This window comes from Enterobacter sp. RCC_40 (assembly GCF_041360735.1).
GTDB lineage: Bacteria > Pseudomonadota > Gammaproteobacteria > Enterobacterales > Enterobacteriaceae > Enterobacter > Enterobacter ludwigii.
In genome coordinates this window covers 57672-115342 of the sequence record NZ_JBFUPR010000004.1, presented here as the reverse complement: position 1 = coordinate 115342, position 57671 = coordinate 57672, and the positions used below count along the sequence as shown (strand labels likewise).

The 57671-nt window shown below is 54.4% G+C and carries 54 protein-coding genes, 1 tRNA gene and 1 other RNA gene (2 of these 56 cut by a window edge); 35 read left to right on the top strand and 21 right to left on the bottom strand.

The window, feature by feature from the left end; genetic code table 11:
• A protein-coding gene (locus AB6731_RS15140) for an OprD family outer membrane porin (RefSeq protein ID WP_020883713.1) crosses the window boundary here: on the bottom strand, nt 1–533 show its beginning. 736 nt of this gene lie to the left of the window's left edge; only the first 533 of its 1269 coding nucleotides appear in the window; the start codon lies at nt 531–533; the stop codon falls past the left edge of the window.
• A 220-nt stretch (nt 534–753) separates the two neighbouring features.
• Nucleotides 754–1512, bottom strand: coding sequence for a M48 family metallopeptidase (locus tag AB6731_RS15135; RefSeq protein WP_020883714.1), 759 nt, complete (start codon nt 1510–1512; stop codon nt 754–756).
• A gap of 272 nt (nt 1513–1784) precedes the next feature.
• On the opposite strand from AB6731_RS15135, the gene tkt reads away from it, so the two are divergent.
• The 7 genes from tkt (at nt 1785) to AB6731_RS15100 (ending at nt 10220) form a co-directional block, all read left to right on the top strand.
• Nucleotides 1785–3776: a transketolase gene (gene tkt / locus AB6731_RS15130; protein ID WP_020883715.1), complete on the top strand. Its 1992-nt coding sequence runs from the start codon at nt 1785–1787 to the stop codon at nt 3774–3776.
• Nucleotides 3777–4160: 384 nt separating this feature from the next.
• Entirely contained in the window at nt 4161–5180 is a 1020-nt protein-coding gene (gene epd / locus AB6731_RS15125) for an erythrose-4-phosphate dehydrogenase (protein ID WP_014171537.1), read from the top strand.
• 49 nt (nt 5181–5229) lie between these two features.
• A complete protein-coding gene (gene pgk / locus AB6731_RS15120; protein ID WP_014171536.1) occupies nt 5230–6393 on the top strand; it encodes a phosphoglycerate kinase in 1164 nt (387 codons plus the stop codon).
• Between the two features lie 91 nt (nt 6394–6484).
• Nucleotides 6485–7564, top strand: a complete 1080-nt coding sequence (fbaA, locus tag AB6731_RS15115) for a class II fructose-bisphosphate aldolase (RefSeq protein WP_014171535.1) — start codon at nt 6485–6487, stop codon at nt 7562–7564.
• A gap of 187 nt (nt 7565–7751) precedes the next feature.
• Nucleotides 7752–8606 carry a small-conductance mechanosensitive channel MscS gene (mscS, locus tag AB6731_RS15110; protein ID WP_014171534.1) on the top strand — a complete coding sequence of 285 codons (855 nt, stop codon included), beginning with the start codon at nt 7752–7754 and terminating at the stop codon, nt 8604–8606.
• Between the two features lie 146 nt (nt 8607–8752).
• Complete coding sequence (argO, locus tag AB6731_RS15105; protein ID WP_014171533.1) at nt 8753–9388, top strand: arginine exporter ArgO; 636 nt, start codon at nt 8753–8755, stop codon at nt 9386–9388.
• Between the two features lie 91 nt (nt 9389–9479).
• Nucleotides 9480–10220, top strand: a complete 741-nt coding sequence (locus AB6731_RS15100) for an oxidative stress defense protein (RefSeq protein ID WP_371006584.1) — start codon at nt 9480–9482, stop codon at nt 10218–10220.
• A gap of 47 nt (nt 10221–10267) precedes the next feature.
• On the opposite strand, the gene argP is transcribed toward AB6731_RS15100, so the two are convergent.
• Nucleotides 10268–11161 carry a DNA-binding transcriptional regulator ArgP gene (argP, locus tag AB6731_RS15095; protein ID WP_008499727.1) on the bottom strand — a complete coding sequence of 298 codons (894 nt, stop codon included), beginning with the start codon at nt 11159–11161 and terminating at the stop codon, nt 10268–10270.
• A 127-nt stretch (nt 11162–11288) separates the two neighbouring features.
• Between argP and rpiA the strand changes: the two genes are divergently transcribed.
• Nucleotides 11289–11948: a ribose-5-phosphate isomerase RpiA gene (gene rpiA, locus AB6731_RS15090; RefSeq protein ID WP_014171530.1), complete on the top strand. Its 660-nt coding sequence runs from the start codon at nt 11289–11291 to the stop codon at nt 11946–11948.
• Between the two features lie 272 nt (nt 11949–12220).
• Nucleotides 12221–13453, top strand: coding sequence for a phosphoglycerate dehydrogenase (serA, locus tag AB6731_RS15085; RefSeq protein WP_014171529.1), 1233 nt, complete (start codon nt 12221–12223; stop codon nt 13451–13453).
• 45 nt (nt 13454–13498) lie between these two features.
• Here the strand turns inward: serA and AB6731_RS15080 are convergent, their stop codons facing one another.
• From AB6731_RS15080 to zapA, 3 genes are all read right to left on the bottom strand, one after another.
• On the bottom strand, nt 13499–14095 hold the full coding sequence (locus tag AB6731_RS15080) for a 5-formyltetrahydrofolate cyclo-ligase (protein ID WP_032670177.1): 597 nt from the start codon (nt 14093–14095) through the stop codon (nt 13499–13501).
• 25 nt (nt 14096–14120) lie between these two features.
• Nucleotides 14121–14304, bottom strand: a non-coding RNA gene (ssrS, locus tag AB6731_RS15075) — 6S RNA.
• A gap of 41 nt (nt 14305–14345) precedes the next feature.
• Nucleotides 14346–14675, bottom strand: a complete 330-nt coding sequence (gene zapA / locus AB6731_RS15070) for a cell division protein ZapA (protein WP_006811891.1) — start codon at nt 14673–14675, stop codon at nt 14346–14348.
• Nucleotides 14676–14843: 168 nt separating this feature from the next.
• On the opposite strand from zapA, the gene AB6731_RS15065 reads away from it, so the two are divergent.
• The 8 genes from AB6731_RS15065 to AB6731_RS15030 all read left to right on the top strand — a co-directional run bounded on the left by AB6731_RS15065 (nt 14844) and on the right by AB6731_RS15030 (nt 24912).
• Nucleotides 14844–15422 carry a YecA family protein gene (locus AB6731_RS15065; protein ID WP_025203274.1) on the top strand — a complete coding sequence of 193 codons (579 nt, stop codon included), beginning with the start codon at nt 14844–14846 and terminating at the stop codon, nt 15420–15422.
• Between the two features lie 31 nt (nt 15423–15453).
• Nucleotides 15454–16767, top strand: a complete 1314-nt coding sequence (gene pepP, locus AB6731_RS15060; RefSeq protein ID WP_025203275.1) for a Xaa-Pro aminopeptidase — start codon at nt 15454–15456, stop codon at nt 16765–16767.
• The gene (gene ubiH, locus AB6731_RS15055; RefSeq protein WP_032678928.1) at nt 16764–17942 is read left to right on the top strand and encodes a 2-octaprenyl-6-methoxyphenyl hydroxylase; all 1179 of its coding nucleotides are present in this window, start codon (nt 16764–16766) and stop codon (nt 17940–17942) included. The genes pepP and ubiH overlap by 4 nt, the downstream gene beginning before the upstream one ends.
• 12 nt (nt 17943–17954) lie before the next feature.
• Nucleotides 17955–19157, top strand: a complete 1203-nt coding sequence (gene ubiI / locus AB6731_RS15050) for an FAD-dependent 2-octaprenylphenol hydroxylase (protein WP_032680331.1) — start codon at nt 17955–17957, stop codon at nt 19155–19157.
• A 430-nt stretch (nt 19158–19587) separates the two neighbouring features.
• Nucleotides 19588–20682, top strand: a complete 1095-nt coding sequence (gene gcvT / locus AB6731_RS15045; protein ID WP_371006523.1) for a glycine cleavage system aminomethyltransferase GcvT — start codon at nt 19588–19590, stop codon at nt 20680–20682.
• Nucleotides 20683–20705: 23 nt separating this feature from the next.
• Nucleotides 20706–21095, top strand: a complete 390-nt coding sequence (gcvH, locus tag AB6731_RS15040; protein WP_371006522.1) for a glycine cleavage system protein GcvH — start codon at nt 20706–20708, stop codon at nt 21093–21095.
• A 124-nt stretch (nt 21096–21219) separates the two neighbouring features.
• Nucleotides 21220–24093, top strand: a complete 2874-nt coding sequence (gcvP, locus tag AB6731_RS15035; RefSeq protein WP_371006521.1) for an aminomethyl-transferring glycine dehydrogenase — start codon at nt 21220–21222, stop codon at nt 24091–24093.
• A gap of 75 nt (nt 24094–24168) precedes the next feature.
• Nucleotides 24169–24912: an SDR family oxidoreductase gene (locus AB6731_RS15030; RefSeq protein ID WP_025203278.1), complete on the top strand. Its 744-nt coding sequence runs from the start codon at nt 24169–24171 to the stop codon at nt 24910–24912.
• A gap of 36 nt (nt 24913–24948) precedes the next feature.
• Here AB6731_RS15030 and bglA read toward each other — a convergent pair whose 3' ends face one another.
• Both bglA and AB6731_RS15020 read right to left on the bottom strand, forming a co-directional pair.
• The gene (gene bglA, locus AB6731_RS15025) at nt 24949–26382 is read right to left on the bottom strand and encodes a 6-phospho-beta-glucosidase BglA (protein WP_020883728.1); all 1434 of its coding nucleotides are present in this window, start codon (nt 26380–26382) and stop codon (nt 24949–24951) included.
• A 116-nt stretch (nt 26383–26498) separates the two neighbouring features.
• Nucleotides 26499–27230 (bottom strand): MurR/RpiR family transcriptional regulator, encoded by a 732-nt coding sequence (locus tag AB6731_RS15020; RefSeq protein ID WP_371006583.1) that lies wholly within the window; start codon nt 27228–27230, stop codon nt 26499–26501.
• Between the two features lie 266 nt (nt 27231–27496).
• Between AB6731_RS15020 and AB6731_RS15015 the strand changes: the two genes are divergently transcribed.
• Nucleotides 27497–28156 carry a hemolysin III family protein gene (locus AB6731_RS15015; protein ID WP_014171517.1) on the top strand — a complete coding sequence of 220 codons (660 nt, stop codon included), beginning with the start codon at nt 27497–27499 and terminating at the stop codon, nt 28154–28156.
• 110 nt (nt 28157–28266) lie between these two features.
• On the opposite strand, the gene ygfZ is transcribed toward AB6731_RS15015, so the two are convergent.
• The gene (gene ygfZ, locus AB6731_RS15010) at nt 28267–29247 is read right to left on the bottom strand and encodes a tRNA-modifying protein YgfZ (RefSeq protein ID WP_078774199.1); all 981 of its coding nucleotides are present in this window, start codon (nt 29245–29247) and stop codon (nt 28267–28269) included.
• A 294-nt stretch (nt 29248–29541) separates the two neighbouring features.
• Between ygfZ and sdhE the strand changes: the two genes are divergently transcribed.
• Nucleotides 29542–29808 (top strand): FAD assembly factor SdhE, encoded by a 267-nt coding sequence (gene sdhE / locus AB6731_RS15005; RefSeq protein WP_003863437.1) that lies wholly within the window; start codon nt 29542–29544, stop codon nt 29806–29808.
• Nucleotides 29789–30199: a protein YgfX gene (locus AB6731_RS15000; RefSeq protein WP_014171514.1), complete on the top strand. Its 411-nt coding sequence runs from the start codon at nt 29789–29791 to the stop codon at nt 30197–30199. Before sdhE ends, AB6731_RS15000 begins: the two co-directional genes overlap by 20 nt.
• Before the next feature lie 6 nt (nt 30200–30205).
• Here the strand turns inward: AB6731_RS15000 and fldB are convergent, their stop codons facing one another.
• Nucleotides 30206–30727, bottom strand: coding sequence for a flavodoxin FldB (fldB, locus tag AB6731_RS14995; RefSeq protein ID WP_014171513.1), 522 nt, complete (start codon nt 30725–30727; stop codon nt 30206–30208).
• A 101-nt stretch (nt 30728–30828) separates the two neighbouring features.
• On the opposite strand from fldB, the gene xerD reads away from it, so the two are divergent.
• The 5 genes from xerD (at nt 30829) to lysS (ending at nt 36917) form a co-directional block, all read left to right on the top strand.
• Nucleotides 30829–31725, top strand: coding sequence for a site-specific tyrosine recombinase XerD (gene xerD / locus AB6731_RS14990; RefSeq protein ID WP_014171511.1), 897 nt, complete (start codon nt 30829–30831; stop codon nt 31723–31725).
• A gap of 23 nt (nt 31726–31748) precedes the next feature.
• The gene (gene dsbC / locus AB6731_RS14985; protein ID WP_371006520.1) at nt 31749–32462 is read left to right on the top strand and encodes a bifunctional protein-disulfide isomerase/oxidoreductase DsbC; all 714 of its coding nucleotides are present in this window, start codon (nt 31749–31751) and stop codon (nt 32460–32462) included.
• A 5-nt stretch (nt 32463–32467) separates the two neighbouring features.
• A complete protein-coding gene (gene recJ / locus AB6731_RS14980) occupies nt 32468–34201 on the top strand; it encodes a single-stranded-DNA-specific exonuclease RecJ (protein WP_311382854.1) in 1734 nt (577 codons plus the stop codon).
• A gap of 90 nt (nt 34202–34291) precedes the next feature.
• Nucleotides 34292–35390, top strand: a protein-coding gene (prfB, locus tag AB6731_RS14975) for a peptide chain release factor 2 (protein WP_104440355.1) whose coding sequence is annotated in 2 segments (ribosomal slippage) — nt 34292–34366 and nt 34368–35390 — 1098 coding nt in all. Because the reading frame shifts where the segments join, the coding sequence is not laid out codon by codon here.
• 9 nt (nt 35391–35399) lie between these two features.
• Nucleotides 35400–36917 (top strand): lysine--tRNA ligase, encoded by a 1518-nt coding sequence (gene lysS, locus AB6731_RS14970; RefSeq protein WP_251884621.1) that lies wholly within the window; start codon nt 35400–35402, stop codon nt 36915–36917.
• A gap of 39 nt (nt 36918–36956) precedes the next feature.
• Here the strand turns inward: lysS and idi are convergent, their stop codons facing one another.
• Complete coding sequence (gene idi / locus AB6731_RS14965) at nt 36957–37499, bottom strand: isopentenyl-diphosphate Delta-isomerase (RefSeq protein WP_371006519.1); 543 nt, start codon at nt 37497–37499, stop codon at nt 36957–36959.
• Between the two features lie 162 nt (nt 37500–37661).
• Here idi and actS point away from each other — a divergent pair, with 162 nt between their 5' ends.
• The 5 genes from actS to AB6731_RS14940 all read left to right on the top strand — a co-directional run bounded on the left by actS (nt 37662) and on the right by AB6731_RS14940 (nt 40170).
• Entirely contained in the window at nt 37662–38402 is a 741-nt protein-coding gene (gene actS / locus AB6731_RS14960) for an amidase activator ActS (protein ID WP_014171504.1), read from the top strand.
• 80 nt (nt 38403–38482) lie between these two features.
• Nucleotides 38483–38556 (top strand) — tRNA-Gly (locus AB6731_RS14955).
• Nucleotides 38557–38931: 375 nt separating this feature from the next.
• On the top strand, nt 38932–39165 hold the full coding sequence (locus tag AB6731_RS14950) for a hypothetical protein (protein WP_047356716.1): 234 nt from the start codon (nt 38932–38934) through the stop codon (nt 39163–39165).
• Nucleotides 39166–39268: 103 nt separating this feature from the next.
• A complete protein-coding gene (locus AB6731_RS14945; protein ID WP_032680339.1) occupies nt 39269–39811 on the top strand; it encodes a type IV secretion protein Rhs in 543 nt (180 codons plus the stop codon).
• 2 nt (nt 39812–39813) lie between these two features.
• Nucleotides 39814–40170, top strand: a complete 357-nt coding sequence (locus tag AB6731_RS14940) for a putative T6SS immunity periplasmic lipoprotein (protein WP_371006518.1) — start codon at nt 39814–39816, stop codon at nt 40168–40170.
• Nucleotides 40171–40742: 572 nt separating this feature from the next.
• Here the strand turns inward: AB6731_RS14940 and AB6731_RS14935 are convergent.
• The 6 genes from AB6731_RS14935 to AB6731_RS14910 all read right to left on the bottom strand — a co-directional run bounded on the left by AB6731_RS14935 (nt 40743) and on the right by AB6731_RS14910 (nt 44989).
• Nucleotides 40743–40955 carry a hypothetical protein gene (locus AB6731_RS14935; protein ID WP_014171502.1) on the bottom strand — a complete coding sequence of 71 codons (213 nt, stop codon included), beginning with the start codon at nt 40953–40955 and terminating at the stop codon, nt 40743–40745.
• Between the two features lie 69 nt (nt 40956–41024).
• Nucleotides 41025–41984: a LacI family DNA-binding transcriptional regulator gene (locus AB6731_RS14930; protein WP_025203317.1), complete on the bottom strand. Its 960-nt coding sequence runs from the start codon at nt 41982–41984 to the stop codon at nt 41025–41027.
• A gap of 77 nt (nt 41985–42061) precedes the next feature.
• Nucleotides 42062–42967 carry an ROK family protein gene (locus tag AB6731_RS14925; protein ID WP_181216165.1) on the bottom strand — a complete coding sequence of 302 codons (906 nt, stop codon included), beginning with the start codon at nt 42965–42967 and terminating at the stop codon, nt 42062–42064.
• A gap of 41 nt (nt 42968–43008) precedes the next feature.
• Nucleotides 43009–43338: a PTS lactose/cellobiose transporter subunit IIA gene (locus AB6731_RS14920; RefSeq protein ID WP_014171499.1), complete on the bottom strand. Its 330-nt coding sequence runs from the start codon at nt 43336–43338 to the stop codon at nt 43009–43011.
• 2 nt (nt 43339–43340) lie between these two features.
• A complete protein-coding gene (locus AB6731_RS14915; protein ID WP_371006517.1) occupies nt 43341–44663 on the bottom strand; it encodes a PTS sugar transporter subunit IIC in 1323 nt (440 codons plus the stop codon).
• 14 nt (nt 44664–44677) lie between these two features.
• Nucleotides 44678–44989, bottom strand: coding sequence for a PTS sugar transporter subunit IIB (locus AB6731_RS14910; RefSeq protein WP_014171497.1), 312 nt, complete (start codon nt 44987–44989; stop codon nt 44678–44680).
• 169 nt (nt 44990–45158) lie between these two features.
• On the opposite strand from AB6731_RS14910, the gene AB6731_RS14905 reads away from it, so the two are divergent.
• From AB6731_RS14905 to manA, 5 genes are all read left to right on the top strand, one after another.
• Complete coding sequence (locus AB6731_RS14905) at nt 45159–46430, top strand: PTS sugar transporter subunit IIC (protein ID WP_020883745.1); 1272 nt, start codon at nt 45159–45161, stop codon at nt 46428–46430.
• Between the two features lie 208 nt (nt 46431–46638).
• Nucleotides 46639–47976, top strand: a complete 1338-nt coding sequence (locus AB6731_RS14900) for a carbohydrate porin (protein ID WP_032678913.1) — start codon at nt 46639–46641, stop codon at nt 47974–47976.
• Nucleotides 47977–47987: 11 nt separating this feature from the next.
• Nucleotides 47988–50183 carry a CBM35 domain-containing protein gene (locus tag AB6731_RS14895; RefSeq protein WP_333097730.1) on the top strand — a complete coding sequence of 732 codons (2196 nt, stop codon included), beginning with the start codon at nt 47988–47990 and terminating at the stop codon, nt 50181–50183.
• 50 nt (nt 50184–50233) lie between these two features.
• A complete protein-coding gene (locus AB6731_RS14890; RefSeq protein WP_371006516.1) occupies nt 50234–51652 on the top strand; it encodes a glycoside hydrolase family 1 protein in 1419 nt (472 codons plus the stop codon).
• Nucleotides 51649–52815 (top strand): mannose-6-phosphate isomerase, class I, encoded by a 1167-nt coding sequence (manA, locus tag AB6731_RS14885; protein ID WP_207968528.1) that lies wholly within the window; start codon nt 51649–51651, stop codon nt 52813–52815. The genes AB6731_RS14890 and manA overlap by 4 nt, the downstream gene beginning before the upstream one ends.
• A gap of 77 nt (nt 52816–52892) precedes the next feature.
• On the opposite strand, the gene AB6731_RS14880 is transcribed toward manA, so the two are convergent.
• From AB6731_RS14880 to AB6731_RS14865, 4 genes are all read right to left on the bottom strand, one after another.
• The gene (locus AB6731_RS14880; RefSeq protein WP_020883751.1) at nt 52893–53963 is read right to left on the bottom strand and encodes an ABC transporter ATP-binding protein; all 1071 of its coding nucleotides are present in this window, start codon (nt 53961–53963) and stop codon (nt 52893–52895) included.
• Nucleotides 53956–55725 carry an iron ABC transporter permease gene (locus tag AB6731_RS14875; protein WP_020883752.1) on the bottom strand — a complete coding sequence of 590 codons (1770 nt, stop codon included), beginning with the start codon at nt 55723–55725 and terminating at the stop codon, nt 53956–53958. Before AB6731_RS14875 ends, AB6731_RS14880 begins: the two co-directional genes overlap by 8 nt.
• Before the next feature lie 78 nt (nt 55726–55803).
• Nucleotides 55804–56892 carry an ABC transporter substrate-binding protein gene (locus tag AB6731_RS14870; protein ID WP_020883753.1) on the bottom strand — a complete coding sequence of 363 codons (1089 nt, stop codon included), beginning with the start codon at nt 56890–56892 and terminating at the stop codon, nt 55804–55806.
• Nucleotides 56893–57060: 168 nt separating this feature from the next.
• Nucleotides 57061–57671, bottom strand: the 3' portion of a protein-coding gene (locus AB6731_RS14865; RefSeq protein ID WP_014171487.1) for a response regulator. Its footprint extends 91 nt past the window's final position; the window shows 611 of its 702 coding nt (coding positions 92–702); its start codon lies off the right edge, out of view; it ends in the stop codon at nt 57061–57063.

The window sequence follows — 57671 nt, the reverse complement described above, 5'->3', positions numbered from 1 at the left end:
TCGGTGAAGTAACCGGCGTTCACTTCCAGACCCGCGATCTCTTTTGAGGTCAGCATGGTGCCGGTAAAGCTTTCAAACAGCAGACGGGAATTGTCGGCATTCACAATCGGTAATTCCGGACGCTGGTTACCGTAGCTCAGCACGGTATTGGAGATACGCATTTTTGCTGTGGCGCCAAATTTCGCCAGATCGGATTTAGCCCGGCCATCGTCTTCCTGTTTAAAGAAGTCAATGCCGCCCGCGCCGCTTTTTCCACGACCGCCGTCCAGACGCACGCCATACTGGGCAATGCCGTCCACACCAAAGCCAACCAGCCCTTCGGTATAGCCGGATTCAAACGTGGCAACGATACCCTGACCCCATTCGGCTTTGTCCTGCTGGCCCTGATGATAATCACGGCTGATATACGCATTGCGTAAAAACAGATCTAAATGGCTGTCATCAACAAAGCCTTTGCTGTCGGATTGCTGGCTTGCAACGGCGGGTAATGCGGCGAATAAACTTAACGCAATTAATGATAATTCTTTTTTCACGGAGGGAACGTCTCTGTCTTAATATTGTAAATTGAATTACTGCGAGCTCGATAATTACCCGAATGGTAAATGATTGCAATAATTATGTGACGAGACGTTTCAGGGCAATAAGCCAGTGTTTGCGCGGCTTAGAAAGGTACTAAAGTGCTATTACCGATATGTGCGGTTAAATTAACAATTCATGCGAAATAAAAAGGAGGCAAATATGCCTCCTTTCGAATTATTTAATTCCGTCTGCGGCCATACGGTCGCGAATATGCTGTGCGCGCTCTTCTGACGCCGGGTGGTCATCAAACATAGAGCTCTGGCGACCGGCTTCCAGTTTGGCCAGTTTTTCGAAGCTGGTGGCTAAACCTGATGGATTAATGCCGCGTTTGCGCAACAGATCGTAGGAGTAGTCATCCGCTTCGGATTCCTGACGCTGCGAGAACTGAGAGTTAACCAGCTTTTCACCCACATCGCCAAGCTGCGACTGTGACAGGCTGCCGACGATACCGCCCGTAGACGCCGCCGCGGCGCGGATGGCGTTAGTGCCTAACGCAACCTGCATGCCTTTCTTCACGTGGCCAAGTGCAACGTGGCCCATTTCATGGCCGATAACCGCTTCAACTTCGTTGTCGGTCATCATATCCATCAGCCCGCTGTAAACGCGGATGCAGCCGTTCGCCATCGCGAAGGCGTTTACATCTTTGGCCATGTACACCTTATAGTTCACCGGCTGGCCATTAATGTTATCACCCAGCGCGGATGCTATCTTATTCAGACGCTGCGTGTAGGTACTATTGGCCGGGGCAAGCGTGGCTTTTCCGTCCATATCTTTACAGGCCTGGTCGCTCAGCGCTTTAACCTGTGCGTCGCTCAGGGAGTAGGCCTGAAAGGCTTCTGCGCCTGAGGACATCAGGCCGTTAGAATCCATATTCTGACAGCCGCTCAGCAGGAGCGTTGTACCCAGGGCCAGCACTATTGCACGCATTTTCATGATGTCGCTTCCGTACTCGTTAATCTGAATAAAATCTGAAAAGTGCACCGGCAACGAAGCCGGGGTCGGGCTAAGTATAAGGAATATCTACGGGGCCGGGCGAGCAGATTGCGCAACATGCGAGCATGATCCAGAGATTTCTTAAGCTGCAAAAGAATGCTCCATGTACATGACATGCCGCTTGGGTTACATTGTTGGCACTTTTTTCCGGCGTAGCCCAAAACGCGCTGTCGTCAAGGGCATGGCCTTTAACAGTCCGATCTGGAGTTAAAATGTCCTCACGTAAAGAGCTTGCTAATGCTATTCGTGCGCTGAGCATGGACGCAGTACAGAAAGCCAAATCCGGCCACCCGGGCGCCCCAATGGGTATGGCTGATATCGCCGAAGTCCTGTGGCGCGATTTCCTGAACCACAACCCGCAGAACCCTTCCTGGGCTGACCGCGACCGTTTCGTGCTGTCTAATGGCCACGGCTCAATGCTGATCTATAGCCTGCTGCACCTCACTGGCTACGATCTGCCAATTGAAGAGCTGAAAAACTTCCGCCAACTGCACTCCAAAACGCCAGGTCACCCGGAAGTGGGTTACACCGCAGGTGTAGAAACCACCACCGGCCCGCTGGGTCAGGGTATTGCTAACGCGGTGGGTATGGCGATTGCCGAGAAAACCCTGGCCGCGCAGTTCAACCGTCCAGGTCATGACATTGTTGACCACTTCACCTACGCATTCATGGGCGACGGCTGCATGATGGAAGGCATTTCTCACGAAGTGTGCTCCCTGGCAGGTACCCTGAAGCTGGGCAAACTGGTTGCGTTCTATGACGACAACGGCATCTCCATCGACGGTCACGTTGAAGGCTGGTTCACTGACGACACCGCGAAGCGTTTCGAAGCTTACGGCTGGCACGTTGTGCGTGGCGTTGACGGTCACGATGCTGACTCGATTAAACGTGCAGTAGAAGAAGCGCGCGCTGTGACGGACAAGCCGTCACTGCTGATGTGCAAAACCATCATTGGTTTCGGTTCTCCGAACAAAGCGGGTACCCACGATTCCCACGGTGCGCCACTGGGCGACGCGGAAATTGCTCTGACGCGCGAAGCGCTGGGCTGGAAATATCCTGCTTTCGAAATCCCATCTGAAATTTACGCGCAGTGGGATGCTAAAGAAGTGGGTCAGGCGAAAGAATCCGCATGGAACGAGAAGTTCGCTGCCTATGCGAAAGCCTTCCCACAGGAAGCGGCTGAATTTACCCGTCGTATGAAGGGTGACATGCCGTCTGACTTCGACGCCAAAGCGAACGAGTTCATTGCTAAACTGCAGGCGAACCCATCCAAAATCGCCAGCCGTAAAGCCTCTCAGAATGCGATTGAAGCGTTCGGTCCGCTTCTGCCAGAATTCCTGGGCGGCTCCGCTGACCTGGCGCCATCTAACCTGACAATCTGGTCTGGTTCTAAAGCAATCAACGAAGACACTGCCGGTAACTACATCCACTACGGTGTGCGTGAATTCGGTATGACCGCGATTGCGAACGGTATCTCCCTGCACGGTGGTTTCCTGCCGTACACCTCTACCTTCCTGATGTTTGTCGAGTACGCGCGTAACGCCGTGCGTATGGCTGCGCTGATGAAACAGCGTCAGGTGATGGTCTACACCCACGACTCCATCGGTCTGGGCGAAGATGGTCCAACTCACCAGCCGGTAGAGCAGGTGGCTTCCCTGCGCGTGACGCCAAACATGAGCACATGGCGTCCATGTGACCAGGTTGAGTCTGCCGTGGCGTGGAAATACGGTGTTGAGCGTCAGGACGGTCCAACCGCACTGATCCTCTCCCGTCAGAACCTGGCACAGCAGGAACGTACTCCAGAGCAGCTGGCGAACATCGCCCGTGGTGGTTACGTGCTGAAAGATTGCGCGGGTCAGCCAGAGCTGATCTTCATCGCGACCGGTTCTGAAGTTGAGCTGGCTGTTGCCGCATGGGAAAAACTGTCTGCCGAAGGCGTTAAAGCGCGCGTGGTTTCCATGCCGTCTACCGATGCGTTCGACAAGCAGGATGCCGCCTACCGCGAATCCGTACTGCCTAAAGCCGTTACCGCGCGCGTGGCAGTAGAAGCAGGTATCGCTGACTACTGGTTCAAATATGTGGGCCTGAACGGCGCAATCGTCGGCATGACCACCTTTGGTGAATCTGCTCCGGCAGAGCTGCTCTTCGAAGAGTTCGGCTTCACCGTTGAAAACGTTGTCGCGAAAGCAAAAGAACTGCTGTAATCGTTTGTAGGGGAGGGGCGCGAGCCCCTGTCCGTGCTCTCGCTGAGAAGAGGGCGCAAACACACCCTAAACGGTAACCTTTGGGTTACCGTTTTGTTTTTTTCACGCTATCCGCCTTATATGTCCACTATTCCTCAAACATGTAACGTTCCTGTGAATTATTCCATCCAAAATGTGACGCAAGTCATATAGCGCGCTTATTGCTCTGGACAGACATTCCTTTTATTCCCTGATTCGCTTATTCTAGCTGAAGCGTTTCAGTCGATTAAATGTTCGACAATTGACCAATCAATCGCAGTTTGTGACAGCAAGGATTCCCCTTCGGGCGTAGCTGGATTACTCTTTCAGCCACCTCAAACTCAGGGATAGCTTTGCAGGAGATCTATGACCGTACGCGTAGCGATTAATGGCTTCGGTCGCATCGGGCGTAACGTGGTTCGTGCTTTATATGAATCCGGGCGTCGGGCGGAAATAACCGTGGTGGCTATCAACGAACTGGCGGATGCTGCGGGCATGGCGCATTTGTTGAAATATGACACCAGCCACGGACGCTTTGCCTGGGATGTTCGCCAGGAAAGAGATCAGCTGTTTGTCGGCGACGATGCCATCCGCGTGCTGCATGAGAGCAGTATTGCCGGGCTACCGTGGCGTGAACTGGGTGTGGATATCGTACTTGACTGTACTGGCGTATACGGTAACCGCGAGCATGGCGAAGCGCATCTGACAGCAGGTGCGAAAAAAGTCCTGTTTTCCCATCCTGGCAGCAACGACCTCGACGCGACCGTCGTATTTGGCGTGAATCAGCATGAGCTGCAAGCCGAACACCGCATTGTTTCCAACGCCTCCTGCACCACCAACTGCATTATTCCGGTCATCAAACTGTTAGACGATGCGTATGGCATTGAATCCGGCACCGTAACCACGATTCATTCAGCGATGCACGATCAGCAGGTGATTGACGCCTATCATCCGGACTTACGACGCACGCGAGCCGCGAGCCAGTCAATCATTCCGGTGGACACAAAACTGGCGGCAGGTATCACCCGTTTTTTCCCGCAGTTTAATGATCGTTTTGAAGCAATTGCCGTACGTGTACCGACGATTAACGTCACCGCAATTGACCTGAGCGTGACGGTGAAAAAACCGGTAAAAGCCTGTGAAGTCAACCTGTTGCTGCAAAAAGCGGCACAGGGGGCATTTCATGGTATAGTTGACTATACGGAATTACCGTTGGTCTCAGTAGATTTTAACCACGACCCGCACAGCGCCATTGTCGATGGCACTCAAACGCGCGTCAGTGGCGCACACCTTATCAAGACGCTGGTCTGGTGTGATAACGAATGGGGCTTTGCTAACCGAATGCTCGACACCACGTTAGCAATGGCCGCTCAAGGTTTCAGGTAAGACGCATCGTGCGTCTGCAAAACTTTAAGAATCAACGAGAGGATTCACCATGTCTGTAATTAAGATGACCGATCTGGATCTGGCTGGTAAACGCGTTTTCATCCGTGCTGATCTGAACGTACCGGTTAAAGATGGCAAAGTGACCAGCGACGCGCGTATCCGTGCATCTCTGCCAACCATCGAACTGGCTCTGAAGCAGGGCGCTAAAGTGATGGTGACCTCCCACCTGGGTCGTCCAACTGAAGGCGAGTACAATGAAGAGTTCTCTCTGCTGCCAGTTGTTAATTACCTGAAAGACAAACTGTCCAACCCGGTTCGCCTGGTAAAAGATTACCTGGACGGCGTAGACATCGCTGCCGGTGAACTGGTTGTTCTGGAAAACGTTCGCTTCAACAAAGGCGAAAAGAAAGACGACGAAGCGCTGTCCAAAAAATACGCTGCTCTGTGTGACGTATTCGTGATGGACGCCTTCGGTACTGCTCACCGTGCGCAGGCTTCAACCCACGGTATCGGTAAATTCGCAGACGTCGCGTGTGCCGGTCCTCTGCTGGCTGCTGAGCTGGACGCACTGGGTAAAGCACTGAAAGAACCTGCTCGTCCAATGGTTGCAATCGTTGGTGGTTCTAAAGTTTCTACCAAACTGACCGTACTGGATTCCCTGTCTAAAATCGCTGACCAGCTGATCGTTGGCGGTGGTATCGCGAACACCTTCGTGGCGGCACAAGGCCATAACGTCGGTAAGTCCCTGTACGAAGCGGATCTGGTTGACGAAGCAAAACGTCTGCTGACCACCTGCGATATCCCGGTTCCAACGGATGTTCGCGTCGCGACTGAGTTCTCTGAAACAGCGACTGCGACCCTGAAATCTGTTAACGACATCAAAGATGATGAGCAGATTCTGGACCTGGGCGACGTTTCTGCACAGAAACTGGCTGAAATCCTGAAAAACGCAAAAACTATCCTGTGGAATGGTCCTGTTGGCGTGTTCGAATTCCCGAACTTCCGCAAAGGTACTGAAATCGTTGCTAACGCTATCGCAGACAGCGAAGCGTTCTCTATCGCAGGCGGCGGTGATACGCTGGCAGCAATCGACCTGTTCGGTATTTCTGACAAGATCTCCTACATCTCCACTGGTGGCGGCGCATTCCTCGAGTTCGTGGAAGGCAAAGTACTGCCAGCAGTAGCAATGCTCGAAGAGCGCGCTAAGAAGTAAGCCATTCAAGGGCAGGGAAACCTGCCCAATTTTCAGCGCGCTTTAAGAGCTCGCACCTTTTCTAACGGCCGAAGATACAGGACTAAGCAACATGTCTAAAATTTTTGATTTCGTAAAACCTGGCGTGATCACTGGTGATGACGTTCAGAAAGTGTTCCAGGTAGCTAAAGAAAACAACTTCGCTCTGCCAGCAGTTAACTGCGTTGGTACCGACTCCATTAACGCCGTACTGGAAGCTGCTGCAAAAGTTAAAGCACCGGTTATCGTTCAGTTCTCTAACGGTGGCGCAGCATTCATCGCTGGTAAAGGCGTGAAAACTGACGTTCCTCAGGGCGCGGCAATCCTGGGTGCAATCTCTGGTGCGCACCATGTACACCAGATGGCTGAACACTACGGTGTTCCGGTTATCCTGCACACTGACCACTGCGCGAAGAAACTGCTGCCGTGGATCGACGGTCTGCTGGACGCGGGTGAAAAACACTTCGCAGCGACCGGTAAGCCACTGTTCTCTTCTCACATGATCGACCTGTCTGAAGAGTCCCTGCACGAAAACATCGAAATCTGCTCTAAGTACCTGGCGCGCATGGCCAAAATGGACATGACCCTGGAAATCGAACTGGGATGCACCGGTGGTGAAGAAGACGGCGTGGACAACAGCCACATGGACGCTTCTGCACTGTACACCCAGCCAGAAGACGTTGATTACGCTTACACCGAGCTGAGCAAAATCAGCCCACGCTTCACCATCGCAGCGTCCTTCGGTAACGTACACGGCGTTTACAAACCAGGTAACGTGGTTCTGACCCCAACTATCCTGCGTGATTCTCAGGAATACGTTTCTAAGAAACACAACCTGCCGCACAACAGCCTGAACTTCGTCTTCCACGGCGGTTCCGGTTCTTCTGCTCAGGAAATCAAAGACTCCGTAAGCTACGGCGTAGTGAAAATGAACATCGATACCGACACCCAGTGGGCAACATGGGACGGTATCCTGCAGTACTACAAAACGAACGAAGCTTACCTGCAGGGCCAGCTGGGCAACCCGAAAGGCGAAGACCAGCCGAACAAGAAATACTACGATCCACGTGTATGGCTGCGTGCTGCGCAGACTTCCATGGTGGCGCGTCTGGAGCAGGCTTTCAAAGAACTGAACGCGGTTGACGTTCTGTAATTTAAGCAGCTCATAGCATCAGAAGGCCCGCGAATGCGGGCCTTTTTTTATGCTTTTTCAATGGACTGCCCGGCCCGTTTATGTGATCTATTTGGCAAAACCGGTCCTTTTTGTTTACCCTTTACTGACCTGCCTGTCTCCATGGGGGATGGATTTTGTGTTTTTGGGATAACAAAAGGAAGACTAAATGGAACAACTCGATGTTGTAGACAGCATCAATAATGCCGGTAACTGGCTGGTGCGCAACCAGGCGCTGCTGCTGAGCTATGCCGTTAACATCGTCGCGGCGATTGCCATCATCATCGTCGGGATGATCGTGGCACGTATCGTATCAAACGCCGTAAACCGCGTGATGCTGGCGCGTCACATTGACGCCACTGTGGCTGACTTCCTCTCTGCACTGGTGCGCTACGGTATTATTGCCTTTACGCTGATTGCTGCACTGGGGCGTGTTGGCGTACAGACTGCCTCGGTGATTGCTGTTCTCGGTGCCGCCGGTCTGGCCATTGGTCTGGCGCTGCAGGGGTCGCTCTCGAACCTGGCTGCGGGTGTGTTGCTGGTAACCTTCCGTCCGTTCCGCTCTGGCGAGTACGTTGACCTGGGCGGTATTGCCGGCACCGTACTGCAGGTGCAGATTTTCTCAACCACCCTGCGAACTGTTGATGGCCGTATCGTGGTGGTACCGAACGGGAAAATCATCGCGGGCAACATCATTAACTTTTCCCGCGAGCCGGTGCGTCGTAACGAGCTGATTATCAGCGTGGCGTATGATTCTGATATCGATCAGGTGAAATCGCTGATCGCCAATATCATTGCCTCCGACGATCGTATTCTGAAAGATAAAGAGCAGACCGTTCGCCTGAACGAGTTGGGGGCATCGTCCATCAACTTTGTTGTGCGCATCTGGAGCAAAAGCAGCGATCTGCAAAACGTTTACTGGGATGTTCTGGAACGTATCAAACGTGATTTTGATGCCAACGGGATCAGCTTCCCGTATCCACAGATGGACGTGAACCTTAAACGCGAGAAAGAAGCCGAGTAATCCTCTTCCTCAGGAGGCCCGGTGAGCGGCAACGCCACCGGGCCTTTTTATTAGCAATACTAATCACCAATTAATATTATCAATTTCCTCTAATAAGATTCTCGCAGTATAGTCAGCTCCCAGGACAACTTGCTGAGAATTTATTCATGTTATCTTATTATTTTCAAGGTCTTGCATTAGGTGCGGCCATGATCCTTCCCCTTGGCCCGCAGAACGCGTTCGTGATGAACCAGGGCATTCGCCGTCAGTATCATCTTATGATTGCCCTACTGTGCGCGGTGAGCGATTTGCTGCTGATCTGCGCCGGAATCTTTGGCGGCAGTGCGCTGCTGATGCAGTCTCCCTGGCTGCTGGCGCTGGTGACCTGGGGTGGGGTAGCGTTCCTGCTGTGGTATGGGTTTGGGGCGCTGAAAACGGCAATGAGCAGCAATCTCGAACTGGCGAGCGCCGAGGTCATGAAGCAGGGCCGCTGGAAGATTATCGTTACCATGCTGGCGGTCACCTGGCTCAACCCGCACGTTTATCTGGATACCTTTGTGGTGCTGGGCAGCCTGGGTGGGCAGCTCGACGTTGAGCCGAAACGCTGGTTTGCCCTGGGTACCGTCAGCGCCTCATTCCTGTGGTTCTTCGGTCTCGCGATTCTGGCGGCATGGCTGGCCCCGCGTCTGCGTACCGCTAAAGCCCAGCGGATCATCAATACGCTGGTGGGCGTGGTGATGTGGTTTATTGCCTTTCAGCTGGCAAAAGAGGGGATTCATCATGTTCAGGAATTGCTCAACTAAGCGTTGTCTTATGGACAACTGAGCGAGAGCCGCTAAGCTTGCTGGCATGCGCCCTGTTGTTGGGCACTCTTCGCAACATGGAGGAATGACAGTGAAGTTTAAAGTGATGGCCCTGGCGGCATTAGTGAGTTTAGGTGCGGTGTCGGTGCAGGCAAGTGAATTGCCTGATGGCCCGCACATCGTCACTTCAGGCACCGCAAGCGTGGATGCGGTACCCGATGTTGCAACGCTGGCAATTGAAGTGAACGTGGCCGCGAAAGATGCCGCTTCTGCCAAGAAGCAGGCTGACGATCGTGTTGCGCAATATCTCTCTTTCCTGGAGCAGAACGGTGTCGCTAAAAAAGACATCAGCTCTGCCAACCTGCGTACCCAGCCTGATTACGACTACCAGAACGGTAAAAGCATCCTGAAAGGCTACCGTGCCGTGCGCACCGTTGAAGTGACCGTGCGTCAGCTCGATAAACTGAACTCGCTGCTGGATGGCGCGCTGAAAGCGGGTCTGAACGAAATTCGTTCCGTCTCACTGGGCGTTGCGCAACCGGAAAAATACAAAGACCAGGCGCGTAAAGCCGCCATTGATGATGCAATCCATCAGGCGCAACGGCTGGCGTCCGGGTTCAACAGTAAGCTCGGTCCGGTATACAGCGTGCGTTACCACGTCTCAAATTATCAGCCAAGCCCGATGGTGCGGATGATGAAGGCCGACGCGGCACCGGTGTCTGCTCAGGAAACTTATGAGCAGCCGACGATTCAGTTCGACGATCAGGTTGATGTGGTATTCCAGCTGCAGCCGACCCAAAGTCAGCAGACTGAGCCGGCAAAAGCGCAGTAATCTGTCTTCACTTTCCCCCTCTCCCGTCAGGAGAGGGGGATTGTTCCTTAATCCTGTCTCAACACCTTATGCCCATACGCCAGCAGCGCGTCGGTGACGTTGCGCATCATGCGGCTTTCTGGCGCAAAACGGTGCCAGTAGAGCATCCGGCGCTGATACAGCCCCGGCGTTAAGTCAATCAGCTCACCGCTTTTCAACTCTTTCTCTATCTGCAGGTGCGGGATCATACAGCAGGTGGTGCCCTGACGTGCGAGCTGCACAAACGCTTCAGACGAGTTCACGATATGACATGGCACGCTGCCCGGCGGCAGATCGAAGTTTTGCTGCAGGAAGGCCTGATGCATATCGTCCAGATGGTCGAACGCCACCGCAGGGGCTTTCAGCAGCGCGGCGCGGGTGACGCCGTTCGGGAAGTAGCGCTCGGCAAACGCTTTTGAGCCGACAAACAGGTAGTCCAGTGCGCCCAACTGATCGACAAGACAGCTCGGCAGCGCCTGAGGCTGGATACTGACCGCCCCAACCACTTCACCGCGACGCAGGCGCTCCTGCGTACGGGTTTCATCTTCAACCTGCAGATTCAGGCGAATCGGGGAGTCTGCTAATACCGGCGCAAGGGCTGGCAACAGCCAGGTTGCCAGACTGTCGGCGTTCACCGCCAGCGAGAGCAGCAGCGGCGTTGAGCCGGTCTGTTCGTCACCCAGCCACTCATCTTCGAGCAGTTCAACCTGGCGCAGCAGGGCGAGGAGCTTTTGCCCTTGCTCCGTTGGACGCGGTGGAACGGTACGTACCAGCAGAGGCTGCCCGAACATGTTTTCCAGCTGTTTGATGCGTTGTGATACGGCGGACTGAGTGATACAAAGCTTTTGCGCTGCGCGCTCAAAACCGCGTTCACGAATAACTGCATCAAGTGCCTGTAGTGTTCTGTAGTCCGGACGTTTCATTGCTCTGGCTGACTCCTTAATTTTGCTTAATCTGCACTATGACACAATTTTCCCTTCGTGGCAGACGAAATCCACCCGACGTGTTCTATAATGCGGCCTACGTTTTCACACCACAGGCTAAACGATCATGACGCAGGATGAACTGAAAAAAGCAGTAGGATGGGCCGCTCTCCAGTATGTGCAACCGGGTACCATTGTCGGTGTTGGTACGGGCTCGACGGCGGCACACTTTATCGATGCGCTGGGCACGATGAAAGGGCAGATCGAGGGCGCAGTTTCCAGCTCCGACGCTTCCACGGAAAAGCTGAAAAGCCTTGGCATCACCGTTTTCGATCTGAATGAAGTTGACCGTCTTGGCATCTACGTTGATGGCGCGGATGAAATCAACGGCCATATGCAGATGATCAAAGGCGGCGGTGCGGCGCTGACGCGTGAAAAAATCATCGCCTCCGTGGCGGATAAATTCATCTGTATCGCCGATGCGTCAAAGCAGGTTGATATCCTGGGTAAATTCCCGCTGCCGGTAGAAGTGATCCCAATGGCGCGTAGCGCTGTGGCGCGTGAACTGGTGAGACTGGGTGGACGCCCGGAATATCGTCAGGGCGTCATCACTGATAACGGCAACGTGATCCTCGACGTTCACGGTCTGGAAATTCTCGACGCCATTGCGCTGGAAAATGCCATTAACGGTATTCCAGGCGTAGTGACTGTAGGGTTATTCGCCAACCGTGGCGCGGATGTCGCGCTGATCGGCACGGCAGATGGCGTGCAAACCATCGTAAAATGATCTGATGGGGGGAGCCCTCCCCCCGCTAAAAAAATTTTGAAAAGCTAAATTCGGTGACTTGTGTCACGCTTTTTACCTCTCGTTTGCCGATCCTGCCGCATTCGCAAATTTCTACAGCATTTTCCTCTGTCATTTTGCTCTGTATGACTTTTCTTCAGAGTGCCGACGCAAACGTTCATATTGCTGCAATAGTTTTTTTTGATATGTTGGCTACAGCGGATTTAAATCCAGCACAACATCAGTTCAGACAAAAACAGGGTCGGGTAAGGTAAATGGCAAAGGTATCACTGGAGAAAGACAAGATTAAATTCCTGCTGGTTGAGGGCGTGCATCAGAAAGCGCTTGATAGCCTTCGTGCAGCAGGTTACACCAACATCGAATTTCACAAAGGCGCGCTGGACACCGAAGAGCTGAAAGCGTCCATCCGTGATGCCCATTTCATTGGCCTGCGATCCCGTACCCAACTGACTGAAGACGTGATTGCCGCGGCGGAAAAGTTGGTTGCCATCGGCTGTTTCTGCATCGGTACCAACCAGGTTGATCTGAATGCCGCCGCAAAACGCGGTGTGCCTGTCTTTAACGCCCCGTTCTCCAACACCCGTTCCGTGGCGGAGTTAGTGATTGGCGAGCTGCTGCTGTTGCTGCGTGGTATTCCGGAAGCTAACGCCAAAGCGCACCGCGGCGTGTGGAACAAACTGGCTGCGGGTTCATACGAAGCCCGTGGTAAAAAACTCGGTATCATCGGCTATGGCCACATCGGTACTCAGCTGGGGATCCTGGCTGAATCCCTGGGGATGCATGTCTATTTTTATGATATCGAAAGCAAACTGCCGTTGGGCAACGCCACTCAGGTTCAACACCTCTCTGACCTGCTGAACATGAGCGACGTGGTCAGCCTGCACGTGCCGGAAAATGCGTCAACGAAAAACATGATGGGTGCTGAGGAACTGGCGCTGATGAAGCCAGGTTCACTGCTGATCAACGCCGCGCGCGGTACGGTTGTCGACATCCCGGCGCTGTGCGATGCGCTGAAGCGTAAGCATCTGGCGGGGGCGGCAATTGACGTCTTCCCGACTGAGCCTGCTACCAACAGCGATCCGTTCACCTCTCCGCTGTGCGAATTCGACAACGTGATCCTGACGCCGCACATCGGCGGCTCGACGCAGGAAGCGCAGGAAAATATCGGTCTGGAAGTCGCGGGCAAGCTGAGCAAATACTCCGACAACGGTTCTACGCTCTCTGCCGTGAACTTCCCGGAAGTGTCTCTGCCGTTGCACGGTGGCCGTCGTCTGCTGCACATCCATGAAAACCGTCCGGGCGTGCTGACTGCGATCAACCAGATCTTTGCCGAGCAGAGCGTCAACATTGCCGCGCAGTATCTGCAAACGAACTCTCAGATGGGTTACGTGGTGATTGATATTGAAGCGGACGAAGATGTAGCGGAAAAAGCGCTGCAGAGCATGAAGGCTATTCCGGGTACCATTCGCGCCCGTCTGCTGTACTGATTCTGTTTCTGTGAGCATAAAGCCGGGTCGCTACCCGGCTTTATTTTACCAGCGCCAGGTTTTGCCCGGCGTCACTACCGCAGGCAGCGGAATATCCCACTTCTCTACCGGCAAGGCTTCCACGCCCTGACAGTCATGTGCGTACCCCACAGGCTGTAAATGATACTGCTGCCAGTTTTGCAGCGTCCTGTCATAAAAACCGCCACCCATCCCTAAGCGCTGACCCTGCTCATCAAACGCCACCAGCGGCGTGATCAGTACATCCAGTTCTGAGAGGGGGAGGACGTCGCGGACGTCGAGTTTTGGTTCGGTGATTTTCAGACGATTCACCACCAGTTCGCTGTGCGGATGGTAGTGTAAAAACAGCAGATTTCCCTGGCTAAACGGATGCAGCACCGGCAGGTACACTCTTTTCCCGGCGCGCCACAGCTGTTCGATCAGCGGTTGAGTATCCAGTTCGCCATCAAACGAGAGGAACAGGGCGACGGTACGCGCCATCACAACAGGGGGATAGGCCATCATACGGGCTGCGCCTTGCTGGGCAAACTGTGCTTGCTGTTCGGGAGTTAACGCACGACGGCGTTGACGCATGAGCTGACGGATGTCCTGGCGTGAGGAAGAGACTTCAGGGAGTTGGGTCATGGTAGTCGGTAGAAGAAAAAGAGAGGGAATCTCCGAGATGCCGCCGCAGGCTGTAACCCTTGAACCCTTGGTTCAAGGTGAATGTGTCGTCATAGTTTTAAGGCTTCTCGGACGAACCGAGCATGCTCACCAACCATGGAGCGCCACATTCTTGTGGTATGAAATATCGGCTCAGGGGACTGGCCCGCTTGCGAACATCTCAGAGAAATTTTGTCTTCACAGTTACTCTACCATAGTCAACTGAGAAGTGTTATTCAAACTTTGGTCCCGGTCTTTCGGGATTGCGACCTTGATCAAGCAATGCCTGTTCAATGGTCTGCTGGAGCATTTTAATACGCTGCTCCATGCTTGCCGCGTAATCGCGGGTCTTCGCTTTTTCCTGAGTCAGTTCATAACTGATGTTCAACGCGGCGATGAAAACCAGCTGCTCAGTATTTGTGACTCTAGTGCGTTCTTTGAGATCTTGCAACCGCTGATTCAAATCGTCCGCAGCCTGATTCAAGGCATCCCTTTGTTCAGGCGGACAATTCACTCGCAGTGAACGGCCAAAAATCTGGAGATCGACGGGTTGTGCAGACATGCCACCTTCCTGCTGATTGACTGCGCTGCCTTCGCTTACTGCCCCGGGGGCTGCGAAGGGGCGACACTATAGCTACCCTGATGTGAAGATACAAGCCCTTTTCTGGTATCACCAGGGTCCAAAGTGGTAGCATATCATGAATATTCCTCCCAACGATGACGAATGCGCATGTCTATACAGAACGAAATGCCTGGTTACAAGGATTTAAACCAGTTACTGAACCAGCAGGGAGTCGGTTTAACCTCTGCGGAAATGCACGGTCTGATCAGTGGCATGCTGTGCGGCGGAAACAGCGACAGCTCATGGCAGCCGCTGATCCACGACCTGACGAACGAAGGGCTGGCGTTTGGTCACGAGCTGGCGGAAGCCGTGCGTAAAATGCACTCCGCGATCAGCGATTCGCTGGAAGACGATGGCTTCCTTTTTCAGCTTTATCTGCCTGAAGGCGATGACGTCAGCGTCTTCGATCGTGCCGATGCGCTCGCAGGTTGGGTTAACCACTACCTGTTGGGGCTGGGCGTCACGCAGCCGAAACTCGATAAAGTGACCGGCGAAGCGGGTGAGGCGATCGACGATCTGCGTAACATTGCGCAGTTGGGCTACGATGAAGACGAAGACCAGGAAGAGCTGGAAATGTCTCTCGAAGAGATCATCGAATACGTTCGCGTTGCTGCTTTGCTGTGCCACGACCACTTTACGCGTTCGCAGCCGACCGCGCCGGAAGTCCGCAAGCCAACCTTACATTAAGAAAAATAACGCACAGGAGGGTGTCATGGTTATCTCAAATCAAGAGTATTCGCGCCGTCGTCAGGCGCTGCTGGCCAATATGCAGCCGGGCAGCGCCGCGCTGATTTTTGCTGCGCCAGAAGTGACGCGCAGCGCCGACAGCGAATACCCCTATCGCCAGAGCAGCGATTTCTGGTACTTCACCGGCTTCAACGAGCCGGAAGCGGTACTGGTGCTGATTAAGAGTAATGACACCCACAACCACAGCGTGATTTTTAACCGCGTTCGCGATCTCACAGCCGAAATCTGGTTTGGCCGCCGCTTAGGGCAAGAGGCTGCGCCAGAGAAGCTGGGGGTGGATCGGGCGCTGGCATTCAGTGAGATCAACCAGCAGCTCTATCAACTGCTCAATGGCCTGGATGTGCTTTACCACGCGCAGGGCGAGTATGCGTATGCCGATGAGATTGTCTTTACCGCTCTGGATAAGCTGCGCAAAGGTTCGAGGCAGAATCTGTCCGCCCCGGCCACCCTGACGGACTGGCGTCCGGTGGTGCATGAGATGCGTCTGTTCAAATCGCCGGAAGAGCTGGACGTGATGCGCCGCGCGGGTGAAATCAGCGCGCTGGCGCACACCCGCGCCATGGAGAAATGCCGCCCGGGAATGTTTGAATACCAGTTGGAAGGGGAGATTCATCACGAATTTAACCGCCACGGCGCGCGTTATCCTTCTTACAACACCATTGTCGGTGGCGGTGAAAACGGCTGCATTCTGCACTACACCGAAAACGAAAGTGCGCTGCGCGACGGGGATCTGGTGTTGATTGACGCCGGATGCGAATTCCAGGGGTATGCGGGCGATATTACCCGTACGTTCCCGGTGAACGGTAAATTCACCCCCGCACAGCGCGCGGTGTATGACATCGTCCTCGAATCGCTCGAGACGGCGCTCAGGCTGTACCGTCCAGGCACGTCCATTCAGGAAGTGACCGGCGAAGTGGTGCGCATCATGATCACCGGTCTGGTGAAGCTCGGTATCCTGAAAGGTGACGTAGATACCCTGATTACCGAGAACGCGCATCGTCCGTACTTTATGCACGGCCTGAGCCACTGGCTGGGGCTGGATGTGCATGACGTGGGAGCGTACGGTGCCGATCGTTCCCGCGTGCTGGAGCCAGGCATGGTATTAACCGTTGAGCCGGGGCTGTATATCGCGCCGGATGCCGACGTGCCGGAAGCATACCGTGGGATTGGCATTCGTATCGAAGACGATATCGTCATTACCGAAACCGGCAACGAAAACCTGACCGCCAGCGTCGTGAAAAATGCTGACGATATCGAGGCGCTGATGGCAGCGGCACGCGTATGAGCGTGATTATCGTTGGCGGCGGGATGACCGGAGCCACGCTGGCACTGGCCATCTCGCATTTTACGCAGGGAAAACTGCCGGTGCATCTGGTGGAGGCCGTTGCGCCAGAGGCCTCTGATCACCCCGGTTTTGATGCCCGCGCCATTGCACTGGCGCAGGGTACCTGTCAGCAACTCTCACGCATTGGCATCTGGCAGGCGATAGCCGACTGCGCGACGGCGATTAACACCGTTCACGTCAGCGATCGCGGTCATGCCGGTTTCGTTACCCTGGATGCGCATGATTACCGTATAGATGCGCTGGGCCGGGTCGTGGAGCTGCACGACGTCGGGTTACGCCTGTTCCGCCTGCTTAAGGATGCGCCAGGCGTGACTCTGCATTGCCCGGCGCGTGTGGCCAGTTTTAGCCGCAGTGACGCGTCGGTCAACGTGGTGCTGGATAACGGTACCGTCCTTGAAGGCCAGCTTCTGGTAGCGGCAAACGGTTCGCGCTCTTCGCTCGGCACGCAGTGCGGCGTGGAGTGGCGACAACAGCCCTACGGGCAGGTGGCCGTCATTGCTAACGTTTCGACAGCGGGCGCTCACAACGGCCGCGCTTTTGAGCGTTTCACCCAGCATGGCCCGCTGGCGATGCTGCCTATGTCCCACGATCGCAGTTCGTTGGTGTGGTGCCATCCGCAGGACAACGCGGCTGAGATACAGACCTGGTCTGACGAACGTTTTTGTACCGAGCTGCAAAAAGCCTTTGGCTGGCGGCTGGGACGTATTACCCACGCGGGAAAGCGGAGCGTATACCCGTTGTCGCTGACCACCGCCTCGCAGTCTATCTCCCATCGCATGGCGCTGGTCGGCAATGCCGCGCAGACATTGCATCCCATCGCCGGGCAGGGGTTTAACCTCGGGCTTCGCGACGTGATGAGCCTGGCAGAAACGCTTTCGCAGGCGTGGAGCGAGCAAAAAGACTGTGGTGCCTGGTCGGTGCTCAGCCATTACCAGAAGCGACGCCGGGCAGATAAAGAGGCGACGATTGGTGTGACGGATGGTCTGGTGCACCTGTTTGCCAATCGCTGGGCACCCCTGGTTGCAGGCCGCAATCTTGGGCTGATGGCGATGGAATTATTCATTCCGGCACGTGACGTGCTGGCGCAGCGGACTCTTGGTTGGGTCGCGCGTTAAGGAGTTATCACCGTGCAAAATGTTGATGTCGCCATCGTTGGCGGCGGAATGGTAGGACTGGCGCTGGCCTGTGGTTTACAGGGCAGCGGCCTGCGCGTTGCGGTACTGGAGCAAAACGTGCCTCAGCCTGTCGCGCAGGACGCGCCGCCGGAACTGCGCGTCTCGGCAATCAATGCGGCCAGTGAAAAGTTGCTGACGCACCTTGGCGTCTGGTCAGAGATCGTGGCGCAGCGTGCCAGCTGTTATCACGGCATGGAAGTGTGGGACAAAGACAGCTTTGGTCATATCGCGTTTGATGATGAAAGCATGGGCTACAGCCATCTGGGACACATCATCGAAAATGCCGTTATTCACCATGCTCTGTGGCAAAAAGCACAGTCCTGCAGCGATGTCACGCTGCTGGCACCGGCGCAAATCCAGCAGGTCGCCTGGGGAGAAAACGACGCCTTTATCACCCTGCAAAGCGGTGACATGCTGACCGCGCGACTGGTTGTGGGCGCTGACGGTGCCAACTCCTGGCTGCGTAACAAGGCGGATATTCCGCTGACGTTCTGGGACTATCGCCATCATGCTCTGGTGGCAACGATTCGCACTGAAGAGCCGCACGGTGGGGTGGCGCGCCAAATCTTCCACAATGACGGCATTCTGGCATTCCTGCCGTTGAGCGATCCACATCTGTGTTCGATTGTCTGGTCTCTGGTTCCTGATAAAGCGCAACAGATGCAGGAGGCGACTCCCGAGGCATTCAACCAGGCGCTGTGCGTCGCGTTTGATAACCGTCTTGGGCTATGCACCCTTGAGAGCGAGCGGCTGGTGTTCCCGTTAACCGGGCGCTATGCGCGTCAGTTTGCGGCGCACCGTCTGGCGCTGGTGGGTGACGCGGCGCATACGATCCATCCGCTGGCCGGGCAGGGCGTGAACCTTGGCTTTATGGACGCGGCAGAGCTGGTTGAAGAGTTGCGTCGCCTGCATCGCGAAGGCAAAGATATCGGCCAGCATCTCTATCTGCGTCGCTACGAACGCAGCCGTAAGCACAGTGCAGCGGTGATGCTGGCAGGCATGCAGGGTTTCCGTGAGCTGTTTGCCGGCGCGAATCCAGCGAAAAAACTGCTGCGCGACCTCGGCCTTAAACTTGCCGATACCCTTCCGGGCGTAAAACCTCAACTCCTTCGCCAGGCGATGGGTCTTAACGACCTGCCGGACTGGCTGCGCTAATATAGACCCCCGTCACACTTTGTTTTCCCGGCCTCTGCGCCGGGGAAATTCGCTCGTTTGAAATAATCTAATTTCACCGCATTTTTCGCATTAGAAAATCTAATCTTACTATTTTTATGCTACGGAAATTCCGCCCGTTTTTCCGCATGAAATATCACCATCTGCTAAATCCTGTTAGAGCAATGTTAATTTTATGCGGGTTTAATCGCAGTTTGCCAGTGAATAACTCTGTAAGCTTTTTCGTGTTTTTAGGTCATAAGCTAATGTGATGGCCCGTTTTACCTTATGGTTAATCGCCGGTTTCGGTGGTAAGTTCAGGTAAAAGAGAACGTTTGCGTCGGGGTCCAGAAAGCGATCGCGGCGCCGGGTTTCGTGGCACTGTTCAGGTGTGCGAAACGCAAGACAGCCCTGCTTATTCAACGAGGAAAAGATGGCTCAACAGACTCCTTTGTACGAACAACACGTGTTATGCGGCGCACGCATGGTGGACTTCCATGGCTGGATGATGCCGCTGCACTACGGCTCGCAGATTGATGAGCACCACGCGGTGCGCACCGATGCCGGTATGTTCGACGTGTCACACATGACGATTGTCGACCTGCATGGCAGCCGCACCCGGGAGTTTTTACGTTATCTGCTGGCAAACGACGTCGCCAAACTGAAGACGCCAGGCAAAGCGCTCTATACCGGCATGCTGAATGCCTCCGGCGGCGTAATTGATGACCTCATCGTCTATTACTTCTCTGAAGATTTCTTCCGCCTCGTTGTAAACTCCGCCACCCGCGAAAAAGACCTCTCCTGGATTACCCAACACGCTGAACCTTACGCCATCGACATCACCGTCCGCGATGATCTGTCGCTGATCGCCGTACAGGGGCCGAACGCGCAGTCTAAAGCCGCCTCTCTGTTCAGCGATGAGCAGCGTAAAGCCACCGACGGCATGAAGCCGTTCTTCGGCGTACAGGCGGGCGATCTGTTTATCGCGACCACCGGCTACACCGGTGAAGCGGGCTATGAAATTGCCATGCCGAATGAGAAAGCCGCCGATTTCTGGCATGCGCTGGTGGAAGCCGGCGTTAAGCCGGCAGGTCTGGGCGCGCGCGATACGCTGCGTCTGGAAGCCGGTATGAACCTCTACGGGCAAGAGATGGATGAAGGCGTGTCACCGCTGGCGGCCAACATGGGCTGGACCATCGCCTGGGAACCGGCTGACCGTGAGTTTATTGGCCGTGAAGCGCTGGAAATGCAGCGTGAAAAGGGCACTGAACAGCTGGTTGGCCTGGTGATGACCGAGAAAGGCGTGCTGCGCGGCGAGCTGCCGGTGCGTTTTACAGATGCTGACGGCAACCCGCGTGAGGGCGTGATCACCAGCGGTACCTTCTCCCCGACGCTGGGCTACAGTATTGCACTGGCGCGTGTTCCGGCGGGCATTGGCGAAACGGCAGTGGTGCAAATCCGCAACCGTGAAATGCCGGTCAACGTGACCAAACCGATTTTTGTTCGCGCCGGTAAGCCGGTCGCCTAATCATTTTTATCAGGAGAACTTCAATGAGCACTGTGCCAGCAGAACTGAAATACAGCAAAGAACACGAGTGGCTGCGCAAAGAGGCGGACGGCACTTACACCGTAGGGATCACCGAGCATGCGCAGGAGCTGCTGGGCGACATGGTGTTTGTTGACCTGCCTGAAGTCGGCGCATCCGTGGAAGCAGGCGATGACTGCGCCGTGGCCGAGTCCGTAAAAGCGGCTTCTGATATCTACGCCCCGGTAAGCGGTGAAATTGTTGCCGTGAACGACGCCCTGAGCGACTCCCCGGAGCTGGTGAACAGCGAGCCTTATGAAGGCGGCTGGATCTTCAAGATCAAAGCCAGCGACGAATCGCAGGTCACCGCGCTGCTGGATGCCACCGCGTACGAAGCGCTGTTAGAAAACGAGTAAGCCTTAACCCTCTCCCCTTTGGGGGAGGGTAGGGTGAGGGGAACAGACGACACCCTCACCCCAGCCCTCTCCCTCAGGGAGAGGGAGAAAACACATTCACTGCACGTTTCAGGAACCATCGCTCATGACACAGACTTTAAGCCAGCTTGAAAACCGTGGCGCCTTCATTGAACGTCACATTGGGCCGGATGCTCAGCAACAGCAGGAGATGCTGAAGACAGTTGGCGCGGATTCATTAAATGCACTGATCGGCCAGATTGTGCCAAAAGACATCCAGCTTGCCACGCCGCCTCAGGTGGGTGAAGCCACCACTGAATTCGCCGCTCTGGCGGAGCTGAAGGCGATTGCCGGCCTGAACAAGCGCTATAAGTCTTACATTGGCATGGGCTACACCAACGTGCAGTTACCTCCGGTTATTCTGCGTAATATGCTGGAAAACCCGGGCTGGTACACCGCCTACACCCCGTATCAGCCAGAAGTTTCTCAGGGCCGTCTGGAAGCGCTGCTGAACTTCCAGCAGGTTACGCTGGATTTGACCGGCCTGGATATCGCGTCCGCTTCACTGCTGGATGAAGCCACCGCCGCCGCCGAAGCAATGGCAATGGCGAAGCGCGTGAGCAAACTGAAAAATGCCAACCGCTTCTTCGTGGCAGCGGACGTGCATCCGCAAACGCTTGATGTGGTTCGTACCCGTGCCGAAACCTTTGGTTTTGACGTGATTGTCGACGACGCCGACAAAGTCCTCGATCATCAGGATGTGTTTGGTGTGCTGCTGCAACAGGTCGGCACCACCGGTGACGTTCACGACTACAGCGCACTGATTACTGAGCTGAAAGCCCGCAAAGTGGTTGTCAGCGTCGCGGCTGATTTTATGGCGCTGGTCCTGCTGACGGCTCCAGGTAAACAGGGCGCGGACATTGTTTTCGGTTCCGCACAACGCTTTGGTGTCCCGATGGGCTACGGTGGCCCACATGCGGCGTTCTTTGCCGCAAAAGATGAATTCAAACGCTCCATGCCTGGCCGTATCATCGGCGTTTCAAAAGATGCCGCCGGTAACACCGCGCTGCGTATGGCAATGCAGACTCGCGAGCAGCATATTCGTCGCGAGAAAGCGAACTCCAACATCTGTACCTCTCAGGTCCTGCTGGCCAATATCGCCAGCCTGTACGCTGTCTTCCATGGTCCGGTTGGCCTGAAACGCATTGCCAGCCGTATTCACCGTCTGGCGGATATTCTGGCCTGTGGTCTGCAGCAGAAAGGCCTGAAACTGCACCACGCCCATTACTTTGACACGCTGTGCGTTGAAGTGGCTGACAAAGCCGCGGTGCTGGCTCGTGCTGACGCGGCAGAGATCAACCTGCGTAGCGACATCCATAACGCGGTAGGCATTACCCTGGATGAAAGCACTACCCGCGAAGATATCGTTAACCTGTTTAACGTCTTGCTGGGCGATGCGCACGGCCTGGATATTGATACGCTCGATAAAGATGTCGCGCTCGACAGCCGCTCTATCCAGGAAAGCATGCTGCGTGATGATGCGATCCTGACTCACCCGGTGTTCAATCGCTACCACAGCGAAACCGAGATGATGCGCTATATGCACTCTCTGGAGCGCAAAGACCTGGCGCTGAACCAGGCGATGATCCCGCTGGGCTCCTGCACCATGAAGCTGAACGCTGCGGCAGAGATGATCCCAATCACCTGGCCTGAATTTTCCGAGCTGCACCCGTTCTGCCCACCAGAGCAGGCGGAAGGTTACCATCTGATGATCAACCAGCTCTCCGACTGGCTGGTGAAGCTGACCGGTTACGATGCACTCTGCATGCAGCCAAACTCCGGGGCGCAGGGGGAATACGCGGGCCTGCTGGCAATTCGTCACTATCACGAAAGCCGCAATGAAGGGCATCGCGATATCTGTCTGATCCCAAGTTCTGCGCACGGCACCAACCCGGCGTCTGCCCAGATGGCGGGTATGGAAGTGGTGGTGGTGGCCTGCGACAAGAATGGCAACATTGACCTGGCCGATCTGCGTGCGAAAGCCGAGCAGGCGGGCGAAAAACTCTCCTGCATCATGGTGACCTACCCGTCCACCCACGGTGTCTACGAAGAGACCATCCGTGAAGTGTGTGAAGTGGTCCATCAGTTCGGCGGTCAGGTTTATCTCGACGGTGCGAACATGAACGCACAGGTTGGCATTACCTCTCCGGGCTTTATCGGCGCGGATGTGTCGCACCTGAACCTGCACAAAACCTTCTGCATTCCACATGGCGGTGGTGGTCCAGGTATGGGCCCAATCGGTGTGAAAGCACACCTGGCGCCGTTTGTCCCAGGCCACAGCGTAGTGCAGATTGAAGGCATGTTGACCCGTCAGGGCGCGGTCTCTGCGGCACCGTTCGGTAGCGCCTCAATCCTGCCCATCAGCTGGATGTATATCCGCATGATGGGCGCGGAAGGGCTGAAGCAGGCAAGCCAGGTGGCTATCCTCAATGCTAACTACATCGCAACGCGTCTGAAAGAAGCGTATCCGGTGCTCTACACGGGCCGTGATGGTCGCGTGGCGCACGAGTGCATCCTCGATATCCGTCCTTTGAAAGAAGAGACAGGTATCAGCGAGCTGGATATTGCTAAGCGTCTGATTGACTACGGATTCCATGCGCCTACCATGTCGTTCCCGGTGGCGGGTACGCTGATGGTTGAACCCACCGAGTCTGAAAGCAAAGTTGAGCTGGACCGCTTTATTGACGCGATGCTGGCTATCCGCGCTGAAATCGACCGCGTGAAAGCCGGTGAGTGGACGCTGGCTGATAACCCGCTGGTTAACGCACCGCACACCCAGAATGAGCTGGTCTCCGGGTGGGAGCACGGTTATACCCGTGAGCAGGCGGTGTTCCCGGCTGGCATAGCAAACAAATACTGGCCGACCGTGAAACGTCTCGATGACGTCTACGGTGACCGTAATCTGTTCTGCTCTTGTGTGCCAATGAGCGAATACCAGTAATCGTTCCGCGGTTATAACGTGTTACAGGCCGGGTCAGCGTTAACGCTACCCGGCTTTTTTTATAAGGAGACATAGATGGCAATTGCACTGGTCACCGGCGCCAGCCGCGGTATTGGTAAAGCCACCGCGCTGCAGCTGGCGCGCGAAGGCTACACCGTAGCGGTGAACTATCACCACAACATTAAAGCCGCGACGGATGTGATCACGATGATTACCGACGCGGGGGGCACCGCTTTTGCCGTGCGTGCAGATATCAGTGATGAAGCTCAGGTGCTGGCAATGTTCGACAGTATCGATCGTGAAGCCGGACCGCTTACCGCACTGGTGAACAACGCCGGGATCCTGTTTGAACAATCCACGATTGAACACCTCTCCGCTGAACGGATCAACCGCGTGTTAGCCACGAACGTGACCGGTTATTTCCTCTGCTGCCGCGAAGCGGTAAAACGCATGTCGTTCAGACATGGTGGCAAAGGCGGCGCGATCGTGAACGTGTCATCCGCGGCATCGCGCCTCGGTGCTCCGGGTGAATATGTGGATTACGCCGCGTCCAAAGGTGCTGTTGATTCGTTGACGACGGGATTATCGCTGGAAGTGGCAGCGCAAGGGATCCGCGTAAACTGCGTGCGTCCCGGGCTGATTTACACCGAGATTCATGCATCTGGCGGTGAGCCGGGCCGGGTGGATAGGGTCAAATCCATGCTGCCTATGCAGCGTGGCGGTCAGCCGGAAGAGGTGGCGCAGGCGATTGTCTGGCTGCTGAGCGAGAAAGCCTCGTATGTGACGGGAAGTTTTATTGAACTGGCGGGTGGGAAATAAACATCTCCTCTCCCCATCGGGGAGAGGAGAAAAGCGTTAAAGCGTCTCGCCGTTGCTGGCAATCACGTCTTTGTACCAGTTAAAGCTCTTTTTCCGCGAGCGTGACATATCGCCGGTACCGTCGTCGTGCTTGTTCACATAGATAAAGCCGTAGCGCTTACTGTACTGGCCGGTAGTGAACGACACGCAGTCGATGCAGCCCCACGGGGTATAACCCATCAGATCCACGCCATCATACGTGACGGCTTTCATCATCTCTTCCACGTGCGCACGCAGGTAGTCGATGCGGTAGTCATCATTGATGCTGCCGTCTTCTTCTACTTTGTCGTAGGCGCCAAAGCCGTTTTCCACGATAAACAGCGGTTTCTGATAACGCTCGTACAGTTCGCACAGGGAATAGCGCAGACCCACCGGGTCAATCTGCCAGCCCCAGTCAGAGGCTTTCACATGCGGGTTCGGTACGCTGCCTTCAAAGCCTGAGATAGCATCGCCAGTACCGCCTTCCGCTTTCACGGCGTTGGTCATGTAATAGCTGAAGCCCAGATAGTCACAGGTGCCTTCACGCAGGATCTCCTCGTCACCCGCTTCCATATGGATGGTGAAGCCACGGCGTTCCCATTCATTAAGCACATAGGATGGGTAGTAACCGCGCAGCTGGACATCGGTAAAGACATAGCGTTCACGCATGGATTCCTGTGCAAACATCACGTCCTCTGGTTTACAGGAGAACGGATAGAGCGCCACCATTGCCAGCATACAGCCGACTTTCATTTCCGGGTTAATGCGACGCGCCGCTTTCACCGCCAGCGCGCTGGCAACGAACTGGTGGTGCAGCACCTGGTACATGGTCTCTTCCGGATTGTCATGCTCGGTATAAACCACGCCTGAGCAGCAGTAGCCAAACAGCGGCGCACGCCAGTTACGCTGGTTGTTGATCTCGTTAAAGGTCATCCAGTATTTGACCTTATTTTTGTAGCGCTCAAACACCACTTCCGCGAAGCGCACAAAGAAATCCACCACTTTACGGTTGGTCCAGCCGCCGTACTCCTGCACCAGGTGCAGCGGCATTTCGAAGTGGGAGAGGGTGATGACCGGTTCAATATTGTATTTCAGCAGCTCATCGAACATGTCGTCGTAGAACTTCAGGCCTTCTTCATTCGGCTGTGTTTCATCCCCTTTCGGGAAGATACGCGTCCAGGCGATAGAGGTGCGGAAACATTTGAAGCCCATCTCAGCAAACAGCTTGATGTCTTCTTTGTAATGGCCATGGAAGTCGATAGCTTCGTGGTTAGGATAGTATTTCCCCGGCACGACTTCCTGCGTGATTTCGCGCGGCACGCCGTGCGCACCGCCCGTTAAGACATCGCAGATACTCGGCCCTTTACCGCCTTTGTTCCAGCCGCCTTCAACCTGGTGAGCGGCCACTGCGCCGCCCCATAAAAAGTCTTTTGGTAGGGTAAGTTTTTTCATCGCTGCTATTCTCAGTAAATGACATATTGCGTTCGAGTCTAGCAAAGCGGAATTAAATGTCACGATATAACAATTCGCTGAAAATGTAATTTGTCACATCGAAAAAACAGGGTGTTTTATTCTGCCACTTTCTTCGCCAGTTTCCGGCCAAGTGATTCGAGAATATAGATGACGGGTATTTGTGTGGTGATATCGTACACGCCGCCTATCCGCGTCTGAGGGACATGCCAGGAGAGGTTAAAGTCCGCGAGCTTTGCCAGGCGCGAGTGCTCGTGGCTGGTAATGGAGAGCACTTTGCAGCGATGCAGGCTAAACTGGCTGGCAAAGCGCAGGATCTCTTCGGTTTCACCGGATACCGACAGCACAATCGCCAGCGCGTTTTTAGCCATATCATTGGTGACCGGGAAATAAGGATCGTCGATGTGGTTGCTGAATTTACCGATATTCGAAAAGAAGCGTGCGCCATATTTTGCCAGCGAGCCAGACGTGCCCGCACCGACAAATATAATACGTTCGGAGGATAAAATAATATCGACCGCCTCATCTAATAAAGCATCGAACTCTTCGTTATTAACGCCTTTAAAGAAGCTGATAATTTCACTGGCACCAAAATTTGCCTGCTGAGGTTCGTTCTGCTCTAAATAGAGCTTAAAGCGCACGCGGAATTCAGAGTAGCCTTCGCAGTTGAGTTTGCGGCAAAAGCGCAGGATAGTGGTCGTTGAGACGCCAGCCGCATCCGCCAGCTCGCGGATGGTCATGTACATGACTTTGTCACGATTTTTAATGACATAGTTGTAGACCATCATTTCCAGATTATTGAGACTGGCAATGGCGGCGTGGGTGAACATACTCACAATGGCGAAACTCTCATTCAGACCTCATTTATCCATCATAACATGCAGCAAGTCGGCAGGATCCAATTTTATGCCCTTGATTCTTAATGATTAAATTTTAATGTGAACAAATGTTAGGTGAATAATTTGTTTATGTTCATGATTTATAGATAAAAATTATGTTTGTGAAATTATTTTAGCTAACAGGTGTTCACTGGAATCATTCTCAGTTAGCATAGACAGGTGATGAATATTCATCGTTAGTTTTCCCGGAGTTTTGTATGGTGAGCAGACCATTAATTGCACAGGGATATTCGCTGGCTGAGGAAATAGCCAACAGTATTAGCCACGGTATTGGCCTGGTTTTTGGGATTGTCGGTTTAGTGTTATTGCTGGTGCAGGCGGTGGATACGAATGCCAGCGCAATGGCCATCACCAGCTACAGTCTGTATGGCGGGAGTATGATCCTGCTGTTCCTGGCGTCGACGCTGTACCACGCTATCCCGCATCAACGGGCCAAGATCTGGCTCAAGAAATTCGACCACTGCGCTATCTATCTTCTTATTGCAGGGACCTACACGCCTTTCCTGCTGGTGGGTCTTAACTCGCCGCTGTCGCGTGGCCTGATGATTGTTATCTGGAGCCTGGCGCTGCTGGGGATCCTGTTTAAGCTGACCATTGCCCACCGGTTTAAGGTGCTGTCGCTGGTGACCTATCTCACGATGGGCTGGCTTTCGCTGATTGTGGTTTATCAACTGGCGATCAAGCTGGCGGTAGGGGGCGTGACGCTTCTGGCCGTTGGGGGCATCGTCTACTCGCTGGGCGTCATTTTCTATGTTTGCAAGCGTATCCCGTACAATCATGCTATCTGGCATGGGTTTGTGCTGGGCGGTAGCGTGTGCCACTTTTTAGCGATTTATCTCTATGTGGGGCAGGTTTAATTTCAGAACGTTGATCTTCTTGCCTTCGCCCTCTCTTCGTGAGAGTAAGCAAAAAAAAACGGTAACCGTCAGGTTACCGTTTTTTTATCTCGTCGCCGGGCAATGACGCCTTACTCTTCCAGCGAATACGGCAGTGGCTCAATGCTCAGCGTATTGGCATCGTCACGCACGCGGAACACGCTGTCGGCTTCCATATCGTTGTTCATGACGGCCTGAACCAGAAGGCGGCCATCATCCAGTTGAACTGCGGCTAACACCGTGCCGGTACGGCGCCAGTTCTCGCCCATCTTCAGCTCTAAATCTTCACCAGCGTCAGGCACACGGCTGGCGTGGCCCGCCAGGGTCCACAGTGCGCGTTTGTTGGCTCCGCGGAATTTGGCGCGTGCCACCATCTCCTGGCCGGTATAGCACCCTTTCTTAAAGCTAATGCCACCCAGCGCCTGCAGGTTGGTGGCCTGAGGAATGAACTGCCCGCTGTTTGCGGCGTCAATCACCGGCAGCCCGGCTTCAATGTTCAGCGCCAGCCACTGTTGGCTGTTATTAAACTGGACTTCACCGCGCAGCGCCTCGGTAACGCGTTCGGCGGTCGCGGTATCCGTGACTAACAGAAAGCGTTCAGCCGGGTGTTCAAACCACAGGATAGACGTTGCACCTTCGCTGACGACCTGTTTCTGGGCATCCGGGAGCTCACTGAACAGATTTTTCAGCGCCGCACGGGCCTGGAAGCCTGCCACGCCCAGCAGAACGTGTTCATCATCCGCGGCGATAGTGACTTTTGAGAAGACCGCGTATTTTTTCAGCTCGGTGAGCTGCGCGTCCCGCAGGCTGCGGCGCTCAATAAAGGCAAAACCCTCCTGACGACGGAACAGGCGCAGGTTGCTCCACATCTTCCCTTTTGGATCGCAGTGTGCGACCAGCAGATGCTGATGTTCGTCCATCTGGCTGACGTCGGCGGTTACCTGGCCCTGCAGGTATTTTTCGCTGTCTGCACCGGTGAGTGTCGCCAGCGCCCAGTCATCAAGAGTAATAAGCGTCAGCGGCAGACGCGCAGAGGCGGCGGGCTGGCGAGGAGAAAATGGTGTAAAGGCCATAACGATATCCTGAATTGCTTAACGCTTTGATAATGCCTAATGGTAAAAGAGCCTGCTGGCATTGCAAGCGCTTTCAACAGGCCATTTGTGCCTTAACCCGGTTATGCGTAGTGCCACGCAAAATAGTGTAATCCGCTGTCTTTATAGGGTTTATTGTGGAAGCGCGCTCGTGGTTCGCAATATTCCAGTAAAGAAACGGTCAAAAACACGTTACACTAGCTGGTGTCCCCGCAGAGAAATCAAGAACACTGGACGGGGTGCCGACTGTGCCAAACGTAATGCAGGAAACAGAACATGGATATTAACAACAAGGCCCGTATTCACTGGGCGTGCCGTCGCGGCATGCGTGAACTTGATATTTCCATCATGCCTTTCTTCGAATATGAGTATGACAGCTTAAGCGATGATGATAAGCGTCTGTTTGTTCGCCTGCTTGAGTCTGACGATCCTGATTTATTTAACTGGCTGATGAATCACGGCAAACCCGCCGACACCGAGTTGCAACGGATGGTGCAATTAATTCAAACACGGAATCAGGAACGTGGTCCTGTGGCAATCTGACCTTCGCGTCTCGTGGCGCTCGCAGTGGATGTCGTTGTTGCTCCACGGACTGGTCGCGGCCTTTGTGTTACTGATGCCGTGGCCGCTTAGCTATACGCCTCTGTGGTTGCTGTTGCTGTCGTTTGTGGTGTTTGACAGCGTGCGCAGCCAGCGCCGCATTCATGCCCGTCAGGGGGAGATCAAATTACTGATGGATTCCCGCCTGCGCTGGCAGGGAAAAGAGTGGGAAATTCTCGGTATGCCCTGGATGATCGCTTCCGGCATGATGCTGCGGCTACGTAGCGTGGACAGCGGGCGTCGCCAGCATCTGTGGCTGGCCGCGGACAGTATGGATAGCGCTGAGTGGCGGGACCTGCGTCGGATGTTATTGCAGCAGCTGACGCAGGAGTAATTCGCGTTAGCTGAACTGTTCTGCCATTTCGCCCAGAATCTGCTCACACCAGCTTTGCAGGCGCTCATCGCTGAGATCGTACTGGTTGGTTTCATCCAGTGCCAGCCCGACAAACAGCTGCCCATCGGCAATAATCGGTTTCTTACTGGTGAACTCGTACCCTTCGGTTGGCCAGTAACCGATAAACGTGACGCCCTTCGGTGCCAGTTTGTCGTGCAGCATGCCGAGTGCGTCCAGGAACCACTCACCGTAACCCAGCTGATCTCCCATGCCGTACATGGCAATGATTTTGCCGTCGAGGTTAAGCGTATCAAGCTGGTCCCAGATGGCTTCCCAGTCTTCCTGTATTTCGCCGAAATCCCAGGTCGGGATGCCGAGGATCAGCACGTCGTACTGCTCCATCAGCGTAAGCGCGTCATCTTTCAGGTTATGCAACGTCACCAGTTCCGGGCCAATGATGTCCCGAATTTTCTCTGCCGCCATTTCGGTGTAGCAGGTGCTGGAACCATAGAACAGACCAATATTCATCGCGTGACTATCTCAATTCTTGCTTTGACTTTGCGCGTAGTGTACCAGAAACCGGTAGCAATCAGGCATAATGGCCTGACTGCAGAATCAAAGGGGCTGATGTGGAAAAGGATCTCGCACTCATCGAACAGTTTCTCGATGCACTGTGGCTGGAGAAGAACCTGGCCGAGAATACGCTCAGTGCCTACCGGCGCGATCTCACCATGCTGGTGGAGTGGCTGGCGCACCGTGGGCTGTCGCTGGCGAACGCCCAAAGCGACGACCTGCAGGCGCTGCTGGGCGAGCGGATGGAAGGGGGCTACAAGGCCACCAGTTCCGCACGTTTGCTCAGCGCAATGCGTCGGCTGTTCCAGCACCTCAACCGTGAAAAAATTCGCGAAGACGATCCCAGTGCGCTCCTGGCCTCCCCGAAACTCCCGCAGCGGCTGCCGAAAGATCTCAGCGAAGCACAAGTTGAGAGATTATTACAGTCACCCGCAGTTGACCTGCCGCTGGAGTTACGCGATAAAGCCATGCTTGAGCTATTGTATGCTACCGGTTTGCGTGTTTCTGAACTGGTCGGCCTGACGATGAGCGACATTAGCCTTCGTCAGGGCGTGGTTCGCGTAATCGGTAAAGGAAACAAGGAAAGGCTGGTGCCGCTGGGTGAAGAGGCGGTGTACTGGCTGGAAACGTATCTGGAGCACGGTCGTCCATGGTTGCTTAATGGCGCTTCAATCGACGTCTTGTTCCCCAGCCAGCGCGCACAACAGATGACGCGGCAAACGTTCTGGCATCGCATCAAACATTACGCCACACTGGCGGGTATCGACAGTGAAAAGCTTTCGCCACACGTTTTGCGTCATGCCTTTGCGACGCATCTGCTGAACCACGGCGCCGACCTGCGCGTGGTGCAGATGCTGCTGGGACACAGCGATCTTTCCACGACCCAAATTTATACCCATGTCGCGACGGAACGGCTGCGGCAGCTACACCAACAGCACCACCCACGAGCGTGAGTGCCGACGAATTAGGATCTTATATGAAAAAGTCTTTCGCGCTGTTCACCCTGCTGGCAGCCTCATTTACCGGTTTTGCCCATGCGGATGACGCCGCTATCAAACAGTCTCTGGCGAAGCTTGGCGTCACCAGCAGTGATATCCAGTATGCACCGGTTGCCGGCATGAAAACGGTTCTGACGAACAGCGGCGTGCTGTACGTGACCGAAGACGGAAAACACATTATTCAGGGGCCAATGTACGACGTGAGCGGTGCACAGCCGGTCAACGTAACCAACCAGCTGCTGATGAAAAACCTGAACGCGCTCGAAAAAGAGATGATCGTTTATAAAGCGGCGCAGGAAAAACACGTCATTACCGTCTTCACCGACATCACCTGCGGCTACTGCCATAAGCTGCATGAAGAGATGAAAGATTACAACGCGCTGGGGATCACCGTGCGTTATCTGGCCTTCCCGCGCGCGGGCGTTGAGAGCAAGCCAGAGCAGGATATGAAAGCTATCTGGTGTGCGAAAGACCGCAACAAAGCCTTTGATGACGCGATGAATGGCAAAGGCGTGCAGCCTGCATCCTGCGACATTGATATCGCTAACCACTACGCGCTGGGTGTGCAGTTTGGCGTGAACGGTACGCCAGCGATTGTCCTGAGCAATGGCTATGTTGTTCCGGGTTATCAGGGACCTAAAGAGATGAAAGAGTTCCTCGACGCGCACCAGAAACAGTTTGGTGGTAAATAATTCGCGTGAAAGCCCCAATAAAACTGCGCCGCCGCGAGGCGGTTGAACATGCTGATTTGCCTGACGACCTCCCGCCGCTGCTAAAGCGGCTATACGCCAGCCGTGGCGTGCGTACCGCCGCCGACCTTGAGCGCAGCGTTAAAGGGATGTTGCCATGGCAGCAGTTAAACGGCATCGAAAAAGCCACAGAAATACTCTACAACGCGCTGTGTGAAGGTACGCGCATTGTGGTAGTGGGGGATTTTGATGCTGATGGCGCAACCAGTACCGCGCTGAGCGTGCTGAGCCTGCGCGCGCTGGGCTGCGACAACGTGACATATCTGGTGCCGAACCGGTTTGAAGATGGTTACGGCCTCAGCCCGGAAGTGGTCGATCAGGCCCATGCCCGCGGCGCACAGCTGATCCTGACCGTAGACAATGGGATTTCTTCCCATGCGGGCGTCGATCATGCGCATCAGCTGGGGATCCCGGTGCTGGTTACCGATCACCACCTGCCGGGTGAAACGCTGCCTGACGCGGAAGCGATCATCAACCCGAATCTGCGCGACTGCGATTTCCCGTCGAAATCACTCGCAGGCGTCGGCGTGGCATTTTATCTGATGCTGGCGTTACGCACGCTGCTGCGTGATAAGGGCTGGTTCGACGCCCGCGGTATTGCCGTGCCGAACCTGGCCGAGTATCTCGACCTGGTCGCACTGGGGACCGTCGCAGACGTGGTGCCGCTCGATACCAATAACCGTATTCTGACCTGGCAGGGCTTAAGCCGCATCCGGGCGGGCAAATGCCGTCCCGGTATCAAAGCGCTGCTTGAGATTGCTAACCGCGATCCGCTCAAGCTGGCGGCAAGCGATCTGGGCTTCGCCCTGGGGCCTCGCCTGAACGCGGCCGGCAGACTGGACGACATGTCCGTTGGCGTCGCGTTGCTGCTGTGCGACAACATTGGTGAAGCGCGCGTGCTGGCTAATGAGCTGGACGCCCTGAACCAGACCCGTAAAGAGATTGAACAGGGAATGCAGGTTGAAGCGCTGACCCTGTGCGAAAAGCTGGAACGCAGCGGCGATACGCTGCCGGGCGGCCTGGCGATGTATCACCCTGAGTGGCATCAGGGCGTGGTGGGCATTCTGGCTTCGCGTATTAAAGAGCGTTTCCACCGCCCGGTCATTGCGTTTGCACCGGCTGGTGATGGCACCCTCAAAGGCTCCGGGCGTTCGATTCAGGGGCTGCACATGCGCGATGCGCTGGAGCGTCTGGATACCCTCTACCCGGGTTTGATGCTCAAGTTCGGCGGCCATGCCATGGCGGCAGGTTTGTCGCTGGAAGAGGCGAAGTTCGACGAGTTCCAGCGTCTGTTCGGCGAGCTGGTCACCGACTGGATTGACCCGGCCCTGCTGCAGGGCGAAGTGGTTTCCGACGGCGAACTCACGCCGGTTGAGATGACGATGGAAGTGGCACAGATGCTCCGGGATGCAGGGCCGTGGGGGCAGATGTTCCCGGAACCCCTGTTCGATGGCCGCTTCCGTCTGCTGCAACAGCGCATTGTTGGTGAGCGCCATCTGAAAGTGATGGTCGAGCCTGTAGGCGGTGGCCCGCTGCTGGACGGTATTGCCTTTAACGTCGATACCGCTGTCTGGCCGGACAACGGCGTGCGCGAAGTTGAGCTGGCATACAAACTGGATATAAACGAGTTCCGCGGTAACCGCACCCTTCAGATCATCATCGACAATATCTGGCCAATTTAGCGGCAGTAATCTCTATAAAAAAGGGCGTGGATTCGGTACAATCCCGCTCTTATCACCGCATTTTGACAAGTCCATAAAAGAAAACAGACCATGTTTGAAATTAATCCGGTAAAAAACCGTATTCAGGACCTCACGGAGCGCTCTGACGTTCTTAGGGGGTATCTTTGACTACGATGCCAAGAAAGAGCGTCTTGAAGAAGTAAACGCCGAGCTGGAACAGCCGGACGTCTGGAACGAACCTGAACGCGCGCAGGCGCTGGGTAAAGAGCGTTCCTCTCTCGAAGCTATCGTAGATACGCTGGATCAAATGGCTCAGGGGCTGGAAGATGTTTCCGGTTTACTGGAGCTGGCCGTCGAAGCTGACGACGAAGAAACCTTTAACGAAGCCGTGGCTGAACTCGACGTGCTCGAAGAGAAGCTGGCACAGCTTGAATTCCGTCGCATGTTCTCCGGTGAATACGATAACGCTGACTGCTATCTCGATATTCAGGCAGGTTCTGGCGGTACCGAAGCCCAGGACTGGGCCAGCATGCTGATGCGCATGTATCTGCGCTGGGCGGAAGCCCGCGGCTTCAAAACCGAAATCATCGAAGAGTCTGAAGGTGAAGTGGCCGGTATTAAATCTGTCACCATCAAGATTATTGGCGATTACGCCTACGGCTGGCTGCGTACCGAGACGGGGGTTCACCGCCTGGTGCGTAAGAGCCCGTTCGACTCCGGCGGCCGTCGTCACACCTCCTTCAGCTCCGCGTTTGTCTATCCGGAAGTTGACGAAGATATCGATATCGACATCAACCCGGCGGATCTGCGTATCGACGTTTACCGCGCATCCGGCGCGGGTGGTCAGCACGTTAACCGTACGGAATCTGCGGTGCGTATCACCCACATTCCAACCGGACTGGTGACGCAATGCCAGAACGACCGCTCCCAGCATAAGAACAAAGACCAGGCCATGAAGCAGATGAAAGCGAAGCTTTATGAGCTGGAGATGCAGAAGAAAAATGCTGAGAAACAGGCGATGGAAGATAACAAATCTGACATCGGTTGGGGCAGCCAGATCCGTTCTTACGTCCTTGATGACTCCCGCATCAAAGACCTGCGCACCGGGGTTGAAACCCGTAACACGCAGGCGGTGCTGGACGGCAGCCTGGACCAATTTATCGAAGCAAGTTTGAAAGCAGGGTTATGAGGAACCAACATGTCTGAACAACAAGCACAGGGCGCTGACGCGGTAGTCGATCTTAATAACGAACTGAAAACCCGCCGCGAGAAGCTGGCAGCACTGCGCGAGCAGGGCGTGCCGTTCCCGAACGATTTTCGTCGTGACCATACCTCAGACCAACTGCACGCTGACTTCGACGGTAAAGAGAACGAAGAGCTGGAAGCGCTGAACATCGAAGTGGCCGTTGCTGGCCGCATGATGACCCGTCGTATCATGGGTAAAGCCTCCTTCGTGACGCTGCAGGACGTTGGCGGCCGTATTCAACTGTACGTCTCCCGTGACGACCTGCCGGAAGGCATCTACAACGAGCAGTTCAAGAAGTGGGACCTGGGCGATATCCTGGGGGCGAAAGGTAAGCTGTTCAAAACCAAGACCGGTGAGCTGTCTATCCACTGCACCGAACTGCGTCTGCTGACCAAAGCCCTGCGCCCGCTGCCGGACAAATTCCATGGCCTGCAGGATCAGGAAGCGCGCTACCGTCAGCGTTACCTGGATCTCATCTCCAACGATGAATCCCGTAAGACCTTCAAGATTCGCTCTCAGATCATGGCCGGTATCCGCCAGTTCATGGTTAACCGCGACTTTATGGAAGTGGAAACCCCAATGATGCAGGTGATCCCGGGCGGCGCGTCTGCACGTCCGTTCATCACCCATCACAACGCCCTCGATCTGGACATGTACCTGCGTATCGCGCCGGAACTGTACCTGAAGCGTCTGGTCGTCGGTGGTTTTGACCGCGTGTTCGAAATCAACCGTAACTTCCGTAACGAAGGCATCTCCGTGCGTCATAACCCAGAGTTCACCATGATGGAACTCTATATGGCGTATGCGGATTATAAAGATTTGATCGAGCTGACCGAATCACTGTTCCGTACCCTGGCGCAGGACATTCTGGGCACCACTAAAGTGCCTTACGGTGAAGAAGTCTTCGACTTCGGCAAGCCGTTCGAAAAACTGACCATGCGCGAAGCGATCATGAAATACCGTCCAGAAACCAACATGGCCGATCTGGATAACTTCGACTCTGCGAAAGCGATCGCGGAAAGCATCGGTATCAAAGTTGAGAAGAGCTGGGGTCTGGGCCGTATCGTGACCGAGATCTTCGAAGAAGTGGCCGAAGCGCACCTGATTCAGCCGACCTTCATCACCGAATACCCGGCAGAAGTTTCTCCGCTGGCACGTCGTAATGATATGAACCCGGAAATCACTGACCGCTTTGAGTTCTTCATCGGTGGCCGCGAAATCGGCAACGGCTTTAGCGAGCTGAACGATGCAGAAGATCAGGCTCAGCGCTTCCAGGATCAGGTTAACGCGAAAGCGGCGGGCGATGACGAAGCGATGTTCTTCGACGAAGACTATGTGACTGCGCTGGAGCACGGTCTGCCACCAACCGCAGGTCTGGGGATTGGTATCGACCGTATGGTTATGCTGTTCACTAACAGCCACACCATCCGTGATGTGATCCTGTTCCCAGCGATGCGCCCGGTGAAGTAAGCCGTTAAGACAGTAAAAAAAGCCCCGAAAGGGGCTTTTTTATTGCGCCGCGAAGGCCCTGAGCGCGTCACGGGCGACCGTCGCTTCCTGCACCATCCACGGGCTAAAGCTCCAGGGGGCAGCGTCCAGTGCGCGGAACAACGCTTCCAGTTCGACCCATTCATACTCCATCACTTCATCGTGATTAATATGCAGTACGCTGGTGACGCGTGCTGCGAATACCGGGCAAATCTCGTTCTCCACGATCCCCGAAGGATCGGCTTCACGATAACGGAACTCAGAGGCGATGGGGGTGATATTGGCGATCTCCGCGCCAACCTCAAAGCGGCAACGGCGGATGATAGCCTGTTCCGTCTTTTCACCAGACTGAGGATGTCCACAAACGGAGTTGGTCCAGACACCTGGCCAGGCTTTTTTGCTTAAGGCGCGTCGGGTAACCAGACACTCACCTCTGGCGTTAAAAAGCCACGATGAGAAAGCCAGGTGCAGCGGGGTGTGGGCGGTGTGCGCGGCGTACTTTTCCTGAGTGCCAATCACCATTCCCTGGTCATTTACCAAAATAACGTGTTCTTGAATACTCATTGATGCTCCAGTGCCAACGATGCGGATGGCTCAGCACCATCAGCAGCTGCATTATACTGCATTCCTCCATGCGCCGTTTGCTCTCAAGAGCGGAAAAGGGCTGACCCATATCAGTCTGGGCTGGTATCATAGTGCGCCATTCACGCTGACCGAGGATCTGTTTTGTTTGCAGGAAGCCTGACGAGAAATCCCATTACCGCCGTTTTTTGTCTGACGCTGACGCTATTACTGGCAGGCTGTTCAGGAAGCAAGTCGTCGGATATGGGCAGCTATTCCGGTGCGGTCTATACCGTTAAGCGCGGGGATACGCTGTATCGGATTTCGCGCGCAACGGGGACCAGCGTGAAGGATCTGGCGCGTCTGAATAACATCTCTCCACCCTACACCATCGAGGTGGGGCAGAAACTGAAGGTTAACGGTGGCGCGTCTTCAACGAAGAAATCCTCTAAAGGCAAAACAGCTAAAGTGACACCGTCTTACGCGGTGCCGCAGTCCTCATGGCCTCCGGTCGGCCAGCGTTGTTGGGTCTGGCCTGCCAGCGGCAAAGTCGTGTTGCCTTACTCCTTGTCTGAGGGGGGCAATAAAGGCATTGATATCGCTGCTGCGCGCGGCACGCCAGTCTATGCATCAGGGGCAGGGAAGGTGGTCTACGTCGGCAACCAGCTGCGCGGTTACGGTAACCTGATCATGATTAAGCATGGGGAAGATTACATCACAGCCTATGCCCACAACGATACGATGCTGGTGAACAACGGGCAGAATGTGAAGGCTGGGCAGAAGATTGCCACCATGGGCAGTACCGGCACGGACTCGGTGAAGTTACACTTCCAGATCCGCTATCGCGCCACAGCCATCGATCCGCAGCGTTATCTTCCGGCGCCAGGCAGTAAGCCAAAGTGCTAAGTGATTATATAATCGCCATTTAGTTGCAAAGAGGCTTGTATGAAGAGGCGTAAGGTCTATAATGCCTTACGCACCTCAAAGCGGGCGTAGTTCAATGGTAGAACGAGAGCTTCCCAAGCTCTATACGAGGGTTCGATTCCCTTCGCCCGCTCCAGTCTCTCCCTTTCTGAAGAAGCCCTTTAAATCCTTCTCTATCAGCAAATTAAATAGTTACCTATTTTTAGTCGCCTATGGGTTCTACCATTATGATCCGCCCCTGGTAACTGTCACGCTAAGTTACACGGTGAGATGACAGGATAACTCAGCGTTGGCGGCAGTTGCATCCTCACACCGCGATAGTAAAACGTGAAAAAAACCTATCCTGGCATTGTTATGACATCGACAGACTGATCACTCGCATTAAAGCCCGATATACAGGCTCTTCCAGCGCTTCGACAGATATACGAGCACCCTGATAAGGTGTGATCCCTCAGACAATCTGATGAAGTCGCTACGCTCTGCTTGTTGCTTGTACCACTAACGGGGCTTTATGGCTTCTATTGTCCAAAATCTGTTAGTTGCGCATTTTATGCACCCTGGATACCCTGAGATTAATCCTATTAACTCAAGGGTGAGCATGGCTATCGGGAAGAGACAGAACCAAAAGGAATCACCTGAAGAAGAGTTAGATCGCTTGCTGGATGAGCTTGAACTCACACAAGAGCAACGAGAGTTTATAGAATCTATGCGGCAAGAGGAGGGGGATAAAAGCAACGGGGAGTAGTGTTTGCACCGTCACTGCGTTTGATGAATGGCTAAAGTTCGCGTATAGACTATTTCGAATTATGATTTTACGATGTAGATAAATCATACAAGGAGGGCAGTTTATGAGCGCGCAGGCGGAGGAAGGTACATTACGCCGGATGACGTTAGGCGAGATTGCAATGGCTCGTAGGGTGTTCGGAGATTCAATAGTTTATAGCCGTGTCTGGATTCATTGCGACAGCTATTTACCCTTCGGACTTCAGAAACAAAACTATGCGATGACTCCCAACGGAGAGTTATGGTACAGAAAGTCGATGTACAGAGAAGATTTTTCCGCAAACTCTGTTTTCATCGAAGATAAATACGTTTTCATCCACGAACTGGGGCATGTGTGGCAACACCAACATGGGCAATGGGTGAGAGTGAGGGGGGCTTTTAGCTGGGCTGCTGAATATACCTACAAGCTGGATAAAGAAAAGCTCACTGATTACTCTCTTGAACAGCAAGCCTCTATTTTGGCTGATTACTGGTTACTGCTGGTTTATGGTATCAGTAAGTGGTCTTACTATCAGAGACCAGGGCGCATGGGGATGTACAGGGGCGTTGATATGTTGCAGGATGTCCCCTCGCTTTATCAGAAAATCGTAACAGGGAAGGGGCGTTAAACATGAAGAATAAAATATTGCTGGGTGTTGTATTCCTCTTAACGGGATGCCCTGGGCCTGGTGATCGAATGGTAGATCGCGAATCTACAACGGCATTAATCAAAGATAATCAAGTTTGTGTGGTGTCACCACTGGAGCCGCAGGAACGGATCACTGCTATTCAAATCAATAGCGATAATAGCGACTCTCTTCACAAGATTTTCGATGACAAGCCTGTTTATGTACCGAAGGGTGAGTGTCTTCCAGTATTTGGATTTAAGTTTACATCTGGAAAACGATATAACTTCGCGTATGGCGTCCAATCTGATAAGTCAGAATCGCATTTAGTCACCGCAGAATTTTCGTATCCCAAAGGATAAGGGGGCAGAACGCCCCCAAGATCTTACTTCTTCAAGTCACCAGTATATTGATATTCCATTGTGACTATTGTTTCCATACATCCGCTTAAGGATGGTTGAGAACAAACTCAGGTATAACCGCCGTGATCTGCTCCCCATTCATTAACACATCACAATGTAATTTATATCTGTATAAACCACGTGAGGACATCCCCTTAAAAAAGTATTTTTTGACAAACACATCTTCTGTATCCTCCGCCAGACCGAACCGGGGTTTTGCATTGAAACGCTGTCTTAAGGATGCTATTTAAGACGCCATCTTTTGGAACTTATGGTAGAAGTCTGGCGGTATGGAAGTACCCGAAGTGAAGCGGGAAGCCGTGGGTGTTATGTCTGAGTGAATATGGATTCAGCGATATTTTCATGCCCGGAAAATCATAAATGGCTTGCGGCAGGGCTATAACGAGTACAGACTTCATTTATCGCTTAATGACCAGACTCCATCTTAATTTGTCGCAGGACTGACTTTTAATCAAAAAAAATAGGGGGGTAAATTCTTACCGCCTGGTAATAACTCCACCCCTCCAAAACAATCAGGACTGTTTTGCCGCTTTACTCTGTGGGCAATCGTTGCCGCCCTGCATCACAACTTTTTCACTGCGCGAAGCATCGCCATACACGCATAACGTACCTTCATCGGTATGAATTTGCTCTTTCAGCGGCAGGGGCGTTTCCTGGGCGATGGCATAGCAGGAGAGCGCCGGGAAAAGGGTGAGGGCACTTATGAACAGAAAGGTTTTCATCATCTCGCTCCAGAACAGGGATAACGTTTATTGTGTTATCACACCCTTAAGCCGGCAATCGCTGCGTACCCGCTAGCTTTTTTCCATCACCGACTGGCGAGGTGTGAGTTTACCAATCACGGGGGAGAGCTCTGACGTGCGAACAGGTCGGCCATCCACCAGGCTTTTAATGCGCTCAACGCACTGAGTGAGCAACTGATCCATTGGCCACGAGATACAGGTCAGCTGTGGATAGAGCTGGGTTGCCAGAGGCGAATCTTCCAGACTCAGCAGCGATACTTCCTGCGGAACGGAAATGCCAAATTCCCGGAACAGACGCATCGCTTCAGCGGCATAGGCATCGCGTTTAACCACAATGGCGGAAAACTTGCTCAGGCTGTTGATAAGCGTCAGCAGCGCCTGTTCAACATCTTCATTCGCCGTTAACACCAGCTGGCGATTAAACGGCAAAGAGTAGTTTTGCAGGACGTTGCGATAGCCTTCCACCATCTTTTTACTGTTGTCATCGTGTTCGCTGTCAATCACCAGTGCGATATTGCGATGGCCCTTACCCGTCATGTAACGACAGGCGCTTTCCGTCGCAAAGGCAAAGTCATATCCCTGAGGTTTCGCATCCACCACGGGACGATCGAAGGAGATAACATTCTCTGCGCTACCGGCCGCAACCGGCCCAAAGACTACGACAGCAACGCACTGGCGCTGAAGATCATCAACGGTGACAGCCTGCTCAACAGGATCGTTTACGTACTCTACGATGAGCGTTTTATTCAACGCTTTCATGGCGCGGGAGAGCGCAGGCAGCAAACGTGCTCCGCTGCTTTCATCCTTCGCAGAGAGAACCAGACCAACGTAGCTTGATGACTGACTTGCCAGGTTTTGCGCGGCAAAGCTTGGGCGATAATTAAGCTCTTCTACGGCGCGCAGCACGGCTTCACGGCTCTCTTCGCGCACGCCGCGCGTCCCCGTCAACACGCGTGAGACGGTTGCTCGTGAGACATTGGCTAATCGTGATACATCGTCAATCGTTGGCATAGCATTTTCTGCGTGGTGGGTTTTGGTTATCTTAACATAACCCACCTTAAGAATCTTAGCCCCCCCCACAGGCGGTTTCACGTCTGCGCGGCGTGCAAACCCGGTAGCCACGCCGCGCCACGCACGCCACTGGCGTCGCCGTAACGGGCCGGGACGATACGGGTACGGCAGCTTTCCGAGAAGATGTAGGGCCTGATGGCGGCCGGAAGTTCGTCGTACAGCTGGCTGACATTTGATAACCCACCGCCCAACACAATAACCTGCGGATCAAGAATATTGATCACCGAGGCCAGACTGCGGGCAAAGGCGTCGATAAAGTGGCGCCAGTGGGCCCGCGCGGTCAGGTCTCCCTGGGCCGCCGCTTCAATGATGGCCTGCGCGCTCAGTTCGCTGGGATAACGGCGGGCAAAGCCGGTGCCAGAGATAAAGGTTTCGATACAGTTATGTTTCCCGCAATAGCAGGGCTGCGCCGGACCATCCGTCTCGGGGGCATAGCCAGGCAACGGGTTATGTCCCCATTCGCCAGCGATGGCGTTTGGCCCCTGAAGCAGACGCTTATGTACCGCCACGCCACCGCCGCATCCGGTACCGACAATTACGCCAAAGACGGTATCTGCTTCTGCACCTGCGCCATCAACCGCTTCAGACAGCGTGAAGCAGTCCGCGTCATTGGCTATCCACACGGGCTGATTGAGCTGCTGTGCTAAATCATGCTTCAGGTCGTGACCGTTGAGCACCAGGCAGTTGCAGTTTTTAATCAGCCCACTTTGTGGGTCGATGGCCCCCGGCAGGCCAATACCGATACTGAATGGCACTTCACTTACCGCGCGCGCTTCGCCGATAAACGCCAGCAGATGGTGCATAAAGGCGTCATAACTCTCTTTTTGCGTCGGACGACGCTCACGCCAAAGGCATTCGCCCTGAGGCGAAAGCAGGACGGCTTCCATTTTTGTGCCGCCAATATCGAGTCCAAGATAGTGCATACGTTCCTCGAAAAGGAGAGGCCAGCGCCTCTCCTGAATGGTTATGCCTGACGAGTGCGGTACAGTTCGATCAGCTCCGTCACCAGTTCTTTCGCCAGAATCGAGGTCATCAAATGATCCTGAGCGTGCACCATCACCAGCGTCATTTTGGTTTTGCCTTCCCCTTCGTCAGCTTCGATCAGTTGGGTTTGTACCAGATGCGCTTCACGGGCGAAGTGCGCCGCCTCTTTCATTCGCGCGTCGGCTGAGGCAAAGTCACCTTTTTTTGCGAAGCCAAGCGCTTCGTAGCAGAGACTGCGTGACTGACCGGCATTGATAATAATGCCCATGACCTGTTCTTCTAATTCCATCAGTAACCTCTGTGTTTTCACTATCAGGCGGACTGTGCCGCTTCTTCAGATTGTTCAACCGCATTTTCATGCTCTTGTTCCAGCAGCTGCTTCTCGTACGCTTTGAGGAACGGGAAGTACATGGCCGCTGAGGTAACCATGCACAGCAGGCAGAGGATCACCGGGCTAAAGCTCCAGTTGGCCGCCCAGGATGCGCCGATAGGGGCAGGCGTTGTCCACGGTGTCATCGAGACCACGCGACTGACCAGGTCGAAATCAAGGGCAAAGTAGGCGAGGGTGGCATTGACCATCGGAACCAGCACGAACGGCAGGAAAAAGAGCGGATTCATGATGATAGGGGCACCGAATAAAATCGGTTCGTTGATATTAAACATCCCCGGCACCACGCCCATACGCCCAATGGTACGCAGATGCACCGCTTTGCTGCGCAGCAGCAGTAACGCCAGCGGCAGCGTGGAGCCGACCCCGCCAATCAGCAGGTAGTGATCCCAGAATCCCTGAACGTAAATGTGCGGGATCGCCTGACCGGCAGCCATTGCTGCCTGGTTAACCGACAAGTTCGCCATCCAGAACGGGTTCATAATTCCGGTGACAATCAGCGCGCCGTGGATGCCCGCAAACCACAGAACCTGACACACCAGCACCGAGAGCAGAATGGCAGGCAGCGTATCGGAGGCGGCAACCAGCGGTTTCACCAGCGACATAATCGCTTCCGGAATAATCATGCCGAACTGGGCCTCAATGAAGAGGTTGAGCGGGTGCAAAGTGACAACAATTGCCAGCACCGGGATCAGAATTTCGAACGAACGCGCAACGCCCGTAGGCACTTCTGGCGGCAGGCGGATGGTAATATTGTGACGCTTCAGGAAGGCATACAGCTCGGTAGAGTAGATAGCCACCAGAATGGCCGTGAAGATCCCTTGCCCGGAGAAATAGGCGGTAGAAATCTGCCCGTCTTTTAACGGCGCAGCCACCAGCAGAAATGCCATCAGCGACAGCATGCCAGCGGTAAGGGCATCCAGATCGTGATGTTTGGCCAGGCTCGCGGCGATCCCGACAGAAATGAAGATCGTCATGATCCCCATGCTGAAGTTGAACGGCAGCATCAGGGCTTCACGGTGATCCAAGGAGAATTGCAGCCATGCCCGGGCGAAACCCCAGGACGTGTCGGGTGAGAAGGGCGGGAAAATAAACACCAGCATAAAGGAACCGACGATCATGAACGGCAGGGCGGTGATAAAGCCGTCACGAATCGAGGTCACATACTTCTGCTGCCCGACGGCGCCTGCCATCGGGGTAATTTTCTGTTCAATGACCTGGATAAGTTTCGCGTACAGAGAGCTCATGGGTTTTCCCTTCGTTATTTGTTATCTATCAGGGAGAGGGCGAAATCGAGAACGGCGCCCCCTTTTTGCATGCCGTAATCCATCATGTTGATAGGCTCAACACGGATCCCGTATTTATCAGCTTGTTTCTGAAGATCGCTTTGCATGTACTTCACCTGCGGTCCAAGCAGCACCACCTGATAGTGACCGACCTGCTCGGCGAATTCGGCCACGCCAAACGCTTTGATCTCCGCTTCCAGGCCACGCTTTTGCGCTTCGTCGACCATTTTTTTCACCAGCAGGCTGGTGGACATCCCGGCAGAACAACACAACATGATTTTTTTCATAACGTCTCCTTTGAACTTATGGCTGGAATATAGTCATCATGGAACAAAACGGAAAGCGCTTTCCGTTGGTGGATAAGGTAATTGTGACCGCGATCACCTGAGGGAATCTTTCACTTTGTCCGGATGTGCGAGATCATCGCGGCTATTCACGAACTATTAAGGTCGAGTTATGAACATTCATTTGATGAATGTTGCTGTGGATTTGATTGAGCAACGTCTCACACCAGCAGCCAATATAATCACCAGAAATCAACATATTACCGCGATGCGGGACGGCTTTTCCCTCGCCATGCCTTTTGTGATTGTGGGAAGCCTGATGGTGCCACTGCTGTTTCCACCGTTCGCCATTTCAAGTGCATCGCGCCTCGGACACGTCTATCTGCTGCTGCGTCCGATGCTGTTGCCAACCTTTGAGCTGACGCTCGGACTGGTGGCGCTGATTGTCGCGTTTGGTGCCAGCGCCAGTCTGGCCAAGCAGTATCAACTGCCGGAACGGCTGTGTGGACTCACCGGTTGCCTCTCCTTTTTGCTGTTCATTGGCTTTCGGGATAACGGTGCAACGAATATTTTTCTGGGCGGGATGGGGCTTTTCACTGCGCTCATTTCAAGCGCTTACTCTATTGAAATAATAAGGTTTTTCTACAAAAGAGGGTGGTGCATTCGTCTGCCGGAGGAGGTACCGGTGATGACGCGAAATGGTTTCCAGCTGCTGATGCCGCTGCTGGTGATCATGCTCTCCATTAGCGTAATGAATGCCGTGATGCTGCAGACGACCGGACAAATTTTGCCACAGCTGATTGGCGAGGCGTTACGCCCGCTTATCGTGGCATCCGATACCCTTACGGCGGTGCTTATCTCCTTGTTTCTGTGTAATCTTTTATGGTTCGTCGGTATTCATGGTGCCCTGATCATTACGGGCATCATGAACCCGTTCTGGCTCACCTATCTGTTTGAAAACCAGCGGGCCCTGGCCGCCGGGGAAGCCGTGCTGCCCCATATTTATCTGCAGGGATTCTGGGATTTTTATCTGCTGATTGGCGGTATCGGCTCTACGCTGCCGCTGGTCTTTATGGCGATGCGAAGCCGATCCCGGCAGTTGAAGAGCGTGGGGAAAATTGGCCTTCTGCCGTCGTTGTTCAACATTAACGAGCCGATATTGTTTGGTTTCCCCGTCATCATGAACCCGGTTTTTTTACTGCCCTTTGTGTTTGTACCGCTGATAAATGCCTGTATAGCTTGGTATTTAACCCAGCTTGGCGTGCTCGACAGAGCCGTCGCTATGCTGCCCTGGTCTATGCCTTCACCGCTGGGCGCAGCCTGGTCGGCGAACGGCAGCTGGAAAAATATGTGCATGTGCCTGTTCGCCTTTTTTAATGCATGGATGCTCTATCGCCCCTTCTTCAAGGTTCATGAACGCCAGTTGATGCAGCTGGAAAAATAATCCCCGCCTCCCTGCTTCTGCCCGTTCCTGATGGGCAGAAGATTATTTCGTGACATTCTTCACAAAAATTTTCTCTTTGATCTTAAATTTGTGATTCAATCCGGCAAACATGGAAAGCGCTTTCCGTTTGTGGATGTACATTTCCAGATTTGATCCTTACATTTCCCCTGCACGTTTAACCGTTAAAATAAAAATTCAAAGGGAACCTATGCAAACGTTAATGAAATCAATACCTCTGTCCTTGATTGCTCTTACTGTCATCAGCGGTTATGCCAGCGCCGATGAGAAATATGATTTCGCCCTCCACGGCTATTTACGCTCGGGTATTCTTGCCAATAGCGATGGCAACCGGGTCGATTCGGTGGGGCTGATGCCTGACGGGAAATGGCGTCTGGGTAACGAAGAAGATACCAAGATTGAGCTGATCCCGACGGTAACGCTGAAGTCGGATTCAGGCGCAGTCGCACGTATTCAGGCCAACCTGACGCACCAGACCAAATGTACCGCCGACTGGAACTGTACTGACGATGACGGCAAAGAGACCCAGTTCCGCGAAGGGTTTGCTGAATTAACGAATCTCGATTTTGCCCCGGACATGACCTTCTGGGCCGGTAAACGCTACAGCAGCTCCAACCTTTCCAGCCACCAGTTCGACTGGGAGTACATTCAGTACAACGGAACCGGGGGCGGGTTCGATAACCTGGACTTAGGCTTTGCGCGCTTTGATGCGGGTGTGTATGCCTTCTCGACCACCGACGAAGCCAAAGCTTATCCGGTAGATCTGGGGGATCAGGGCTATCCGGACGACTATTCGCTTAACCTGTGGTTTAAAAAGATCGGCGGCACCGGGCTCGACGTCGAACTTATCGGCCACCACATGAACCGCAATGAAAACCATCCTACCTCGGCTGAGAAGGGGTACGGCGTGACCGCGCTGTACAACTTTGACAGCTTCTACGGCCTGACTAACGGGTACTCCCGCATCGCTTTCCAGTATGGCAAAGGCCTGGCCGCCGCAGATTCGCTGGGTAAAAACGGCTGGGGCTGGGCAAACCTTGACGATACGCAATCCTGGCGCGTCGTGCTGGACAGCATGGCCAACCTGGGTGACGTGGAGGTATCGACCTTTGCGTTTTATCAGAAAGACAAAAACTACCGCTGGTGGACCAACGACGATGACGGCTGGGGACGTTCCATGTGGGTAGCGGGTATCCGTCCGTATCATCAGATAACCAAAAACTTCGCTATGCAATATGAGGTGGGCTACGAATATCTGGATGATAAAAACTACATGGGTGTAAACGGTAAAGGGAAAGGTGGCCTGACCAAGGTGACCATTGCGCCGACCCTGACCTTTGATTCAGGTTTCTGGAGCCGTCCGCAGCTGCGCTTCTTTGCCACCTACGCAAAATGGGATAAAGGCGTCTCGGATGCGATGGACAGAAATTACGACTGGAGCACTGGCACCCTGAGTCCGGGGGGATATTCACGTAGCGGCGATACCGATACGCTGAATTTTGGTGTGCAGGCTGAAGTCTGGTTCTGAGGAGAAAAGAGATGGCTTTCCCGATTCGAAAACTGCTTCTCGTCTCCTTACTCTCCGCGCTGGGAAGCGCGGGGGCTCTGGCGGCCGAGCAATCCCATTTTGAACACTTTATTACTCGCGATGGCGCAGCGTTAAAAGATGGCGATCGCGTCTTTCGCTTCGCCGGGATCCACGCCCCGGAGCTGCATCGTATAGAAGATGACGCGCGCGGAACCTGTAAGGCCGATCCGCGCGGCTGGGGGCAATACTTTAGATGGCCGACTGCTGAAGAGCAGGAGAACTGGATCAAAGCGCTGGTACAAACCGGTGCTAAAGCACAGCGCGTATATGTGCTTTCCGTGCAGCAGGAAAATGATGCTGCCTGCGGACGTGAGACACATATTCTGGCACCGGCAACGCCGGACGGCATGCCGCGGCTGAATGAAACGGCCATGAAAGTGTATGACAACATGATTGCCGAGGCGGATAAGCAGGGGCTGCGCCTGATTCTGCCGTTTATTGACCACTGGTGGTGGTGGGGGGGGCGCGAACAGCTGGCCGCGTTTTATCATGAAAAGCCGGAAGATTTTTATCGAACCGACAGTAAAACCTACCGTGCTTATCAGGATGTGATCCGTCAGGTGATTACCCGTACCAACACCATTACGGGACGCCATTACTATGATGAAAAGGCGATCATGGCCTGGGAAACGGGTAATGAGCTGGAAAACACCAATGCTGATTTCCTGCAGAAAACGTCGGCCTGGATCCGCAAGTGGGCGCCTCATCAGCTTGTCGTCGATGGTACCTATAAAAAGGTGAATGATTTCGCGCTCAACGATCCGAACGTCGACATCATCAGTAACCACTATTACACCAACGCCGAGAACAACCACCCCGAGCAGGTTCGTAAAGATCTGGAGGCGATTGGCGGCAAAAAGGTCTATCTGGTTGGCGAATTTGGTCTGCTCGATCAAAAAGACCTTAACACTATCATGCAGGCCATTGTGCATACCGAGGTCAATGGCGCGCAGGCGGCGGGGGGCTTTATCTGGGGCTTCCGTGGTCATCGCCATGATGGTGGTTTTTACTGGCACAAAGAGTTTACCGGGCACTACAGCTACCACCTGCCTGGCTTCCCGGTCGAGGGTAAAGCAAACCAGGAGATGGAGGTCGTCAATCTGGTGCGAACCGCCTCGGCGCAAATGGCGGGGCTGAGCCAGGCGCCGGCTCTGCCGGTCCCGGAAGCGCCTAAGCTGCGCGAGAGCAACTCACCGTTTGCCATTAACTGGATGGGATCCCCCGTCGGGCGTTATTACGATGTGGAGAGAGCGACTCAGCCACACGGCCCGTGGACCCGCGTTGGTCAGGATATCTCTGACGGCAAAAATGAGTGGGATCCGGCAAAAATGGATCTCTTCCGTGATGACTATCGCAGCCTGACGCTGGGCCAGACTTACTACTACCGGGTGATCGCAAAGAACGAAAGCGGTCAGTCTGCGCCTTCAAACGTGATTCGCCTTGAGCATACGCAGAAAAACCTGCCGCCGGTCATCACTCTGCAGGAGGCGCTCTCTACCACCGTGGATAAAGGCGTTCAGCTCACCGCGGCCTGGCAGGATGACAATCTGCCGGAGCCGAAGGTCAGCGTGGCATGGCATCACGAAGGCAAGGATAACGTCCACTTTTGTGACAGCACCAAAGCGGAAACCCGTGCCTGGTTCTCGGCTCCCGGTGACTATGCGTTGACCTTTACCGCTGACGATGGACTGCTGAAAAGCAGCAAGACGGTAAACGTTAGCGTGAAGGCCGCGGCGGGACCCGTGCCGGCGGACTACTGTCATTTTGGCGGCGGAACGCTGGACGTCAGCAAGGGGAAACTGAACATTACCAAGAGCGATAAAGATACGTTAGCGATTGGTGAAGACGGTTTCCTTGGTCCTTTTGCCAATGACGGAGACAGCGTGACCTGGCAGGTTAACGCCCCCTGGGACGGTAAGTTTGCCCTGCACGTGAAATTTAACGGCAAATGGGGGAGTAAGAAAAACTCGTTCATTGTGAACGGCGGAACGCCGGTGAACATTGAATTCCCGCAAACGGATGAGAAAGGCCAGACGATGATCGTACCGGTCACGCTCAGGGCAGGGGACAACACCATTAGCTTTGGCAAGTTCTCTGGCGACTGGGGATATATGTTCATCAAATCAATTGAAGTCACTGCAGAGTAGTTATTTGGCTGCCCTGTTCGGGGCAGCCCTTTTTTCATTCAGGAGGCGTTATGAACCGGTATCAATTCCCGGAAGGTTTTTTTTGGGGCGCAGCGGCATCAGGTCCGCAGACGGAAGGCATAGCCAATAAGCCGCACCGTTCTGTCTGGGACAGCTGGTTTGCCGAACAACCGGAGCGTTTTTTTCAGCAGATTGGTCCGCAGCACGTTTGTGAAACCTACAGTAAATATAAAGAAGACGTAGCCCTGATGAAGCAAACGGGGTTTAATTCGTTTCGAACCTCTATTCAGTGGTCGCGTCTGATCGATGATTTCAAAACCGGACAGCCAAACCGCGACGCCGTCCGCTTCTATAACGATTACTTCGATGAAATGATTGCCAACGGCATCGAGCCCATCATCAATCTTTACCATTTTGATATGCCCGAGGCGCTGCAAAAAGCATATGGCGGATTTGAGTCATCCTACGTAACCGAGCTTTTTGCCCGCTTCGCCCGCACCGCGTTCGAGCTGTTTGGCCATAAGGTGAAATACTGGATAACCTTTAATGAGCCGATCGTGCCGGTGGAAGGCGGTTATTTATATGACTTCCATTATCCGTATAAAAAAGATGGCAAACTGGCGGCTCAGGTCGCCTTTAATATTATGCTGGCGCACGCCAGGGCGGTGAATGTCTACCGTGAAATGGGCTTGCCGGGTGAGATTGGTGTCGTGCTCAACCTCACGCCTTCTTATACCCGCAGCGACAGCGAGGCCGATAAAAAAGCGGCCTGGTATGCCGACCTGCTGTTTAACCGTAGCTTCCTCGACCCGCTGGTTAAACATGAATTCCCCAAAGAACTGTGCGAAATCTTAACCGCAAACGGCTGCTTACCAGAGGTTTCACGGCAGGATGTGGAGACGATCCTGCAGTCGAGAATTGATTTTCTGGGGGTGAATTATTATGTGCCGAGAAGGGTAAAAGCGCGGGAAAGCGTTTACGCGCTCGATTACTTCACGCCGGAAGTCTATTTCGAAAATTACATTGATCCTCAGGGACGGTTTAACCCTTATCGCGACAATAACGAGATCCACCCGGAAGCTATCTATGACATTGCCTGCAATATTCGCGATAACTACGGCAACATCAAATGGTATCTGGCGGAAATTGGCATCGCGATGGATCTGCAGTCCGAAGGGCCGGTGCAGGCCGGTGGCGTGATAGATGACACCTTCCGTATCGCTCTGATGGAGGAGCATCTGGCTCAGCTGCATCGTGGTATCGCTGACGGCGCCAACTGTTTTGGTGTTCATCAGTGGACCTTCATTGATAACTGGTCCTGGATCAACAGCTTCAAGCGGCGATATGGCTTCTGGCGTCTGGATTTAGCCACCGGGGAGCGACAAATCAAACGTAACGCATTGTGGTTTGCGCAGCTGGCGGCTGAAAATGGCTTCACCCCTGGCGAATGTGAAAAGGATACGCAATGAGTCAGCCTTTTTACCGGATGCGTAACGGCATCAAAAATTACGCCTGGGGGAGTCGCGTAGCGCTTAATCATCTTTTTGGCCTGCTCAACCCTGACGATCAACCCCAGGCCGAGGTCTGGATGGGAAGCCACCCCGCAGGCTGCTCGGAGATTGAAACCGATACAGGGTTACGCTCTTTACAGGACCTTATTTCACAGAGGCCGGCAGAGATGTTGGGTGCGTGCGCGGGAGAAACTGCGGGGCAGTTGCCTTACCTGCTGAAGTTGCTGTCAGCGGATCGCGCACTGTCGCTGCAGGTACATCCCAATAAGCGCCAGGCAGAAGACGGGTTCGCCCGTCAGGGCAACCTGCCCGGAGAGGATTACACCGATGCGAACCATAAGCCCGAGCTGGTTTTTGCCCTGACGCCTTTTATGGCCATGAACGGCTTCCGGCCGTATCAGGAGATTGCTAATCACTTTTTGCGCCTGGATGCCCCGGCCCTGACGTCCGCGCTGTCGCTGTTTCGCAACAACCTGCATGCTGAAGGGCTTAAGGCCTTTTTTACGCGTCTGATGGCGCTTGAGCCGGCGGAAAAAGAGGGCGTGCTGACGTGTCTTGAAGCGCGACTTGCATGCGGGGTGTTTGCTCCGGTAGCGCCCTTTATCGAACGGCTACTGCGAGACTACCCGGGGGACATCGGGGCTCTGGCCCCGCTGTATCTGCACTGCATTACGCTTGCGCCGGGTGAGGCGATGTTCCTGCGCGCCGGTACGCTACATGCTTATGTGAACGGTACGGCGGTAGAGGTCATGGCCAGTTCTGACAACGTGCTGCGTGCGGGCTTAACCCCCAAGAACATCAATGTGGCAGAATTGGTGCGCTGTACGGTGTTTGACGAAACCCCAGCCGACCGCCTCAGGATGCATCCGCACCGGGAAGAGGGGATGCAGCAATACCCGATCCCGGTAACGGATTTTCGCTTTAGCGTCATTGAACATTGCGAGCAGCAAAGCATCCGGACAGACCGTGCGCAAATTCTGCTGGTGCTGAAGGGGAGTGCCACGCTCAGCCACGCCGAGGGTGCCACCATGACGCTGAACGCCGGTCAGTCTGCGTTCATCCCGGCGGTCACAACCTTATGGACGTTGACTCAGCGCGGGCAGTCTTGCCTGGTAAGCTGATGACGTAAGGCTTTCACTGCCGAGTGCAGGCAGTATGTCGGGCATAAAAAAGGCTGCTTATCGCAGCCTTTTTACATTTAGTTTTTCGGGAAGATCCACACGTGCTTTTCAGGCAGCGAAAGGTGGCAGTGCAGCGGGTCCCGGGCCTCGTGACCATAGGCGCGAATGACAAAATCATCCCCCGGCGTGCGGAACAGGTATTCCCAGCGGTCACCGAGATACATGCTGGTCAGTAACGGGAGCGCCAGCTGGTTTTCACCCGGCCCCTCGACCACCGCCACGCGCTCGACGCGGATCACCGCGGTGGCGTCTTCACCGCTTCGTACCCCTTCACCGGCCTGACCCCACAGCACCCAGCCTTTGCCTTCGATACGCGCTTTACCGTCACGTACTTCCGTTACCTTGCCGTGCAGGCGATTATTGCTGCCCATAAACTCAGCGGTAAACAGCGTTTTCGGCGAGCCGTACATCTCCTGCGGTGTGCCCTGTTGCTCGATTTTACCGTTGTTAAGCAGCAGGATACGGTCGGAAATCGACATCGCCTCATTCTGGTCGTGCGTTACCATCAATGCGGATAAGCCCAGCTTGATAATCAGCTCACGCAGGAATACGCGAGCCTCTTCACGCAGCTTAGCGTCGAGGTTAGAGAGCGGTTCATCCAGTAAAATGACCGGCGGGTTGTAGACCAGCGCCCGGCCAATTGCCACGCGCTGCTGTTGTCCACCGGAGAGTTGGTGCGGGTGGCGTTTGCCCAGATGGCCCAGCCCGAGCTGGTCCAGCACGTCCTGTACGCGCTGCTGGATCTCTTTGGCCGGAACCTTGCGCAGCTTGAGCGGATAGGCCACGTTTTCAAAAACGGTTTTGTGCGGCCACAGCGCATACGACTGAAACACCAGGCCCAGGTTACGCTCTTCCGCCGGGATCTCACTGCGCGGCGTGCCGTCATAGACTTTGTTTTTGCCAATGATAATCGAGCCCTGAGTCGGTTTTTCCAGGCCCGCCACCGCACGCAGCAGGGTGGTTTTCCCGCTGCCGGATGGCCCCAGCAGGGAGACCACTTCGCCGCGGTTGAGGTTCATGGAGACCCCTTTTAAAACAGGATTGTCGCCGTAGGTCAGGTGCAGATCGTTAACCGCTAATTCAATCATGTATTTTGACTCCGAAACGAAGGGCAATGCCCAGACCTACCACCACCAGCAGGATGTTAATAAAAGAGAGCGCCGCCACAATATCAATGGCTCCCGCGGCCCAGAGGGATACCAGCATCGAGCCGATGGTTTCCGTGCCGGGTGAAAGCAGGTACACACCCGTTGAATATTCGCGTTCAAAAATCAGGAACATCAGCAGCCACGAACCGATAAGGCCGTAGCGGGAGAGCGGGATCGTGACATGGCGGGTGATCTGGCCACGCGTAGCCCCCGTACTGCGGGCGGCCTCTTCAAGCTCCGGCGCAACCTGCAGCAGGGTGGACGAGATGAGTCTCAGCCCGTACGCCATCCAGACCACCGTATAGGCCAGCCAGACGCTGAAAATGGTGCTGCGCAGCGAACGTAGCCAGACAATCAGGTTTTCACGCATCCAGTCGCTCCAGGCGAACCCGGAAAGCCAGCCCGATTTCAGCGAGTTATCCAGCCACATCGGCAGGAACAGGAACACCCAGAGAAAGGCCAGACCCGCGAGCAGGCCAGGCACGGCGCGCGGCACCAGGACGCTGTAATCCAGAAAACGCGTGGTATTGTCCGGTTTGCGGTGCATGGCGATACCGACAAACAGGTAGCACGCCACGGCCAGCGCGCCGCCAATGACCCCAATGGACATGGAGTTGACGATGGCGCGCAGCAGGTTCGGCTGCGCCCATATCGTGCGAAAAGTACTCAGGGAAAGCTCGTCCCACAGTGAAACGCCCACGCCCCAGTTTGAGATAAACGCGCGCAATACCACGCCGAGCAGGGGAACGCCGATCGTGACGGTAAGCCAGAAGGCGACCACCGCGCCCGCCACCCAGCGCCATTTACCCAGAGGTAAGGCCCGGGCCTGGGACGCTTTGCCTTTCATGGTCACGAAACGGTTGGCGGTGCGCATCAGGCGACGCTGCAGCATGACCAGCGGAATGGTGATACAGATAAGCACCACCGCAACCGCCGCCATCAGGTGGTAGGAAGGGGTACCAAGCTTGTTGGTCAGCTGGTACAGGTAGGTTGCCAGCACCATGTTGCCTTCCGGATCGCCGAGGACCAGCATCAGACCAAACACTTCAAGACCGAGGAAGAACAGCAGAACGATGGCGTACAAAATGGACGGGCGCACCATCGGCAGGCTGACCGAGGTCATCACCTGTAAGGGCGACGCACCCGCGGTACGTGCGGCCTCTTCCACATCGGAACCGACGCTTCGCAGCGCGGACGAAATATAGAGATAGGCATGCGGAACATGCGTCAGGCCAGCAATGACCACGATGCTCGACATGTCGTAGATATTCCACGGTACGAAACCAATCAGCGCCTGCGCCCAGAGGGATAAAAAGCCTACCGGACCGGCGGCTACCACGTAGCCGAATCCCAGCACCATTGGCGACACGAAAACCGGAACGAGGATCAGCGGTTCAATCAGACGGCGGCCGGGCAGGTCGGTACGCACCATCAGAAAGGCCAGCACGCCCCCTAACGGAATGGCGATGATGACCAGCCCGAAAGCGAGAATAAAACCGCTTTTCAGCGCCTTATAGAAATCAGGGTCGGTGAAGATAAAACCAAATGATTCAAGGCTCCACTCTTTTGCCGGTGAAAAGAACGGGGCGGACAAGAAGCTCTGTATCACGATAAACGACAGCGGCGTGTAGATAACCAGGGCGGTTATCAACACGACAATACCGCGCGGCAGGCTTTGCCACTTTCTGCGTAATGTATTCATGGGGTATCCCTGGTGTTGCAGCCCAGCAAAACGAACTCAGGTAACAGGAGCGCGACGACCCGCGTCGCGCTCAGACGCTTATTTGGCGGCGGCGGTACGCCACTGTTTGATGTACTCCAGGCGTTTTTTCGGCTGCAGATACTCCAGCAGGCTTTCATCAACCGGGATAGGTTTCAGCGCATTGCCGAGCACTTTCGTCAGGCCGTCGATATCATTTTTGCCGTCGATATCGTTACGAATGGACGGGATATCCGCCTGGCTTGCCAGAATACTTTGTCCTTTTTCAGACAGGACGTAGTCCAGCCACAGTTTCGCGGCATTGCTGTTTTGCGCCTGCTGGCTGATGAACGACACGCGTGATAACACCAGGGTGTAATCTTTTGGATAGGCGATCCCCAGCGACGGATCGTTCTTCGCACGCGCTTCCGCGTAGGAACCGAGGATATTAAAACCGATCAGGTTTTCCCCTGATGACACCCTCTCCATCATGGTGCCGGTTGAAGACTGAACGGCTAGGCCCCCTTTGGCGATATCGGCCAGGGTTTTGAAGTAGTTAGGATCGGCCTTGTGATCCTGCACCGAGAGCATAAAGCCCAGACCCGATTTTTCGATGTCGTAGGTGGTGACTTTGCTCTTGAATTTATCCGTCTGGCTGGCAATAAGCTTAGCCAGCGCCGCATGGGAATCTGGCACGTCGCCCGCCGGGATCAGCCGTTTGTTGTAGATAAACACGACGGGTTCATAGGTGGTGCCGTAGGCTTTATCTTTCCAGACCGCCCATTTCGGCAGCTGGCTTTGCTCCGGTGATTTGTACTCCATGGCGTAGTCGGTAGCGAGCTTCAGCCCGGTGTCCATGGAGGAGCTCCAGACCACATCGCCGCTACCGCCACCCGAGGCCTGTTCGCTGATAAAACGGTTGTACAGCTCGGTGCTGTTCATGTCGTTATATTCAACTTTTATGCCCGGATAGGTTTTTTCGAAGCCCTCAATCAGCGGCCCGGCAGCTTTGGTGTCGGTGGTGGAGTAGATCACCACTTTGCCCTCTTTGGTCGCGGCATCGACCATTTTTTGATAGTCAGCAGGATAGCCCTGCGGCAAAGCAGACAGTGCGGAAGCAGAACACAGTACGGTAGCGGTAATCAGAGAAATTCGGAAGATGTTCGACATTATAGTTAACCTTTTAGTTACATTTGAGGAACTAATTGTCAACATAGCGCATGGCTCCGCGCCGACAATAGGGGGGCGCGGGTTGCGGTTCCGAAGTGTGATTGTCAGCGTCGTTTCAGCAATTAACACCATAAAATCCGCGACGCTTAGCAAACGAACGGTTGCGGATTACGTTTTCTCTGCCGCTTTGCGGTAAAGCCTTCTGGGATGACCGATATTGCCATACAGCATTTCAATGCTGATTAACCCACTTTCCACGCAGTATTCCAGATAACGGCGGCCCGTGGTTTTGCTGATCCCGACGTATTCCACCACCTCTTCCACCGACATTGTTTTTTCGGGGTGTTCCGCAAATAAACGCTTAATACGGTCCAGGGTGTGGGGCTCAATACCCTTTGTGGACGGGGTCTGCGAGGTGTCCGCGGCGGGGAGGTTAAACAGGCGATCCAGCGCATGCTGGTCGACAACCTTCACCTGCTGCACGGTGTGGATGAAACGCATAAAACGCTCCAGCGAGGCGTGCAGACGCTGGAAAAAAACGGGCTTAATCAGGTAGTCAAACGCGCCGCTGCGCATGGCATGGCTACAGGTCTGCATATCGCTGGCTGCGGTGATAAAGATCACCGAGCATTCATAGCTTTTCAGGAGCGGGTTATCGATTAACGCCACGCCTTTACCGTCCGGGAGATAATTGTCCAGCAGTATCAGCCTCGGCTGATGCTGGCGTATCAGGTTACACGCCTGCTCAATCGACGCGGCAATGCCCACCACGCGCAAAT

Excerpts from the sequence above, each read along its gene's own strand:
- AB6731_RS15135 (WP_020883714.1), bottom strand. The coding sequence starts at position 1,512 with ATGAAAATGCGTGCAATAGTGCTGGCCCTGGGTACAACGCTCCTGCTG.
- tkt (WP_020883715.1), top strand. The coding sequence starts at position 1,785 with ATGTCCTCACGTAAAGAGCTTGCTAATGCTATTCGTGCGCTGAGCATG.
- epd (WP_014171537.1), top strand. The coding sequence starts at position 4,161 with ATGACCGTACGCGTAGCGATTAATGGCTTCGGTCGCATCGGGCGTAAC.
- pgk (WP_014171536.1), top strand. The coding sequence starts at position 5,230 with ATGTCTGTAATTAAGATGACCGATCTGGATCTGGCTGGTAAACGCGTT.
- fbaA (WP_014171535.1), top strand. The coding sequence starts at position 6,485 with ATGTCTAAAATTTTTGATTTCGTAAAACCTGGCGTGATCACTGGTGAT.
- mscS (WP_014171534.1), top strand. The coding sequence starts at position 7,752 with ATGGAACAACTCGATGTTGTAGACAGCATCAATAATGCCGGTAACTGG.
- argO (WP_014171533.1), top strand. The coding sequence starts at position 8,753 with ATGTTATCTTATTATTTTCAAGGTCTTGCATTAGGTGCGGCCATGATC.
- argP (WP_008499727.1), bottom strand. The coding sequence starts at position 11,161 with ATGAAACGTCCGGACTACAGAACACTACAGGCACTTGATGCAGTTATT.
- rpiA (WP_014171530.1), top strand. The coding sequence starts at position 11,289 with ATGACGCAGGATGAACTGAAAAAAGCAGTAGGATGGGCCGCTCTCCAG.
- serA (WP_014171529.1), top strand. The coding sequence starts at position 12,221 with ATGGCAAAGGTATCACTGGAGAAAGACAAGATTAAATTCCTGCTGGTT.
- AB6731_RS15080 (WP_032670177.1), bottom strand. The coding sequence starts at position 14,095 with ATGACCCAACTCCCTGAAGTCTCTTCCTCACGCCAGGACATCCGTCAG.
- zapA (WP_006811891.1), bottom strand. The coding sequence starts at position 14,675 with ATGTCTGCACAACCCGTCGATCTCCAGATTTTTGGCCGTTCACTGCGA.
- AB6731_RS15065 (WP_025203274.1), top strand. The coding sequence starts at position 14,844 with ATGTCTATACAGAACGAAATGCCTGGTTACAAGGATTTAAACCAGTTA.
- ubiH (WP_032678928.1), top strand. The coding sequence starts at position 16,764 with ATGAGCGTGATTATCGTTGGCGGCGGGATGACCGGAGCCACGCTGGCA.
- gcvT (WP_371006523.1), top strand. The coding sequence starts at position 19,588 with ATGGCTCAACAGACTCCTTTGTACGAACAACACGTGTTATGCGGCGCA.
- gcvH (WP_371006522.1), top strand. The coding sequence starts at position 20,706 with ATGAGCACTGTGCCAGCAGAACTGAAATACAGCAAAGAACACGAGTGG.
- gcvP (WP_371006521.1), top strand. The coding sequence starts at position 21,220 with ATGACACAGACTTTAAGCCAGCTTGAAAACCGTGGCGCCTTCATTGAA.
- AB6731_RS15030 (WP_025203278.1), top strand. The coding sequence starts at position 24,169 with ATGGCAATTGCACTGGTCACCGGCGCCAGCCGCGGTATTGGTAAAGCC.
- bglA (WP_020883728.1), bottom strand. The coding sequence starts at position 26,382 with ATGAAAAAACTTACCCTACCAAAAGACTTTTTATGGGGCGGCGCAGTG.
- AB6731_RS15020 (WP_371006583.1), bottom strand. The coding sequence starts at position 27,230 with ATGTTCACCCACGCCGCCATTGCCAGTCTCAATAATCTGGAAATGATG.
- AB6731_RS15015 (WP_014171517.1), top strand. The coding sequence starts at position 27,497 with ATGGTGAGCAGACCATTAATTGCACAGGGATATTCGCTGGCTGAGGAA.
- ygfZ (WP_078774199.1), bottom strand. The coding sequence starts at position 29,247 with ATGGCCTTTACACCATTTTCTCCTCGCCAGCCCGCCGCCTCTGCGCGT.
- sdhE (WP_003863437.1), top strand. The coding sequence starts at position 29,542 with ATGGATATTAACAACAAGGCCCGTATTCACTGGGCGTGCCGTCGCGGC.
- fldB (WP_014171513.1), bottom strand. The coding sequence starts at position 30,727 with ATGAATATTGGTCTGTTCTATGGTTCCAGCACCTGCTACACCGAAATG.
- dsbC (WP_371006520.1), top strand. The coding sequence starts at position 31,749 with ATGAAAAAGTCTTTCGCGCTGTTCACCCTGCTGGCAGCCTCATTTACC.
- lysS (WP_251884621.1), top strand. The coding sequence starts at position 35,400 with ATGTCTGAACAACAAGCACAGGGCGCTGACGCGGTAGTCGATCTTAAT.
- idi (WP_371006519.1), bottom strand. The coding sequence starts at position 37,499 with ATGAGTATTCAAGAACACGTTATTTTGGTAAATGACCAGGGAATGGTG.
- AB6731_RS14950 (WP_047356716.1), top strand. The coding sequence starts at position 38,932 with ATGGCTTCTATTGTCCAAAATCTGTTAGTTGCGCATTTTATGCACCCT.
- AB6731_RS14945 (WP_032680339.1), top strand. The coding sequence starts at position 39,269 with ATGAGCGCGCAGGCGGAGGAAGGTACATTACGCCGGATGACGTTAGGC.
- AB6731_RS14940 (WP_371006518.1), top strand. The coding sequence starts at position 39,814 with ATGAAGAATAAAATATTGCTGGGTGTTGTATTCCTCTTAACGGGATGC.
- AB6731_RS14935 (WP_014171502.1), bottom strand. The coding sequence starts at position 40,955 with ATGATGAAAACCTTTCTGTTCATAAGTGCCCTCACCCTTTTCCCGGCG.
- AB6731_RS14930 (WP_025203317.1), bottom strand. The coding sequence starts at position 41,984 with ATGCCAACGATTGACGATGTATCACGATTAGCCAATGTCTCACGAGCA.
- AB6731_RS14925 (WP_181216165.1), bottom strand. The coding sequence starts at position 42,967 with ATGCACTATCTTGGACTCGATATTGGCGGCACAAAAATGGAAGCCGTC.
- AB6731_RS14915 (WP_371006517.1), bottom strand. The coding sequence starts at position 44,663 with ATGAGCTCTCTGTACGCGAAACTTATCCAGGTCATTGAACAGAAAATT.
- AB6731_RS14910 (WP_014171497.1), bottom strand. The coding sequence starts at position 44,989 with ATGAAAAAAATCATGTTGTGTTGTTCTGCCGGGATGTCCACCAGCCTG.
- AB6731_RS14905 (WP_020883745.1), top strand. The coding sequence starts at position 45,159 with ATGAACATTCATTTGATGAATGTTGCTGTGGATTTGATTGAGCAACGT.
- AB6731_RS14900 (WP_032678913.1), top strand. The coding sequence starts at position 46,639 with ATGCAAACGTTAATGAAATCAATACCTCTGTCCTTGATTGCTCTTACT.
- AB6731_RS14895 (WP_333097730.1), top strand. The coding sequence starts at position 47,988 with ATGGCTTTCCCGATTCGAAAACTGCTTCTCGTCTCCTTACTCTCCGCG.
- AB6731_RS14890 (WP_371006516.1), top strand. The coding sequence starts at position 50,234 with ATGAACCGGTATCAATTCCCGGAAGGTTTTTTTTGGGGCGCAGCGGCA.
- manA (WP_207968528.1), top strand. The coding sequence starts at position 51,649 with ATGAGTCAGCCTTTTTACCGGATGCGTAACGGCATCAAAAATTACGCC.
- AB6731_RS14880 (WP_020883751.1), bottom strand. The coding sequence starts at position 53,963 with ATGATTGAATTAGCGGTTAACGATCTGCACCTGACCTACGGCGACAAT.
- AB6731_RS14875 (WP_020883752.1), bottom strand. The coding sequence starts at position 55,725 with ATGAATACATTACGCAGAAAGTGGCAAAGCCTGCCGCGCGGTATTGTC.
- AB6731_RS14870 (WP_020883753.1), bottom strand. The coding sequence starts at position 56,892 with ATGTCGAACATCTTCCGAATTTCTCTGATTACCGCTACCGTACTGTGT.